Origin of the sequence: Streptomyces sp. SID8374 (assembly GCF_009865135.1) — a bacterium.
Lineage (GTDB): Bacteria > Actinomycetota > Actinomycetes > Streptomycetales > Streptomycetaceae > Streptomyces.
This window is the reverse complement of record NZ_WWGH01000001.1, coordinates 55,682-111,245: the sequence shown is the minus strand read 5'-3', so window position 1 is coordinate 111,245 and position 55,564 is coordinate 55,682. Positions and strand designations below refer to the sequence as shown.

Sequence of the window (55,564 nt, the reverse complement as noted above, 5' to 3'; positions counted from 1 at the left end):
AGAACGGGAAAGGGAGGCGGGCGTGGTCGGCGTCCCGGGCCCGGGGGGTGGTGGCAGGCGCGGCGGTCGCGCTGGCCGTGGCCCTCCTGAGTCTTCCCGCGGTGTCCGGCGCCTTCGGTGCTGGGGGGACCATCGCCACCGGCACCGAGTCGGCCAGGGCTCAGGAACAGGCGGAGCTGCTGGGCGTCGGCACCCCGGATCTCGTGCTCGCGCTGACGGCCCGCGACGGGGGCGGGCGGCCGTCGGTCGCAGCGGGTGCCGGTGTTGTCGCCCGTGTGCTGGCGGGAGAGCCGGCTGTGCGTACGGTGCGGTCGGCTGCCACGGGGGACCCGTGGCTGAGCTCCCGTGACGGGCGCACCGGTTTGGTGACGGTCTCGCTGTCGGGCAGCGACGGCGACCGCAAGGAAGCGGCATCGCGTCTGGTGCCCAAGGCGCGGGCGGCCGTGCCGGGGATGCGGGTGGATGCCAGCGGGGCCTCGTGGGCGACGGCCGAGATCGACCGGCAGGGCGGGGCCGATCTGCTGAGGGCCGAACTCTGGGCCGCACCGCTCGTCGTGCTTCTCCTGTTGCTGACCTACGGTTCCTGGGCTGCGGCCGCGCTGCCGCTCGTGGTCGCGGTGCCGGCCGTCATCTGCTGTGCTCCGTTGCTGGGCCTGCTGGCCCACGTGACCGATGTGTCCGCGTTCGCGGTCAACGCGGCCGCGGCCATCGGCTTCGGTCTGTCGATCGACTTCACCGTGTTCGTCCTCGCCCGCTACCGCGAGGAGCACGCGAAGGGGATGCCGCGCGCCCGAGCACTGGAAGTAGCTCTTGATACATCGGGGCGCTGTGTGCTCTGTTCCGCCGTAGTGATCTCTTCATGCCTGGTAGCGGTGGCCGCCATCCCTGTTCCGCTGCTGCGTGCGCTGGCTCTTGCGGGTGTGGCGGTGACGCTGCTGGCGGCGCTGGCCGCGTTGACGGTGCTGCCGGCCGCGTTGACGCTGCTGGGTGATCGCGTCGATGGCGCCGACCCGCTGCGCCGGCTGCGCCGGGATTCCATCGGGGGGCCGAGCGGGTTCTGGCGCGAGCTCGCCCGCCGTGTCACCGCCCGGCCCGCGGCGGCGGCCGTAGGAGCGCTGGCGGTGCTGGTCGTGATGGCTTGGCCGGCAACGGGTCTGCGGTTGGGCGCGATCGACGAGCGGACGCTGGCACCGACGGCCTCGTCCGCCGCCGCGGCCGCGGACGTGCGCGGCCGCTTCGAGGTGGTTCCGGAGCGAGTCCAGGTGGTGGTCCTGGAACGGCCGGACGCGACCCTCGCGAACTACACGGCCGCCGTGGCCCGGCTGCCGCACGTGGGGGCGGTGCGCGTGGTGCCGGCCGCTGCGGCGGGCGGGCCCGGACAGGCGCAGCCGGAGCGGCGCCCGGCGGTGGTGCTGGTCGCGGCAACGGTGGGACCCGACACACCTCAGGGCGCGAGCCTGGTCGATGCGTTGCGGAAGACTCCCGCGCCCGGCCCGGTCCTGGTAGGTGGTCGGGCCGGGCAGATCACCGACACCACGGACGCGGTGCGCGGCGCGCTGCCGTGGGTGGCGGTGGCGATGTGCGTGTTCCTGCTGACGGCGCTCACCGTGTTCACCCGCAGTGCCGTGGCACCGCTGAAGGCGCTCGCGGTGGCAGTCATCAGCTTGGCCGCGGGCCTCGGATGGATTGTGTGGATCTTCCAGTCCGGACACGGGGCGGACGTGCTGGGCGGGTTCACGGTCACCGGTTCCCTCGACGCGAGTCTGCTGCTGTTCACCCTGGCCGTGGTGTTCGGCCTGTCCCTCGACTACGAAGTCTTCCTCCTCGGCAGGATCAGGGAGGAGTTCGACCGCGGCCTGGACAACCGTACGGCCGTCGTCACGGGCATCTCCCGCACCGGCCGGCTGATGACCTCGGCGGCAGCGGCCCTCGCCATCTCCACCGCCGCCATCGCGACCTCCCACGTGACCATCCTCAAACTCATGGGTGTAGGCATCGCCTCTGCGGCGGCCCTCGATGCGATCCTGGTCCGTGGAATCCTCGTTCCGGCAGTCATGACACTTCTCGGTCCCGTCAACTGGTGGAGACCCGCGCACATCGGACGACGTCGTCGACGCGGCCCGCGCACCGCCCCGAGTGAAGCCGTGGCGGGCTGACCGCCCGGCTACCCGGCCGCGGTGACCGGCAACGGCCTCGGGAGTGACACCAAGCCTGCCGACGTGTCCGGGTAGCCGGACACCGTTGCGCCAGTTGGTGCCGTTGAAGCGGTTACGCCACGGGTTCCGGTCGTTGCCGGCGCCGCGGTGCACGCAGTAGAGGTAGTTGTTGTGGACGGCCAGGGCCGGGCCTTCCTTAACACTCCTCACCGGCCCCTTGACCCGCCGGGAGAGGCCGCACAGGATCACGTCATGACCGGTGTACGCAGCAGCACAGTCGACGGCGTCCTCACCCGCAGCGCCCGCCGCACCCCGGAACGGACCGCCGTGCGGTACGGCGGGCGGGCCTGGACCTACGGGGCACTCGACGCGGCGGTCTCCACCGCGGCCGCCGTCCTGACCGGCGAACACGCGCTGCGCCCCGGCGACCGGGTGGCCTCGTACGCCCACAACTCCGATGTCTGTCTGATCGCCTTCCTCGCCTGCGCCCGGGCCGGGCTCGTCCACGTCCCCGTCAACCAGAACCTCACCGGCGACGACCTGGCCTACCTGCTGGACCAGTCAGGCTCCGCCCTCGTCCTCACCGACCCGGACCTCGCCGACCGCATCCCCGCGGGCCCTCCCGCGCGCGCCCTGCGCGACGCGCCCGGCTCACTCCTCGACGCCCTGGACACCGAGCTCCCCTTCACCCCGGAGCGCGCCCCCGGCTCCGGCGACCTGGTGCAGCTGCTCTACACCTCCGGGACCACCGCCCTCCCCAAGGGCGCGATGATGACGCACGGGGCCCTGGTCCACGAGTACGTCAGCGCGATCACCGCCCTCGGCCTGGCGGCCGGTGACCGGCCCGTGCACTCGCTGCCGCTCTACCACTCCGCCCAGATGCATGTGTTCCTGCTGCCGTATCTGGCGGTCGGGGCGGAGAACACCATCCTGGACGCCCCCGACGCGGGCCGGATCTTCGACCTGGTCGAAGCGGGCCTGGCCGACAGCCTGTTCGCCCCGCCCACGGTCTGGATCGGCCTCTCCAACCACCCGGACTTCGCCACCCGCGACCTCTCCGCCCTCCGCAAGGCGTACTACGGGGCGTCGATCATGCCCGTACCCGTCCTGGAACGGCTGCGCGCCCGCCTGCCGAACCTGGCGTTCTACAACTGCTTCGGCCAGAGCGAGATCGGCCCCCTCGCCACCGTCCTCGGCCCGGACGAGCACGAGGGCCGGATGGAGTCCTGCGGCCGGCCCGTCCTCTTCGTGGAGGCCCGCGTCGTCGACGAGGAGGGGCGCGAGGTCCCGGACGGCACCCCGGGCGAGGTGGTCTACCGCTCGCCCCAACTCTGCACCGGTTACTGGGACAAGCCCGAGGAGACGGCGGACGCCTTCCGCGACGGCTGGTTCCGCTCCGGCGACCTCGCGGTCCGCGACGCCGAGGGCTACTTCACCGTCGTCGACCGGGTGAAGGACGTCATCAACTCCGGCGGTGTCCTGGTCGCCTCCCGCCAGGTGGAGGACGCCCTCTACACCCACCCCGCCGTCGCCGAGACAGCGGTCATCGGCCTGCCCGACGAGCGCTGGATCGAGGCCGTCACCGCCGTCGTCGTCCTGCGAGGCGAGGCGAGCGACACCGAACTCATCGACCACGCCCGCGAACGGCTCGCCCACTTCAAGGCGCCCAAGCGGGTCGTCTTCGTGGACCAGCTCCCGCGCAACGCCAGCGGGAAGATTCTCAAGCGGGAGCTGCGGGACCGGCTGGCCTGACCGGTCGCGCCCCCGGCGGTGTCGGACCGGAACGGGCCGGGCATACCGTGGACGAAGGAGCGGTCGCCGAAGGGGGAGAGCTGATGATGAGGCTCGGCGCGGGGGTGCTGCTCCTGTTCTGCTACATCGACGTCGTCGCGGTTCTCGCCATCGGCGACTTCATCTCCGACGTAGGCCCTCTTCTGCTCTACGGCGGCCCGGTCGCCTTCGTCACGGGGTTCGTCGCACTTGCGGCCCACGACGCCTGCCGGAACAGGGCGGGGCGCGCCTGACCGGCCGCCCGGCAGCCGAGAAGAAGCCCGCCCTCCCCTTGGCTCGGGGAGGGCGGGCTTCCTGTGCCGTACCGGTGTCTACTTCAGACCGTTGCTGATCGCGCTCACGAGTTCGCCGTTGGCGGTGTCGCCGTTGAACTCCCAGAAGAACGCGCCGCCCAGACCCTGGCTCTTGGCCCAGGTCATCTTGGTGCCGACGGTCGCGGGGGTGTCATAGCTCCACCAGTCGTTGCCGCAGTGGGCGTACGCCGTGCCCGCGATGGTGCCGGTGGCCGGGCAGGTGGTCTTCAGGACCTTGTAGTACTGGTTGCCCGGCTCCACACCGGCCGCCGGGCCGGAGGCGCTGCCGCCGGGGGCGGACTGGGTGACGCCGGTCCAGCCGCGGCCGTAGAACCCGATGCCGAGCAGCAGCTTGGAGGCCGGGACGCCCTTGGCCTTCAGCTTGGCGATCGCGTCCGCCGAGTTGAAGCCCTGGGCGGGGATGCCGGGGTACGAGGTCAGCGGGGAGTGCGGGGCCGTCGGACCCTGCGCGGCCCAGCTGCCGAAGTAGTCGTACGTCATCACGTCGTACCAGTTGATGTACTGCGCGGCGCCGCCGTAGTCGGCCGCGTCCAGCTTGCCGCCGTTGGAGCCGTCGGCGGTGATGGCCGCGGTGAGCAGGTTGTTCGGGCCGAACTTGGCGCGCATGGCCTGCATCATGTTCTTGATCGACGCCGGGCCGCTGCTGTCACAGGTCAGACCGCAGGCGTTGGGGTACTCCCAGTCCAGGTCGATGCCGTCGAAGACATCGGCCCAGCGCGGGTCCTCGACCAGGTCGTAGCAGGACTGGGCGAACGCGGTCGGGTTCTGGACGGCCTGGCCGAAGCCGCCGGACCAGGTCCAGCCGCCGAAGGACCACAGCACCTTGATGTGCGGGTACTGCGCCTTCAGCTTGCGCAGCTGGTTGAAGTGGCCGCGCAGCGGCTGGTCCCAGGTGTCGGCCTTGCCGTCGACCGAGTTGGCGGCCGTGTAGGACTTCTCGTAGTCCTCGTACGCGTCGCCGATCGTGCACTTGCCGTTCTGCACGTTGCCGAAGGCGTAGTTGATGTGCGTGATCTTGGAGGCGGAGCCGGAGGAGACCAGGTCCTTCACCGTGTAGGAGCCCCAGTTGGTGAAGTACCCCAGGTTGATCTTGCCGCTGCCGCCGGGGTTCTCGCCGCCACCGCCGCCGGTGGTGCGGACCGCCGTGGCGGGGGAGGCCGGGCCGGTCTGGTCGGCGGTGTCGCGGGCGACCACGGTGTAGCTGTAGTCGGTGCCTGCGGTCAGACCGGTGTTGGTCCAGGTGGTGCCGGTGACCGTGGCGACGGTGGCGCCGTCGCGCTTGACGTCGTAGTTCTTGATGCCCTTGTCGTCCGTGGCGGGCGCCCAGGTGAGCTTCACCGAGGTGTTGGTGATGTCGCTCGCGGTGGGCTTGCCGGGGGCGGAGGGGGCGTTGTCACCGGGGTTGGTGGAGCCGCCGTCGCAGGGGTTGCCGTTGAGCTTGCAGCCGGTGGGCGCGCCGGAGCCGGAGCCGTTGAAGCCGAAGGAGGCGGATGCGCCGGGGGCCAGGGTGCCGTTCCAGCCGAGGTTCTTCGCCGTCCAGTGGTTGGCGGAGTTGGTGACGGTCGCGTCCCAGGCCGAGGTGACCTTGGTGTTCGCGGGGAAGTCCCACTCGACGGTCCAGGAGGTGAGCGTGGTGGTGCCGGTGTTCTTCACCGTCCACCTGCCCTCGAAGCCGGAGCCCCAGTCGGAGGCCTTGGCGTAGGTGGCGGTGGCCGAGGCCGCGGCCTCGGCGGGGCTGGCCAGGCCGACCATGGCGGCCAGCGGGAGGAGCAGTGCGGTGGCGCCTGCGAGGGCTTTGGACCGCTTGTTCGGGCTGGTGCTCCGGGTCGATCTGGCTCTGCGCCATCGTGCGTCGGTGCTCAAGGAAGGCTCCTCGGGTGAACTCCGGAGGCCATGGGGGGTCCCTGGCCTGGCAACCCTGCGTGGCCTTGAGCACGTGATGTCTCTCCTCGGCGCCCCCGCAGTGTTGCCGTGACCCTAGGAAGGCCTAGACCAATCGTCAAGAGGTCTGGACCAAGAGATCGTTGAGCGTCAGAAGCCGGCTGCCGTTCCCGCGCCGCTCCTCACAGCCGCCCCGCCTCCACGATCCGCCGCAGGAACTTCCGCGTACGCTCCTCCCGGGGCGCGCCGAACACCTCACCCGGCGTGCCGCGTTCCAGCACCACCCCCGCGTCCAGGAAGCAGACCTGGTCGGCGACCTCGCGGGCGAACGCCATCTCGTGGGTGGCGATCACCATCGTCATGCCCTCGTCCTTCACCTCGCGGACCAGGCCGAGCACCTCGCCCACCAGCTCCGGGTCGAGGGCGGCGGTGATCTCGTCCAGGAGAAGAAGCCGGGGCCGTACCGCCAACGCCCTCACGATTGCTGTACGTTGCTGCTGGCCGCCGCTGAGCCGGTCCGGGTACTCGTCGGCCTTGGTCCCGAGCCCGAGCCGCTCCAGCAGCTCGCGTGCCTGCGCTTCGGCGTCGGCGCGGGAGAGGCCGTGGACGCGCTGCGGGGCGAGGGTGATGTTCTGGAGGACGGTGAGGTGCGGGAAGAGGTTGTACGCCTGGAAGACCACGCCGATCCGCCGGCGCACCGCGTCCGCGTCGGTCCGGGGGTCGGTGATCTCCTCGCCCTCCAGCCAGATCGCCCCGTCGTCGACCTCCTCCAGCAGGTTGGCGCAGCGCAGCAGGGTCGACTTCCCCGACCCCGAGGCGCCGATCAGCGCGGTCACCGTGTGCGGGGCCACCTCCAGGTCCACATCCCGCAGCACCAGCGACGTACCGAACGACTTGCGGACCGCCTCCATCCGCAGCACGGGCTCCGTGCTCATACGAGTCCTCCCTGGGCCCGCCGCCGGTCCATCCGGGCCGTCACCCAGTCGGTGAGCCGGGTCATCGGGATGGTCAGCGCGACGAAGACCAGCCCCGCCACGACGTACGGCGTGTAGTTGAAGTCCTTGCTGGCGATGATCTGCGCCGCGTAGACGGCGTCGACCGCCCCGGCGATCGAGACGAGACCGGTGTCCTTCTGGAGGGAGACCAGGTCGTTGAGGAGCGGCGGCACCACCCGGCGCACCGCCTGGGGCAGCACGACGAACCGCAGCGTCTGGCCGCTGCTGAGCCCCAGCGACCGGGCGGCGGCCCGCTGCGAGGGGTGCACGGACTCGATGCCCGCCCGGAAGACCTCCGCGACGTACGCCGAGTACGTCAGCACCAGCGCGGCACCGCCCAGCAGCACCGGATCGTTGGTCACGCCCTCCAGGCGCAGCGCGGGCACCCCGAAGACGACCATCAGCAGGCAGATGATGAGCGGCAGTCCACGGAAGAAGTCCGTGTACGCGGTGGCCAGCGCCCGTACGGGGAAGAACACCGGCCCGCGCAGCGTCCGCGCCACGGCCAGCAGCAGGCCGAACGCGAGCACGGCGCTGCCGCACACCGCCAGCAGCCGCAGGTTCAGCCACAGCCCTTCCAGGACCTGCGGCAGGGCGACGCGCGCGTAGTGCGGGCTGAAGAACGTCTCCTGCGTACGGTCCCAGCCGGGCGAGCCCGTGATCAGCAGGAACAGGACCACACCGGTCACCAGCGTGCTGGTCGCGGCGATGGCGGTGGCCCGCCGGGTGCGGGCCCGCCGGTGGCGTTCGCGGGCGATCCGGCGCTCGGAGGGGACGTAGGTGTCCTCACCGGGCTGACCGGGCAGCGTCTTGTGCAGGGTCACTTGAGCACCGGTGCGCCGACGGCGTCGGAGAGCCACTCCTTCTCCAGGGCGGCGAGCGTGCCGTCCTTCCGCAGGGCGTCCACGGCACCGCTCACGCAGTCGGTGAGCGTGGACTCCTTGTCCAGGACCAGGCCGAACTGCTCGGGCTTGTCGGCGGAGTTCGGGAACTGGCCGACGACCTCCGCCTCCGGCACCTCGGCCCCGGTGATGTAGAAGGCGGTCGGCAGGTCCACCACGATCGCGTCCACCTGGCCGGTCTTGAGCGCCGACTTGGCGAAGTCGTTGCGCTGGTAGACGGCCGGCTTCTGGTCCGGCTCCACCAGGTCGTTGATGAACTCCAGGCTGGTGGTGCCCACTTGGGCGCCCAGCTTGACCTTCTTCAGGTCGGCCACGCTCTTGGCCCCCGCCGCCTTCGACGACTTCAGCGCGACGACCGCCTGGCGTACGTCGTAGTAGCCGGAGGAGAACGCCACCGCCTTCTTGCGGGACTCGCTGATGGAGACCTGGTTGATGTCGAAGTCGAACTTCTTGGCGCCGGGCGCGAACGCGCTGTTGAACGGGACGTGCTGCCAGACCACCGCATCGCGGTCGTAGCCGAGCTGCTTCGCCACGGCGTACGCCACCGCCGACTCGAACCCCTTGCCGTTGGACGGCTCGTCGTCGGAGAACCAGGGGGCGTACGCGGGCTTGTCCGTGCCGACGGTCAGCTTCCCCTCGACCTCGGTGGCGAGCCCGCCCGGCGCGCACGCCTCGGCCGTCGCGCCGGCCCGGCCCGAGGCCTTCGGCTTCTTCTCCTCCGCTTGCGGGGCGCAGCCGGTCAGGGCGGCGCAGAGGACGACGGCGGAGGAGACGGCGGTGACCGTGGTGACCAGGGAACGGGTGGCGAGATGCATAGCGGGAGACTGGCAGTGCCCGGGCCTCTCTGTCGAGATTTTCGAGCAGGTGTCCGCATAGTGGGAACGGGTGTTGCGGTGGTGTGAACACGCCGGTCAACGGGGCTGTGCCACCCCCTCCCGGACTCCCGGTCTCACCCCGTGCCGGACTCCCGCAGGTCCACGATCCGCCGGATCTTGCCCACCGAGCGCTCCAGCGACTCCGGATCCACGATCTCGACCCCCACCGACACCCCGACCCCGTCCTTCACCGCCGCCGCGATCGCGAGCGCCGCCTTCTCCCGGTCCGCCGACGTCGCGTCCGCCCGCGCCTCCGCCCGTACCGTCAGCGCGTCCAGACGGCCCTGCCGGGTCAGCAGGAGCTGGAAGTGCGGGGCGACGGCAGGCGTACGCAGCACGATCTCCTCGATCTGCGTCGGAAACAGGTTCACCCCGCGCAGGATCACCATGTCGTCGCTGCGCCCGGTCACCTTCTCCATCCGGCGGAAGTTCCGGGCCGTCCCCGGCAGCAGCCGTGTCAGGTCGCGGGTGCGGTAGCGGATCACCGGCATCGCCTCCTTGGTGAGCGAGGTGAAGACCAGCTCGCCCTCCTCCCCGTCCGGCAGCACCTCGCCGGTGAACGGGTCCACGACCTCCGGATAGAAGTGGTCCTCCCAGATGTGCAGCCCGTCCTTCGTCTCCACGCACTCCTGCGCCACCCCGGGGCCCATCACCTCGGAGAGCCCGTAGATGTCGACGGCGTCGATGGCGAACCGGTCCTCGATCTCCCCGCGCATCCCCTCGGTCCACGGCTCCGCGCCGAAGATCCCCACCTTGAGGGAGGTCGTGCGCGGGTCGACACCCTGCCGCTCGAACTCGTCCAGCAGCGTCAGCATGTAGGAGGGCGTGATCATGATGATCTCGGGCCGGAAGTCCTGGATCAGCCGCACCTGGCGCGCCGTCATCCCGCCGGACGCGGGGATCACCGTGCAGCCGAGCCGCTCGGCCCCGTAGTGCGCGCCGAGGCCGCCGGTGAACAGCCCGTACCCGTAGGCCACATGGACCTTGTGACCGGGCCTGCCGCCCGCCGCGCGGATCGACCGGGCGACCACGTCCGCCCAGGTGTCCAGGTCCCGTTCGGTGTAGCCGACGACGGTCGGGCGCCCGGTCGTGCCGCTGGAGGCATGGATGCGCCGGACATCCCGCTCCGGCACGGCGAACATCCCGAAGGGGTAGTTGTCGCGCAGGTCGGCCTTGGCGGTGAAGGGGAAGCGGGAGAGGTCGGCGAGCGTACGGCAGTCCCCGGGCCGCAGCCCGGCCCCGTCGAACGCCGCCCGGTAGAACGGCACGTTCTCGTACGCATGGCGCAGAGTGGTGCGGAGCCGTTCCAGCTGGAGGGCCTCCAGATCCGCGCGGCTCAGCTGCTCCGCCGCGTCCAGCATGGCTGTCATGAGGGCCCATCCTCTCCCGAACCGGGCGACCGATCATTCGGTCGATCTTCCTGGGAGCAGTAATTCAGGAGGCCGGGGGCGCTGGCAAGAGGTGTGCGCGGACCCGTTCCGGATCGGCTCGCGGCGGAGCCCCGTGCGTTCGTCCATGTGTTCCTGTTTTGATGGACGGCATGCCGATCTTCTCCGCGTACGACACCACCCGGCTCGCCTACCACCTGGTGGGGGAGGGCGAGCCGCTGATCTGCCTGCCCGGCGGGCCGATGCGGGCGAGCGCGTACCTCGGGGACCTCGGCGGGCTCTCCGCCGTACGGCAGCTGGTCCTGCTGGACCTGCGCGGCACGGGGGAGTCCGCCGCACCCGAGGACCCCTCGGCCTACCGGTGCGACCGGCTCGTGGCCGATGTGGAGGCGCTGCGCGAACACCTCGGGCTGGACCGGATCGACCTGCTGGCCCACTCGGCGGGCGCGGATCTGGCCCAGCTGTACGCCGCCCGGCACCCCGAGCGGCTGCGCACCCTGACCCTGGTCACCCCCTCCACCCGCGCCGCCGGCATCGAGGTGACCGGCCAAGACCTGCGCGAGGCGGCCGAGCTGCGCAGCGGCGAGCCCTGGTACGCCGAGGCCCGGGCCGCCCAGGAGGCGCTGCTCGCCGGCGGGCCCTTCGCCGAGCTGTGGCCCGCCGTCCGGCCGCTCACCTACGGCCGCTGGGACGACGCGGCCCGGGCCCATGCCGCCGCCTCCGCCGGGCAGACCAACTCCGAGGCGCGCGGCCGCTACGACGACGGCGCGTACGACCCCGCCGCCACCGTCCCCGCCCTGCGCGAGCTGGCCGTGCCGGTGCTCGTCCTCGCCGGGGAGTACGACGGCCACCCGAGCCCGGACCGGGCGACGGAGCTGGCCGCGCTCTTCCCGTACGGCGAGTTCGCCGTCCAGCGGGGCGCGGGGCACTTCCCGTGGCTGGACGACGCGGGCGCCTTCTCCCGTACGGTGGCGGCCTTCCTCGACCCGGACGTCCTCACCGCGCGGGCGGGCGGTGTCCGGCTCGCGTACCGGGTGTGGGGCGAACCTTCCGCACCGCCGGTCGTCCTCCTCCACGGCCGGGCCGGCTCCTCCCTCACCTGGACCCGTATCGCCGAGGAGCTCGCCGCCGAACACCGCGTGTACGCACCCGACTTTCAGGGCCACGGGCTCAGCGATTGGCCCGGCCGCTACTCCTTCGAGCTCTTCCGCGACGACCTGCACGCTTTCCTGGAAGCCCGCAATCTGGCCGGTGCCACCGTCGTCGGGCACTCCATGGGTGGCGTGGCCGCCTACCTCCTGGCCCAGCGCGAGCCCGGACTCATCGGGCGACTGGTCATCGAGGACGCCCCGCCGCTCCTCCCTCTCGACCCGCCCCGGCCGCGCGCCGAACGCCCGGAAGGCGAACTGGACTTCGACTGGGCCGTCGTCCCGGACATCGACGCCCAGCTGAACGACCCGGACCCGACGGGCCGCGAACGGCTGGCGGAGATCACCGCCCCGACCCTGGTCATCGGCGGTGGCACGACGAGCCACATCGACCAGAAGCAGCTGGCCGAGATGGCGGAGACCATCCCCGACGCCACGTTCGCCTCCGTCGAGGCGGGCCACCTCGTCCACGCCACCCGGCCGGCGGAGTTCCTCGCGGCGCTCAGGTCGTTCGGCCTGGGGTGACCCGTCCGCCGCCTCACACGGCGGTGCCGGCCGCCGCCACCGCCTTCGCCCAGCGGTAGTCCGCCTTGCCGCTCGGCGAGCGCTGGATCCGGTCGGTGAGGACCAGGGCGCGCGGGATCTTGTACCCGGCGAGCCGGGTCCGGCAGTGGGCCTGCACCGCGTCGAGGTCCAACGCGGTTGCTCCCTCCCGCAGTTCGAGGACGGCCGCGACCCTGCTGCCCCAGCGCTCGTCGGGAACGCCCGCGACGAGCGCGTCGTACACGTCCGGGTGGGACTTGAGCGCCTGCTCCACCTCTTCCGGATAGACCTTCTCCCCACCGGTGTTGATGCACTGCGAGCCCCGGCCGAGCACGGTGACGATGCCCTCCGCGTCCACGGTCGCCATGTCGCCCAGCAGCACCCACCGCTCATCGCCCTTGCGGAAGAAGGTGTCGGCGGTCTTGCCCGGGTCGTTGTAGTAGCCGAGCGGCACATGGCCGCGCTGCGCGATGCGGCCCACCTCGCCCGGCGCCACCGGTTCGTACGTCGCCGGATCGACGACCGCCGTACGGGAGTTGACCTGGACCCGGAAGCCGCGCTCCGGGCCCGAGTCGGCGGTGGCCGTGCCGTTGAAGCCGGACTCGGACGAGCCGAAGTTGTTGAGCAGCATCACGGTCGGCACGAGCGCCTGGAACTCCGCCCGCACCGAATCCGACATGATCGCCCCGGAGCTGGAGACGGAGAACAGCGACGAGCAGTCCGTCCCGCGCAGCGGGCCGTTGAGGGCGTCGATCAGCGGACGCAGCATCGCGTCGCCCACCAGCGACACACTGGTGACCTTCTCCTTCTCGATCGTCCGCAGCACCTCTTCGGGGACGAACTTGCGTTGCACGACCACCCGTTGGCCGAAGTTGAACCCGATGAACGCGGTCAGCGTGGAGGTGCCGTGCATCAGCGGGGGAGTGGGGAAGAAGGTGATGCCCCCGCCGCCCGCCGCCACCCGCTCCGCCAGCTCCTGCGGACTCTTCACCGGTTCGCCGGTCGGCGCGCCGCCGCCCAGACCGGAGAAGAACAGGTCCTCCTGGCGCCACATCACGCCCTTCGGCATCCCGGTCGTGCCGCCGGTGTAGATGATGAACTGGTCGTCCGCGGAGCGTGGTTCGAAGCCGCGCGCGGGTGAGCCGGAGGCCTCGGCCTCGGTGAAGGGGACGGCCGCCAGGCCCGCGCGTGCGGCCGTGGACCCCACCCGGACCAGGTGGCGCAGGCCGGGGGCCTGCGCGGACGCCGCCGCCACCCGCTCGTCGAACTCGCCGTCGAAGACCAGCGCCGCCAGATCCGCGTCCCGGTAGAGGTAGACCAGCTCCTCCTCCACGTAGCGGTAGTTGACGTTCACCGGCACCAGGCGCGCCTTCAGCGCTCCCAGGACCGTCTGGAGGTACTCGATGCCGTTGTAGAGGTGCAGCCCCAGATGTTCGCCCGGGCGGAGGCCCGCACCGATGAGGTGGTGGGCGATCCGGTTGGCGGCGGCGTCCAGTTCGGCGTAGGTGAGGCGCCGCTCGGCACCCGTACCGGGATGGTCCACGTACAGGAGCGCCTCCCGGTCGGGGACCACGTCCGCGACCGACTCGAACAGGTCGGCAAGGTTGTACTCCACCGTTCCTCCTGACCCCGGATGACTGGCGACTCGGCCGTCATTAGAGCGCCGGGCGCCACAAGTGGGAAGGGGTGGCGCCGAAAGAATCTGACGAGCTGTCAGAAAACTATTGAACTGCGACCCCGCCTACTGCAACCTGTTCCAGGTCTGCAGACGGGAGTTGGTCATGGGCGGTACGGAACACCTCACCGTGGAGCGCAGGGGCGCCACGCTGGTGCTCACCTTGAACAGACCACAGGCCAGGAACGCGTTGTCGCTGCCGATGCTCGTCGGCCTGTACGACGGATGGCTCGCGGCCGACGCCGACGACGAGGTGCGCTCCGTCGTCCTGACCGGGGCGGGCGGCGCGTTCTGCTCCGGCATGGACCTCAAGGCGCTCGCGGGCGGCGGCATGGAGGGCGAGGAGTACCGGGAGCGGATGGCCGCCGACCCGGACCTCCACTGGAAGGCGATGCTGCGCCACCACCGCCCGCGCAAACCGGTGATCGCCGCCGTGGAAGGGCCGTGTGTCGCCGGCGGCACCGAGATCCTCCAGGGAACGGACATCCGCATCGCCGGGTCAGGGGCTACCTTCGGGCTCTTCGAGGTGCGGCGCGGCCTCTTCCCGATCGGCGGCTCCACCGTCCGGCTGCCCCGCCAGATCCCCCGCACCCACGCCCTCGAAATGCTCCTCACCGGCCGCCCGTACACCGCCGACGAGGCCGCGGCCATCGGGCTCATAGGCAGGGTCGTGCCCGACGGCACCGCCCTGGAGGAGGCCCTCGCCGTCGCCGAGCGGATCAACGCCTGCGGGCCCCTCGCCGTGGAGGCCGTCAAGGCCTCCGTCTACGAGGGCGCCGAGCTGACCGAGACCGATGCCCTGGCCGCCGAGCTCAAGCGCGGCCGGCCCGTGTTCGCCACCGAGGACGCCAAGGAGGGCGCCCGCGCCTTCGCCGAGAAGCGCCCGCCCGTCTACCGGCGCGCCTGAGCCCCGGGCCCCCGGGTTCCTGAGCGCTGAGTTCTGATCCCTGAGCCTAGGAGAGTGCCATGACCGACGTCCTCAGCGCCCCGCTGGTGGTCGAATTCCCCTTCACCCGTTCCCTCGGCCCCGTCCAGAGCGCCTTCCTCACCGGACTGCGCGAACGCACCGTCCTCGGTGTCCGCACGGACGACGGCACGGTCCTCGTGCCGCCCGTCGAGTACGACCCCGTCACCGCGAGCGAGCTCCGCGAACTCGTCGAGGTCGCCGCCACCGGCACGGTCACCACCTGGGCCTGGAACCCGTCTCCGCGCCGCAACCAGCCGCTGGACACCCCCTTCGCCTGGGTGCTCGTCCGCCTCGACGGCGCCGCCACCGCGCTCCTGCACGCCCTGGACGCGCCCGGACCCGCCGCCGTACACACCGGGATGCGGGTCCGGATCCGCTGGGCCGCGACGCGGACGGGCGCCATCACCGACATCGCCTGCTTCGAGCCGTACGACGGTGAGGCGGGGCCCGGCCAACCCGCGCCGCACGAAGGGGAGTTCGCCGACCCCGTCACCGGCATCGCCGCCCCCGCCCGCCTCGACTACGTCCACACCCCCGGCCGAGCCCAGAGCGCCTACCTCAAGGCCCTCGAAGGCCACCGAACCGTCGGCGAACGCTGCCCCGCCTGCCGCAAGGTCTACGTACCCCCGCGCGGAGCCTGCCCCACCTGCGGCATCGCCACCGAGGAAGAGGTCGAGGTCGGCCCGCGCGGCACCGTCACCACCTTCTGCATCGTCAACATCAAGGCGAAGAACCTGGACATCGAAGTCCCGTACGTCTACGCCCACATCGCCCTCGACGGCGCCGACCTCGCCCTCCACGGCCGCATCGCCGGGATTCCGTACGACCAGGTCCGCATGGGGCTGCGCGTGGAACCCGTCTGGGCCGAGGGCGCCCGCCATCCCGACCACTACCGGCCCACCGGCGAGCCCGACGCCGACTACGACACGTACAAGGAGCTGGTGTAGATGCGAGACGTGGCGATCGTCGCCTTCGCCCAGACCGCGCACCGGCGGCGTACCGACGAACTCTCCGAGGTCGACCTGCTGATGCCCGTCCTCCACGAGGTCCTCGGGGCAACGGGGCTGAAGGCCAACGAGATCGGGTTCACCTGCTCCGGCTCCGCCGACTACCTCGCCGGACGCGCCTTCTCCTTCACCATGGCCCTCGACGGCGTCGGCGCCCACCCGCCCATCTCCGAGTCCCATGTCGAGATGGACGGCGCCTGGGCGCTGTACGAGGCCTGGGTGAAGATCATGACCGGTGAGGCGGACACCGCGCTGGTCTACTCGTACGGCAAGTCCTCACCCGGCGAGGTCCGCGACGTCCTCTCCCGCCAACTCGACCCGTACTACCTCGCCCCGCTCTGGCCGGACTCCGTCGCACTCGCCGCCCTCCAGGCCCAGGCCCTCATCGACGCGGGCGACACCGACGAGACCGCCCTCGCCGAGATCGCCGCCCGCAGCCGCGCCGACGCCACCGCCAACCCGTACGCCCAGCTCACCGGCGACGTCCCCGCGGGCGACCACCTCGTGCACCCGCTGCGCACCGGCGACTGCCCGCCCATCGGCGACGGCGCCGCCGCCGTCATCCTCGCCGCCGGGGACACCGCCCGCGCCCTGTGCGCACGGCCCGCCTGGATCCGGGGCATCGACCACCGCATCGAGGCCCACAGCCTCGGCGTCCGCGACCTCACCGACTCACCCTCCACCCGGCTCGCCGCCCAGCACGCCGGAGCCTTCGAACGGCCCGCCGACACCGCCGAGTTGCACGCCCCGTTCACCTCGCAGGAGGTCGTCCTGCGCAAGGCCCTGGGGCTCGGCGACGACACCCGCGTCAACCCGTCCGGCGGGGCGCTCGCCGCCAACCCGGTCATGGCGGCGGGCCTGATCCGGCTCGGCGAGGCCGCCGCCCGCATCCACCGCGGCGAGTCCGACCGGGCCCTCGCCCACGCCACCTCCGGGCCCTGCCTCCAGCAGAACCTGGTCGCCGTCCTGGAAGGGGAGAGCGCTCATGTCTGAGGAGCCCGTCGCCGTCGTCGGCATCGGCCAGACCAAGCACGTCGCCGCCCGGCACGACGTCTCCATCGCCGGACTGGTCCGCGAGGCGGCCGTCCGCGCCCTGGAGGACGCCGGACTGACCTGGAGCGACATCGACGCCGTCGTCATCGGCAAGGCCCCCGACTTCTTCGAGGGCGTCATGATGCCGGAGCTGTATCTCGCCGACGCGCTCGGCGCCGTCGGCAAACCCATGCTCCGCGTCCACACGGCGGGCTCGGTCGGCGGATCGACCGCGCTGGTCGCCGCCAACCTCGTCGCCGCCCGCGTCCACCGGACCGTCCTGACCCTCGCCTTCGAGAAGCAGTCCGAGTCCAACGCCATGTGGGGGCTCTCCCTGCCCGTCCCCTTCCAGCAGCCCCTGCTGGCCGGGGCAGGGGGCTTCTTCGCCCCGCACGTCCGCGCGTACATGCGCCGTACGGGAGCCCCCGACACGGTCGGCTCGCTCGTCGCGTACAAGGACCGCCGCAACGCGCTCAAGAACCCCTACGCGCACATCCATGACGCGGACATCACCCTGGAGAAGGTCCAGGCGTCGCCCATGCTCTGGGACCCGATCCGCTACTCCGAGACCTGCCCCTCCTCCGACGGGGCCTGCGCGATGGTCCTCACCGACCGGGACGGCGCCGCCCGCGCACCCCACCCGCCCGCCTGGGTGCACGGCGGCGCCATGCGCAGCGAACCGACGCTCTTCGCGGGCAAGGACTTCGTCTCCCCGCAGGCGGGCAAGGACTGCGCAGCCGACGTCTACCGGCAGGCCCGGATCACCGACCCGCGCCGGGAGATCGACGCCGTCGAGATGTACGTCCCGTTCTCCTGGTACGAGCCGATGTGGCTGGAGAACCTCGGCTTCGCCGGTGAGGGCGAGGGGTGGAAGCTCACCGAGGCGGGCGTCACCGAACTCGACGGCGACCTCCCGGTCAACCCCTCGGGCGGGGTGCTCTCCACCAACCCCATCGGCGCGTCCGGCATGATCCGCTTCGCCGAAGCCGCACTCCAGGTACGGGGACGGGCCGGCGAGCACCAGATCGACGGGGCCACCAGGGCGGTCGGCCACGCCTACGGGGGCGGGGCGCAGTTCTTCGCCATGTGGCTCGTCGGATCGCAGCCCCCGCCGGGGTGACGCCCCCGCCGGTGGGACGCCTCAGGGCAGGGGGCAGCTGAGCGGGAGCACCCGCTCGGTCAGCCGGCCCGTGAGGCGCCCGTCGGTGACGGCGGCCTCCTCCAGCCAGTCCGCCGCGATCAGCTGCTCCACCAGGGATTCCAGCTCGCCGGGGTCGACAGCGCACCAGGAGGCCAGGACCGCCGGATCGATGCCCTCGCCCTCGGGCCCCAGCCGTCCGTCGGTCGTCGTCCGGATGGCCAGGGCCAGGGCGAGGAGCCGGACAGCGGCCCCGGTCTTCTTCTTGCGGAGCTTCTTGTCCCCGACGACCCGCTGGGCCCACCCGCTGAGCTTGGGACGGGTTTTCCGGCCGAAGTCGAACGGACCCTTGCCGTCCTCGTCGGGCATCAGGGACGGGATGGTGATCGGAGTAGGGCTCTCGGGCCGGGAGGCGAGCAGATCGTCGGCGGTGCCGGGGATGGACAGCCACCCGGAGTCCAGGAGCCGCCCGATCAGCTCCTCGGGCTCCGCCAGGGGCAGCCCCTTGACGTCCTGCCCCACCAGGTTGCCGGTGCCGGTGAGTGCCGAGCGCAGGGTCAGCATCACCGCCATCAGCCGGGCCTCGGGGCCGGGCAGCGGGGTGTGCTCGGCGACATGGGCGAGGACTGTCCGGGCGTGCTCCCACTGGGTGAGCCCCGGCAGCAGGCGGCTGGTGACCTCTCCGTCGCCGACCGGGCTCTGGCCGGTGCGCTGCTGGTGCTGGAGGAGAGCGGCGGCGGCCGCCTGCTCGGCGCGCTGCGCCTCCAGCCGCAGGTCGGTCTCACCGGTCACCTCCCACCACGTCGTGAAGGCCTTCGCCTTACGGGAGTGGAGCTCGGCGAGTTGCGCCAGATCCGGCTCGGGCCGCTGCTGGTAGGCGCGGAACAGGTCGCCCAACTCGATCAGCTCCTCGCGCAGGGCGACCGGGTGCAGATCGTGCGGCACGATCCGCTGCGCGATCTTCCCGGTCCGGCGGTTGCGCCGGGGCTTCGGGCGGGGGGCGGGCACCGCCCGGGGGACGGGGGCCGGGGACGAGGCGGCGTGGGAGAACTGCGGCCCCGCCGGGACGGGCGGCCGGCCGGTGACGGGAGGGGCTCCTGCCGCGGGGGCCGGGCTCGCGGCGGCCGGGGCGGTGGCGACGATCTTCGCGGAGGGGTGGGCGGCCGCACACCGGGCGCAGCACTCCAGAGCCCGCCACCAGCGGCCCTGCCGGTCGTTGATGACGGCCATCACGACCGGGCCGCCGCACCGCGACGGCACGGCCCGCTCACGCGGTCCCGTCTCCCGGGTGTGGGTGTGGCACTCCTCGGCCCGGCAGGCGCAGTACGCCTCGGGCCGGGGCCCCGGGGCGGCGCGCAGATGCGTCGCCAGGTGCGCGACGGCGGCGGTGCGGCCGACGGCGGCGGAGGGCAGGATCTGGGGAGCGCAGGCCGGGCGGGCGCATGAGACGCGTACCGCCGCACCGCCCCGGTCCGCCGGGTCCAGGCGCACCATCCACGCCCGCCCCACCGTCCGCTCTTCCAGCCCGCTCACAGTGCCCTCCACCGTCATGCTGTCCTCTCTCCCGGCCGTATCGCCGTACCCGCATGTCACACTCGCCGCTGCCTCGACGGGCGGGGCAGGGCGGTGGACCCAACGGTATGCGTCACGGAACCTCTCAGCGGGCGAACTTGCGCCGATTCCACGCGGAAGAGTCTCTGCCGGAGCGGTGCGCGTGGATTCCCGCCGGTGACCGGAGGACCGGCGCCCCCGGGGCCGGGTTCCGCCCCCGGGCCCGGCTCCGCAACGTGAGCCGGGCCACGTAACATGTCAGCATGTCCTTTCTCCGCCGCCGTAGTGCCGCAACACCCGCGGGCCCGGACTTCGACGTCCTGGCCATGGACCCGGGGGACTGGCCCGGCAACCTCGGCGCCGGTCTGCTCCCCGCGCCCGACGGCAGCTGCCAGGGCGTCTTCCTCCGGTACGACCTGTACGGCGGCCGGGGCCCGGCCATGATCATCGGTAACCTCCCGGAGGGCTCGCCCGCCCGTGAGACCGAGGACGGCCAGGTTCCCTTCGAGGTCGCGCAGCTGCTGCTGGCCCTGGAGAACGACGAGCCGATCGAGGTCGTCAGCAGCGAGGACGTCCCCGTGATGCAGGGCGACAACCTGCTGATCGTCCGCCGGGTGAAGCTCTCGGAGAGCCGGATCGCCTGCGTCCAGTTCGACCGCAGCGACGGGGTGCTCGTGACCATCGCCAGCTGGGACCGGCCCATCACCGACGACCTCTACACCCTTCTGAAGCCCCTGCCCGCAGAGCTGTTCCAGCAGGGCTGAAACGTCACTGCATAGGCCGCCCGCATATGCCGGGCGGTCTATTTCTATGCCTTCGCGAGGGGCTTGCGGCTGTTGCTCCGGTCGCCGACGGCCCGCCGTGAGGTGCTCACGACGGGCCGTCGGCCGGGAGCCGCGGGGCCCGCAGGCGCAGGGTGCTTATCCCCTGCTGCCCGCCGGCTCCGCCATCAGCCGGGTCACCTGCGCCGCCGAGGTGCCGAGCCCCGTGGGACCGCCGAGGTGCCAGGGGGCGCCGTGGCCGCGCCGCAGGTCCTCCTCGCGGTACCGGCGGCAGCCCCGGTGCCAGATCAGGATGCCCGCGAGCCAGTGCTTGAGCTCCAGCACATAGCCCGCCAGCACCTCCCGCGCCTCGGCGTCCAGGCCGAAGTCGTCGTACAGCACCGGCAGTTCGACCTCCGCCACGTGCAGGAACTGCCGCAGCCGCGACTTCATCAGGTCGTGCACGATCGCGACGCCCGTCGGATAGTCGACCCCGAAGAAGTTCTGCACGACCAGGACGCCGTTGTGCACCTCACCCTCGTACTCGATCTCCTTCTGGTACGAGAACAGGTCGTTCAGCAGGCACGCGTAGTCCGCCGCGGCGTTCTCCAGGGAGCGCATCGGGCCGCTGCGGTAGACCGCCTCCGGCACCGTCCTGCCGTGCCCGAGCCGGCACAGGCTCATCGTGAGGTCCGAACCGAAGGTCGCCCGCCGCATCTCGACGTAGTCGACCGGATCGGGGATACGGTTCTGCGCCTGGTTCGCCAGCTCCCACAGCCAGCTCTCGGTCATCGACTCGATCGCGGTCCGGAAGGTGCGCCGGCCGCCCGGCTCCATCGGTTCCGCGGTCCTGCGCCACAGGTCGCCCAGCGACCGCTCCAGCGCGTTCACCGGCTCCGGGGTGGCCTCACCGTCCAGCGGCATGAAGAGCGAGAGCCGCTCGTTGGCCAGCCGCGCCCCCGCCAGATCCCTGGCCCGCCCGTGCACCACGGGGAACCAGTCGTCCCCGTACGTCCCCCAGGCCAGCCACCCCGAGGAGAGGTCCAGCTCGTCCGGCGTCGCGTCCGGGTGCAGCCCCGCCGCGCACAGGGGGAGGTCGATCGCGATGATCCGCTCCTCGTCCCAGATGTGCGAACCCGGAACCCCCGGCTGCGCCTCCAGGATGCCCATCCGGCGCGCCCAGTCGACGAGCCGGACCCGGGCGCCCTCCAGGTGCGGGCTCAGCGTCGTCCCGAACGGCAGCTCCAGGTCGGGGATGAGGGAGGGGCCCACGTGCTGGTACGGGAGATGGCCGTGGCTGCGGGCCCGTGCCGTCTCCGAACGCAGCGTGAACTTGATCGAGGCGGCGGACATGCCGAAGCCCGCCACCGCCTCGCCGGCCCCGCCGCCGTTCATGTAGCGGCTGGAGCGCATGTGCCACTCGTGGCCGCCGGACTGCCAGTCCTGGAGCCCTTTGACGTACGCGAGGACGGATGCGGTCTGCGCCGGGTCGAGGCCCTTCTCCGCGCAGAGCGGGCCCAGCTCGGTGAGGGCGGTGTTCTCGAACTGCTGGAGCCGTGAGGTCAGCAGGTCGTTGACGGCCTCGGCGGCCTCCTGTGTGGTGCAGCCGAGGAACTTCTCCAGGACGAGGACCCCGTTGCTGTTCTCGCCCTCGTCCTCGACCTCGCGCTGGTACGAGAAGAGGTCGTTGCGCAGGTGCACTCCGTCGGAGAAGGCGTCGCGCAGCACCCGCAGCGGGCGTGAGCCGGCCACCGCTGCCGGCACCTCGGCAGCGGCCGCGTACTCCACGAGCCCGGCCGACCAGGGGGCGCCGCCGACCTTGCGGCGCATCTCGATGTACTCGACGGGGTTCGCGATGCGGCCCTCGTTGATGTTGGAGAGCTCCCACATCGACTCGTTGAGGAGGTTCTCCGTGGACTCGGCGAACCTGGCCCGCCAGGCGTCCGACATCGCGGGGATCGTCCGCTCCCACAGATCGGCGAGGCCCGCCTCGACGGGGTTCTCCGGTTCGGGGGTCGCGGCCCCGCGCTCCATCGGCATGAAGGCGGGCAGCCGGTCCAGATACCGCTTGGCGCCCTCACGGTCGGGCGTGCGCTTGAACAGCTCCAGGAAGTGGTCGTCGAAGAAGAAGACCCACACGTACCAGTCGGTGACCAGGGACAGTGCCTCGGCCGAGCAGTCGGGGTGGGTGTAGGCGCAGAGCAGAGCGTAGTCGTGCGCCTCCAGGTCCTTCTCCTCCCAGATGCCGGATCCCTCCAGCATCCCCATGCCGCGGGCCCACTGACGCGTGTGCGTCCGTGCCGCCTCCACATGAGGGTTGAGCCGTGCCGGATACGGAACATAGAAGTCCGGCAGTGAGAAGGGCTGTGCCATGTGCGTCAGGCCTTTCCGGAAGCCTCCGCGCAGTGGTGGGTGCGCGGACCAGTGGTGTCCGCGCCAGCTCTACCCTTCGGCCAACCGGGGCACGCACCAAGGCGATTAGTCAGATAATCGCGGTCTGGTCTGGCCTTACCGGCGGCGGTCCGCCCGGCGGGCGGGATCGACCCGGACTCAGTACGCGGAGTCGACGTTGTCGATGGAGCCGTACTTGTCCGCGGCGTAGTTGGCGGCGGCGGTGATGTTGGCGACCGGGTCGGTGAGCTTCTTCGGGGTGCCCTTGACGTGGTACGCGTCGAAGGTCGGCTGGATCACCTGGAGCAGGCCCTTGGAGGGGATGCCGTTCTGCGCGTTGACGTCCCAGTCGTTGACGGCGTTCGGGTTGCCGCTGGACTCGCGCATGATGTTGCGGTGCAGCCCCTCGTAGGAGCCGGGGATGTTCTTCTTCTTCATGATGTCGAGCGACTCGCGTATCCAGCCGTCGAGGTTGTTCTTGTACTGCTTGGGCGCGGCCACGGCCTTGCGCTCGGTGGAGCGGTTGGCGGCCTGCTTCTCGGAGCGCGCCTTCTCGGCGGACTTCTCGGCGGCGGCCTTCCGCTCGGCCACGGCCTTCTCCGCGGCGGCCTTGCGGTCCGCCGCGGCCTTCTTCGCCGCGATCTCCTTCGCCGTGGGAACGCCGGTGGCGATCTTCTCGGCGGCGACGGAGGACTTGGCCGCGGCGGGCTGTGCGTCGCTCTGCCCGCCGGTCGCGGTGATGGCCGTGACGGAACCGGCCGCGAGGAGCGCGGCGGTGGCGAGCTTGTGGGAGCGGGTGATGCGGATGGTGCGGGGCATGCGTGAGCTCTTCCTGTTGGGGACGGGATCCGCGGCCCGGGGCCGCGTGAGCAGAGACCGAGGGATATCGGCCGCCGACCGCCGGTGGGCGGTCTCGCAGGCTCGGTCTCGGTGCTTGCCGGGATCCATGGTTAACGTCCACCGACACAGGAAGCAATGACCCTATTTACTACTCCTGATAGGAGATTGAGAGGAATATCCTCTTTAGGTGTTTCGTGGGGCTGCGGGGGAGAGCCCGCACCCACTACCGAAGCTCGTAGGTGACGTGGGTCTCGTGGCGCGCCTCACCCGGGGGCGGCCTCCGGGTGGCAGCCGGTCAGCGCTCCGTCACGGAGCGGGGCCGCCTACGGGGGCGTCGGAGAACAGCACAGCGCGCTGCGGGACCGGTGTGTCGGCACCGGTCCCGCAGCGCGCTTCCCTGACACAGTGGTTCTTCGGCGCCCTCGCGCCCGCGCACTCAGCGCGTCCCGACCGCCGCCCGCACGGCCCGGCGCGCCATCGCGCAGTCGTCGTGCAGCCTGCGCAGCAGCAGCCGCTGCTCCTCGCCCGAGGAGAGCACGCCCGGCCGGTCCTGCCCCGCGCTCACCGGCGGTGCCTCCCGCATGGTGCGCTGCACGGCCGTCTCGTAGTTACGGATCTCCCGGGTCAGTACGAGCATCAGGTTGACCAGGAACGCGTCCCGCGCGGCCGGCCCCCTGGCCTGCGCCAGCTGGCTGATCTGGCGCCGCGCCACCGGGGCGTCACCGAGCACCGCCCACAGGGTCGCCAGGTCGTAGCCCGGCAGATACCAGCCCGCGTGCTCCCAGTCGACCAGCACGGGACCGGTCGGCGACAACAGGATGTTGGAGAGCAGCGCGTCACCGTGGCAGAACTGGCCCATGGGCTGACGGCCGCCCGCCTGGGCCAGGCCGTGCAGCAGCTTCTGGAGGTCGCCCAGGTCGCGGTCGGTGAACAGACCGAGCTCGTGGTAGCGGGAGATCCGCGAGGCGTAGTCCAGCGGCGCCTCGAAGAGCCCGGGCGGCGGCCGCCAGGCGTTCACGCGGGCGATCGCGCCGAGCGCCGCACGGATGTCGGCCCGCGGCGGCGCCTCCGCCGGGTGCCGGGTCAGCGCGGCCACCCGGCCGGGCATCCGCTCGATCACCAGCGTGCAGTTCTCCGGGTCCGCCGCGATCAGCCGGGGCACCCGAACCGGGGGGCGGTGCCGGACGAACGCGCGGTACGCCGCTATTTCGTGCTGGAACCGCTCCGTCCACGCGGGGGAGTGGTCCAGTAAACATTTCGCGACGGCGGTGGCCCGACCGGTGGTGCCCACGATCAGGACGGAGCGGCCGCTGCGCCGCAGGACCTGGACCGGGTTGAACTCGGGGCAGATGCGCTGCACGGAGGCGATGGCCATCCGCACCTGTGCGCCCTGCGGCCCGGAGAGGTCGATTCTTCCGCTGAGAGGTCCTGCACCCGGTCCCGCCGCCCGCCGGGTCCGGCCCAGGCCCTGCGCCGGCGCACCGGCGTGGGGGGCGAGATACGGCCCGCCGCCCGTCCCCATGGGACGGAGCGGCCGGGGCGGGGCGGACACGGAGGACGATGCTGTGTACATGGGCGAGACAGATCCCTTCGTGCGCCGACAAGTCACGTGCGCCAACCCGGCCGACGGCCGTTCGGCACCCTGGGGAGTACCTAGGGCTGCCGGGCGGGGTGGCGCTTTCCTACCTGACAACGAGTCACGGGTGGCAGACCATCTGGCGGACCCTGGCGAACCCTGGCGAATAGTCACAGCGCATCTGACAGGGGGTTAGTGTCAAGTCAGCCGAGAACCTGGGGGCTTGACGTGACCGGAGAACCCAACACCCGTCTTAGCGACCTGTTCGGCCTGGCCGGCTGGTCCAAGGGCGAACTCGCGAGAATGGTGAACCGGCAGGCGGCGGCCATGGGCCACCCGCAGCTGGCCACCGACACCTCGCGGGTCAGGCGCTGGATCGACATGGGGGAGTCCCCCCGTGATCCCGTGCCCGAAGTGCTGGCAGCCCTGTTCACCGAGCGGCTCGGCCGTGTCGTGACCATCGAGGACCTCGGGTTCGGCCGACGCGGGCGTGTGGGGAAACGGCGGGACTCGGGGACGGAGCACAACCCCGATCAACTGCCGTGGGCGCCCGAACGGACGGCAGCGGTCCTCACCGAATTCACGGGAATGGACCTCATGCTCAACCGACGCGGCTTGGTGGGTGCGGGCGCCGCGCTCGCCGCCGGCTCAACCATCGCCGGCCCCATGTACGACTGGCTGCACAGCGACCCCGTCCTGGCGGCCGACGCGCCACGCGCCAACGATCCCCAGCACGCCGACCCCGCCGGTTTCGACCGGTACGAGGCCGCGCCCGTGGGCTCCGAGGAGATCGAGGCCCTGGAGCACTCCGTCGAGGTGTTCCGCGCCTGGGACGCCTCCCGCGGCGGCGGGCTCCAGCGCAAGGCCGTCGTGGGCCAGCTCAACGAGGTGGGCGGCATGCTCGCCTACCGCCACCCCGACCATCTCCAGCGCCGCCTGTGGGGCGTCGCCGCCAACCTCGCCGTACTCGCGGGCTGGATGTCCCACGACGTCGGCCTCGAACCCACCGCCCAGAAGTACTTCGTCATCGCCGCCCACGCGGCCAGGGAGGGCGGCGACCGGCCGCGCGCCGGTGAGGCGCTCTCCCGCGCCGCACGCCAGATGGTCCACCTGGGCCGCCCCGACGACGCCCTCGACCTGATGAAGCTGGCGAAATCCGGCTCGGGCGAGGAGACCCTGCCCCGTACGCAGGCGATGCTGCGCACCATCGAGGCCTGGGCGCAGGCGGCGATGGGCAAGGGGCAGGCCATGCGGCGCACCCTCGGCGAGGCGGAGGAGCTCTTCGTCTCGGACAAGGGCGATGTGCCGGCGCCGAGCTGGATGCAGATGTTCGACGAGGCCGACATGCACGGCATGCAGGCCCTGGCGTTCCGCACCCTGGCCGAGCACGACCCGGGGGCGGCGTCCATCGCCCAGCGCCACGCCAAACAGGCCCTGGAGCTGCGGGTCAACGGACGTCAGCGCTCCAAGCTCTTCGACCACATCTCGCTCGCATCGGCCTGCTTCATCGCCAACGACCCCGAACAGGGCGACCGGTACGCCCGGCTCGCGCTGGTGTCGATGGGAGAGACCTCCTCGCACCGCACCTGGGACCGGCTGCGCGAGATGTACCGGCTCACCGGCCAGTTCGCGGGGTACGCCAAGATCCAGGACCTCCGCGAGCAGATCGAACTCTCGCTGCCGCAGAGCCCCGTCGCCAAGAAGGCCAGGGGTACGCAGGCCTGATCCCCGTACGAGTCCGCCGGCGGAGGCCGTAACCGCCGCGCGTACCAACCGTCATGACGCCCCGGCAGCCCTGAAGGCCGCTCCCGCGCTCCCTCACGCCCCGATACGGGCGACCAGCACACACGCGTCGTCCAGGCGCTCGGTCCCGCCGAACTCCTCGACCACGCCCCGTACGCACTCCTGTGCGTCATGGGCCCGGGCGAACAAGGGGGCGAGGGCGAGCAGTTGCTCCGGGCCCGCACCCCGGTCGCTGTGGCGCGTCAGGCCGTCCGTGTGCAGCACCAGCACGTCGCCGGGGAGCAGGCGCACCTCGTCCTGCTCGTGGGCGACCTGGGACGCGGCACCGAGCAGCACCCCCTCCGGGGGAGGCAGCAGGCGCCCCGTGCCGTCACGGAAGAGCAGGGGTGCGGGGTGTCCCGCCTGCGCCCAGGAGAGGAGGCCGGTCGCCGGGTCGAAGCGGCAGCACAAGGCGCTGCCCAGGGCGGGCCGCATCGATTCTTCGAGGAGGTGGTCGAGGTGTCCCAGCAGGGCGCCCGGCCGGATGCCGGCGACGGCCATGCCGCGCAGTGCGCCGAGCATCATGGCCATGGCCGAGGTGGCGGGGATCCCGGGCCCGGTCAGATCGCCGACGGCCAGCAGGGTCCCGCCGTCGGGCAGTTCCATAGCGTCGTACCAGTCGCCGCCGATGAGACCGCCGGAGGCGGAAGAGATGTGGTGGGCGGCGATGTCCAGGGCGCCGTGGCCCTGTCGTCGGGGAAGGGGTGACGAACCGGGCCAGGGCGGCAGGACGGTCTCCTGAAGCTCTCCCGCCATCCGGTGTTCCGTGCGCTCGTCGCGGCGGGCCGAATCCCGGTTCCGGCCGACGGTCTCCTCGCTGCGGCGCAGCTCGCCGACGTCCCGGAGCACGGCCCACATGGAGGCGGTGCAGCCCTCGGAGTCGAGGACCGGTTCGCCCGTCATGTGCAGCGTGCGGACCCGGCCGTCGGGGAGCACGATGCGGAACTCCCCGTCCATCGGCTGCCCGTCCACGAGGCAGCCGGTCACCATGGAGGTCAGCTTCGGCTGGTCGTCGGGGAGCAGCACGGACGGCAGGTCGTCCAGGGACAGCGGCGGCGAACCGGGGGGCCGCCCGAAGATCTCGTACAACTCCTCCGACCAGCTGACCTCGTCGGTGAGGAGGTTCCACTCGGCGCTGCCCACCAGGTTCGGCGAGGAGCCGTCCGGCGCACCGTCCGGGAGTACGCCGCCGTCCCGGGCGGTGGAGCGCCGGGCGGGCAGACCGGCCTTGAGCTGACCCAGGTGCTGGTCGAGGGTGTCGAGGTGCTGGACGGCCAGGTCGCACAGGGCGCGCTGCCAGCGCGCCTGGGGGTCGTCCTCGTCGCTCACCGCCGCGTTCCGTCCCACGGCGTCCACGTCTCCGCGCAGTTGCCGCGCCCGGTGGATCAGGGCGTCGACGGCATCGTGCGCGGGGGGCTGTGGTGCGGGGCGGTCCGCGAACAGATGGGACGGCATCTCGTACTCCGATACAGGCGCGGTGCGGCCGGGTCTCAGGGGTCGACCGCTATCGACTGTCGCACAGGCTGCGGCACCCCGTAAGGGATTCGACGACACTCGATGCGTTGTTGCTTCTGGCATATGCCACAGGCTGCGCGGGGGCGGTGATCCTCCGAACGAGCGTACGGATAAGGGGTGTTGGCCTGCCCCTGTGGCATAGGCGCACCGTGGTGAACGAGCCGAAAGGGAATCCGCGTGCGCGCGGTGGGGCCGACCGGCAGGATGCCCCGCATGCCCGAGCAGCCGCGTGTCACCCTTCCCCCGCAGTCCGTTCTCGACGCCTTCGATCTGCGCGGCACCCCTGAGCCGCTGACCGGTGGTCAGGGGCGCAGCGTGCGGGTCGGCGGGGCCGTCCTGAAACCCGCGGAGGGGGCCGAGGGAGAGTCGGAGTGGGCCGCGTCGCTCCTTGAACGGCTGCCCCGGGGCGCCGGCTTCCGGGTGCCGCGGCCCCTGCGGTCGGCCGAGGGGGCCGGTGTGGTCGAGGGCTGGACGGCCGCCGAGTTCATGGACGGCCGCCCCGGCCCCAGCAGGCGGTGGCCCGAGGTCGTCGCCGCCGGACGCGCCTTCCATGCCGCCCTGCGCGACCAGCCCCGCGCTGAATTCCTCGCCCGCCGCACCCACCCCTGGGCGGTGGGCGACCGAGTCGCCTGGGGCGAGGAGGAGGTCGACGTGGTCGCGGAGCTGGCCGAGCCGTTCGCGCGCCTGCTCTCCCTGCGGCGGCCCGTGGAGGCGGCGGAGCAGATCGTCCACGGCGACCTCACCGGCAATGTCCTCTTCGCACCCGGCCAGGACCCCGTCATCATCGACTTCTCCCCCTACTGGCGGCCGCCCCTCTACGCGGAGGCCGTGGTGATCGGCGACGGCCTGCTCTGGTACGACCCCGCCCCCGCTCTCACGACCGGCGGGGGAGGTGACCCCCGCTGGCGCCAGATGCTGATCCGCGCACTGATCTTCCGGCTCGTCGCACTCAGCGGCCTCGTGGGCCCGTCCTGGCGTGCCGGAGAGAAGGAGGCCGCCCGCTTCCTGGCGGCCACGGAGGCCGTGGGGCGCGGAACGTACGGGGGTCGGGCGCGGCCCTGACGGCTGCTGGGACCGGTGCGATCCGGCCGGGAATGCCGACGGGGCGGGCCGCGTTACCCCATCAGAACGAAAACGAATCCCATTCCCGTTACGAGGGGTGGGGTCGTCGAGTCCCGCAGGAGGCGCCCATGGCACGCAGCGAACTCAGGCCCGTCGTGACCCTCCGGTCCACCGCCGGCACCGGCCACAGCTACGTCACCCGCAAGAACCGCCGCAACACCCCCGACCGGCTGGAACTGCGCAAGTTCGACCCCGCCGCCGGGCGGCACGTCCTCTTCCGCGAAGCCCGCTGACCGCGCGGAGCTGACCGCACGGAAGGGCCCCTGTACGTCACCGCCACCCGCGGTGAGGAAGGAACGCATCGATGAAGCCTCGTATCCACCCCGTCTCCCGCCCCGTGGTCTTCCGCGACCGCGCAGCGGACGTCGCCTTCCTGACCCGCTCCACCGCCGACTCCGGCGAGCGCGTGGCATGGGAGGACGGCAACACCTACCCCGTCATCGACGTGGAGACCTCGTCCGCGAGCCACCCCTTCTACACCGGGGGCCGCCAGGTACTCGACACGGCCGGCCGCGTGGAGCGGTTCCGGCGCCGCTACGGCACCGATGAGGCGTCCCGGAGCTGATCGCACCGGCCCTCCGGCCGATGGCGGAACCGGGGGTCCGTGCCCTGGATCACATCCATGGGGGCGGGTTCCCTGGAACAGTCCGAGATGGTTTATCGTTCATCTATACGTGGGTGTGAGGGGGACAGTGTCCCCGGGCCTCACCAACAGCCCATGGGGAGAGTTCGCACCGCCGAAGCCCCATGGAGCCCCTCGCCGAGAGGCGACCGCCCTTCATCCCCACACTCAAGCCGCCCCGGCTGGATTCCCCCGATCCGGTCGGGGCTTCCCCTTGTCCCGGCCACCACGCGGCGCGGTTTCGAGAACCATCGCCGCGGCCACCAGGACCACCGGACCCAGCGCGGCCCCCGGGCTCCACCATCGCTCCGACAGCGCCGCGAGCCCCGCACCGGCCACCACCGCCCCCAGCCGCCCCACCACCCAGACGTCCCCCGGCGTCAGCTCCCGCGCAGCCGCGCGACCGGCCAGGGAGGTGAGGGTCCCGGTGAAATAGTTCGTCGGCGTCACCCGGATGCGCCCCTGGACGCCCATGGCCAGCGACACCAGGGCCAGCAGCCCGAGCCGGTCACCGTACGACGCGACCGGACCGAACCCCCACAGCACAGCCGCCACCCCGAGCAGGACGGACTCGGCCAGCAGCATCAGCCCCAGCGGGAGCCCCGCCATCAGCGCACCGGCCGCCGCCCCGCAGGCGTACGCCGCCAGGGCGGTGACCACCCGCAGCGCCACCCCGTCCTCGCCCGCCCCGGCCGCCGAGGCCCCGAGCAGGACCAGATTCCCGGTCATCACCCCGGCGAAGACCTGCCCGACACAGAGGAAGACGAACGCGTCCGCCGCACCGGAAGCCGCGGACAGGAGCAGCAGCGCCCACTCGCCGCGCCGGGAGAAGCCGTCGGCCCGACGCGCGGCGGACGAGGGGGACGGAGGCGGAGGAGGGGAGTGCACGCGAGCATTCTCGGTTCGTCCGCGCTCCGGGACCGCGCTCCGCCGCCGAAGCGGCGCGCCGCGTACGGGTGGGCTCTCCTACTGACGATGCCCCGGTCACATGGTCTCGTGGAGGTCCTTCGCGTAGTGCTCGATGGCCGGCCGGTACTGCTGCACCTGCCGGTCCTCGCTCGTCGAGGCCACCAGCCGGAGCAGCAGCTGCATCGCCTCGTGGTGCTCCTCCGTGTTGAACAGGGCCATCGCCAGGAACGTCTTCAGCGCCCCGTCGTCCGGAAACTCCTCGACACCCCGCCGGAGCGTCTCCACGGCCTGCCCGTACCGCCCCAGCACCCGGTAGGTGCTGCCGAGACCCAGCAGCGCCCCCCGCCGGTCCTCCGTACTGAGCCCCGTCCCCGCCAGGCTGCGTTCGTAGTACGCCACCGCCTCGCTCTCCAGGCCCAGGACGTCGTGGACCCACGCGGTCCGGTAGGCCACCTCCGCGTCGTCGGGGAACTCGGCGGTCAGGGCGAGCAGCCGCTCGCGCGCCTCCCCGGCCCGGCCCTCCTCGCGCAGCCGGTCGGTCTCGGCCAGCAGGTCCTTCTTCTCACGTGCGCTCATGGGCCCATCGTCGCAGGCGGCACCGGACGGCCGGGCGATTTTCAGGCTCGGACGCCCGCCCGGGTGTTTTCCGCCCCGGCGGGGGCAACTGTCCGCCATGACTTCAGAGACGAATCCCCGTACGCGACAGAGGACATGGGCACGCGTACTGCTGAGGGTGACCGTCCTGACGGTGGTGTTGCTGGGGCTGGTGGCGTTCTCCGTCCTCCTGGCCAAGGTGACGCTCACCCCCTCACCGGCCTCCGAGGACATCGTCACGTCGAATCTCCAGCCGGGCCGGTCGCTGCGCCAGTACGCCGAGGACTACACCTTCCTCGCCGCGTGCAAGCAGGCGGGCGGAAACCTGCTGCTGGGCGTGCCCTTCGGGCTGCTGCTCCCGTTCCTCGTGCCGCGCCGCCTGCGGATGATCAGCATGACGCTGCTGACCGCCGCCGTCATGGTCCTCGTGGAACTGGTCCAGGGCGCCCTGGTCACCGGCCGCGCCTTCGACATCGACGACGTCATCCTCAACACGGCGGGCGCCCTGCTCGGCTACTTCCTGCTGGGCCGCCGGATCAGCCACAGCTACCACGCGCACGCGCACACCCCGCGGGCCGAGGCGGTCAAGCCCACGGCGGAGCCGAAGACCACGGAGAGGACGACGCCGTCCCGGACCAAGGCGAAGGCCGGAACGACGAAGACCGGAACGAAGGCAGGGGCGACGAAGGCGGGGACGACGAGGACTTGGGCGAACCCCCGGGGCACGGCCAAGGCGAAGGAGCCGTCCAAGGCCGGGGCGCGGGCCGGTGGCACGCGCCTGACGAAGGCCAGGGGTTCGAGCGGTCGCCCCACCGTGGGCGGCGCCCGGCCCGGCTCCGGCCGCGCCCTGCTGGACCGCCTCCGCAGGCGCTGACTCCGGGGGCTTCACCAGGGCACGGGGCCCCCGTCGTCGAAAAGGCCCCCGGTGGGGCCGTCGTCGGGGAGGGTCGCCAGCCGGATCGCGATCTGCGCGCCCTCTGCCGGGGAACGGGTCCCGCTGAAGCCGTTGAGGCCGGTGGCCACATAGCCGGGGCAGGCGTTGTTGACGAGGATTCCGGTGCCGCGCAGTTCCGCGGCGTACTGGACGGTGACCGCGTTGAGGAAGGTCTTCGTCGGCGCGTAGCCTCCGCTGATTCCTCCGAGGTCGGTACCGGGATCGGTCTGCAACGTGAGGGAGCCGACGTGGCTGGACTGGTTGACGATCCGCGGATGTGCGGAGCGGCGCAGCAGGGGAAGCATCGCGTTGGTCACCCGGATGACCCCGACCACGTTGGTGTCGACCAGCCGCAGGAGGCCGGCCGGGTCGAGTGATGTCGGCTCGTCGGGCCAACCGCCCGCCGCTCCGGCGTTGTTGACGAGTACGTCGAGTCGTCCCGCGCGCTCCTCCAGAAGCCGGGCGGCGGCGCTCACGTCGGCGTCGTCGGTGACGTCCAAGGGCACGGCGAAGGCATCCACCCCCCTCGCGGACAGCGCCGCGACCGCCTCCGTGCCGCGCTCCCGGTCCCTGGCGCCGACGCCGATACGCCAGCCCAGCGCGCCGAGGCCCGCCGCGATCTCGTATCCGATCCCCTTGTTCGCGCCGGTGACCAGCGCGATCGTCTGTTCGCTCATGTCCGCCAGCATCGGCGCCCGCAGGCCGGAATCCAACACCGTACGGGTCTCGCAGCGATGCCTCCGCGGCATCGGTCGTGGTTCGGACGGACTACGGTGCCGGTATGGAGATGCGCGAGCTGAGGTACTTCGTCGCGGTCGCGGAGGACCTGCACTTCGGCCGAGCGGCCGAGCGGCTCGGGATCGCCCAGCCCGCGCTGTCCCGTGCGCTCGCCGGCCTGGAGCGACGACTCGGCGTGGTGCTGGTGGAGCGGTCCAGCCGCCGCGTCCGGCTCACCGACGCCGGAGCGGTGCTGCTGACGGAGGCACGCGCGATCCTCGCGGCGGCGGAAGCCGCCGAACGCCGTACCCGGGAGGCGGCCGAACGGCGGCCGCGCATCGCTCTGGCGGTCAAGGCCGGTACGGCGGGCGAGCTCCTGGCCAAGGTGCTCGACGCGTACGGTGCGCACCCGGGTGCGTGCGCGGTCGACCTGGTGCTGTGCGAGGCGCACGAGCAGCGGGAGCTGCTGTGCTCGGGGCGTGCGGACGTGGCGCTGCTGCATCTGCCGTTCGACGCGGTCACCGGACTCGACACGGAGGTACTGCTCACCGAGGGGCAGGTCGCGGTCCTGCCCGGCGACCACCCGCTGGCCGGCCGGACAGCGGTGCGGCAGGCCGAGGTGACCGCCGCGCCCGGCCCTCCACCGGCCCGCTGGCCCGGCCCGGACGGCAGCTGCCCCGAGGGCCCCGGGGTCGTGGTGCGGAACCTGACCCAGCTCTTCCAGCTGATCGCCCTCGGCCGGGCCACCGTGGTCCTGCCCGCCTCGGCCGCCGTCGACCTGCGGCGGGACCTGGTCGCCGTACCGGTGACGGACGCGCCCCCCGTGACGACCGTGCTCGCCTGGCCGCCGGAGAGCCGGTCACGGCCGGTGGCCGATCTCGTGCGCGTGGCCACCTCGCTCTGAGCCTTGGGACGGGCGTCGCGGAACAGGCGACAGCACCCATCAAACAGACCCGCCACCATCCGGCGAACCTGACCGAGCACTCCTGGCAGAAGCCCACGGAACCGGACGCCCAGGCCCCCCCGCCAGCACAGGACCCGGGCAGCCGCTCCACCCGTTCGGGCCGCGGCCGTTTGCGGCCCGTGCCGTGCGGCCGCAGCGTGGGGGCATGTCCTGCGCGCCGCCGCCGTACGGACCCCCTGCCGAGGAGGAGCGACATGGCCGACGGCCGGTGGAGCCCGGGCCGCAAGGAGACCGACGCCGACGAGTTCAGGCCCGTTCTCGACATCGTCGAACCCGGCCGTCAGCGCCGGCTGACGGTCTTCTTCCGACTGCTGCTCCTGATCCCCCATTTCATCGTGCTGTTCTTCCTGCACATCGCCGCTTTCTTCACCGTGATCGTGGGCTGGTTCGCCGCCCTGGTGCTGGGACGGCTGCCCGAGCCCGTCTTCCGGTTCCTGGCTCAGTTCCTCGGGTACGACATGCGCGTCTCGGCGAGCCAGATGCTGCTGATCGACCGCTACCCGCCCTTCGCGCTGACCCCGCCGCCGGACTACCCGGTCCAGATCGACGTACGGCCCACGGCTCTCAACCGGCTCGCGGTGCTGTTCCGGATCTTCCTGATGATCCCGGCGGCGATCGTGCAGAGCCTCGCGGTCTACGGCTGGTGGGCCCTGTGCTTCGTGTGGTGGGTCATCACGCTGGTCCTGGGCCGGATGCCGCGCCCCCTGTTCGAGGCGACCGCGGCCACCCTGCGCTACCGGATGCGGTTCTCGGCGTACGCCATGATGCTCACCCCGGCCTACCCCAAGGGCCTCTTCGGGGACGACGACCTCGCCGTGGCACCGGAACACTCCCGCTCCGCAACCCGGCCGCTGGTCATGAGCAGCGCCGGGAAGTGGCTCGTGGTGCTCTTCCTGGTGCTCGGCCTCATCGGCAACGTCACCACATCGGTGACCACCACCACGACCTCCGACGACACCACGGAGCTGTCCGGCCGCCCCTGAGAGCCCGCCGCCCGCATCCGTCTACCCGCACTGGCCGAACTGGCTTATTTCGCAAGGGAGATGGGTTGAAATCGCGCCTGCGGGTCACATGCAGTCCATGACGTCCAGCGACGCAACCACGGATACCGCCCCGCCGAGCGGGAAGAAGCCCACGCCCCGTCCCGGGCGGGGCCTGCTGAAAGCCGTCGGCATCTGCGCGGCCGTCCTGGCCCTGATCTTCGCCGCGGGCAAGCTCAGCCTGCTGCCGGGCCTCGACAGCCTCTTCGGGGAGGAGACCCGCGACCGGTCCGGCCCCGCCATCCTCAAGTCCATCCAGGACATGAGCGCGTACGAGGCGGCCTCGGGCAACTTCCAGGTCGTCGTCGACCTGGAGAAGGACGCCAAGTTCCTGCCCGACGCGGTACGCGGCACCCGCACGCTGTTCGTCGGCGCGGGCACGGTCGGCGCCTCCGTCGACCTCGGGAAGGTCACCGAGGACGGGGTCGTCGTCAACGAGGACCGGACCACCGCCGAGATCCGGCTGCCGCACGCGGTGCTGGGCAAGCCGGCCCTGGACCCGGACCGCTCCTACGCCGTCTCCAAGCAGCGCGGGCTCCTGGACCGGCTCGGCGACTTCTTCTCCGACAATCCGAGCAGCGAACAGGCGGTCAACCAGCTGGCCGTCCGGCACATCGGTGAGGCGGCGAAGGAGAGCGGGCTGACCGCCCGCGCCGAGAAGAACACCGCGGACATGCTGAAGGGGCTGCTCGGCTCCCTCGGCTTCGAGCGCGTCACCGTCCGCTACGGCGACGACCAGGGCTGATGGGCCCGGCGGCCCGGCGCGGTGACCGTCCGTCGCGGCCCGCGCCCGGCCGCCGCCCCTCCCGCCACTCGTACGGCCACACGTACCGCTCCCTTGACGCGTACGCGACGGTGAGTATGGTCTAGGCCAAGTGCAAGGCCTTTCCGGCACGGGTCATCAGGCCTGTCCGGCAAGGGACTTGCGGCCCTTCGCGCCTCGTAGGCCCCACACTCGCGAGGCCTCGCCGCCGAAGCCGGGCCCCCCACGGCCCGCCACCGCGCGGTGCGGTCTCATGTGAAGGAGAAGCATGCACGCGAAAAGGAAGACCGCACTCGCCGTCGGCGCCGTCCTCGCCCCGGTCCTGGCCCTGAGCCTCCCGGCGAGCTCCGCCAACGCCCACGGCTACATCTCCAACCCGCCCAGCAGGCAGGCCCAGTGCGCCGCCGGCACGGTCAGCTGCGGATCGATCAGCTACGAACCGCAGAGCGTCGAGGGCCCCAAGGGGCTCACCAGTTGCAGCGGCGGGAACAGCGGGTTCGCCGAACTCGACGACGACTCCAAGGGCTGGGCGGTCACCCCGGTGAACCGCTCGCAGGAGTTCGAGTGGAAGCTCACCGCCCGGCACTCCACCAGCACCTGGCAGTACTTCATCGGCGGAGAGAAGATCGCCGAGTTCGACGACGGCGGCGCGCAGCCCGGCGCGACCGTCACCCACCAGGTCGACTTCGGCAGCAAGACCGGTCAGCAGAAGGTCCTCGCGGTCTGGAACATCGCGGACACCTCGAACGCCTTCTACGCCTGCATCGACGTCAACGTCAGCTGACCGCAGGCCCTGTTCCACCCATCGCGCCCCGGCCGGGCCCCAGCTCCACCCGGCCGGGGCGCTGTGCTGTCCCCCGGCGCCGGTCGGCATGGTCCGTCCTGGCCGGAAAACGGCATGGCGCGGATGCTCCAGGTAGCCGAGCGGTTACCCTTCGTCAGCTGTCTGATTGATCATCAGTGCTCGAGGGGATTCCTGAATGAACCGCATGCGTACCGTACTTGCCGCGCTCGGCATCACCGCCGGACTGATCACCGCCCCCGCGGCGAACGCCGCCCCGCAGCCCGACGCCCCGGCCGCCGCCGAGCGGCACGAGCCCTGCACCGGCGAGTACCGCGGCGACGCCCGGCTCGGCCCGAAGTGGCTGCCGAACAACCGCCTCGCCCCGGTCGGCCCGCTCCTCAAGGGCTACCAGCGCACCGGCGACCTCTCCCCGCAGGCCTTCCTCAAGAAGTACTGGGAGGGGCCCGCGGACACCGGCAGCTGGAAGTACCCGCCCAACGACGGCTTCGGCGAGGTCAACGGCGAGATCGACAAGGAACCCGCCAAGCTCCGCCCCGGCCAGCGCCTGGACCGCTTCGGCTCGGAGTACGGCGGCTACCTCGCCCCGGCCGGTGACGCCTACGCCGAGCGCGCCCTGCCCCCGCAGAACCTCAACACCCGGGAAGCGGCCACCCCCTGCGACTACCGCGTCTACAAGGTGGCCAAGCCCTTCTGGGTCTGGCAGGGCAGCATCGCCCCCTGGTTCGAGCAGCCCGGCGGCGGCCAGCAGATCAAGCTGGACCCGGTCTTCCTCAACCCCGGCGAGGGTGAGCGGCTGAACGTGAAGTGGCTGCTGGACCACGGCTACCTCACCTCCGTGGGCGCGTAACACCCCGTGGACCGTCAGACGTTGAACACCGCACTCGTGGAGGCCGGGATCCCCGGCGGCTACTACCGGATCGAAGGCGTCCACGAGCCGGCCCCCACCCCGCCCGACTTCCTCTTCCTGCGACGGGCGGCGGCCGGCGGATGGGAGACCGGCGCGTACGAACGCGGCAAGGACGAAGTCCTCGCCCGCCACCCGGACGAGGCCACCGCCTGCGCACACCTGCTGCGGCTCCTCGTCTGACCGTCCTCCCGCCCCCTTTTGCCGGTACGGCAAAGATCCTTGTGCGGGCGGCGGACGCCCCCGAATGATCGTGACCCGGGCGGCCGGACTCCTGCCCGGCCGCCCGACCGCACCGTCACGACCGCCCCGTACCCCTGGGGCGCCCGAGGAGGAACCATGCCGCAGCCCCCGACGGACCCCACCACCCCGCCCGGCGCGGTCCACCGCCTGGCGGACACCCCCGGCGGCCGCATCCACCTGGTCGAACAGGGCACCGGCCCCCTCGTCCTCCTCGTCCACGGCTTCCCCGAGTCCTGGTACTCCTGGCGCCACCAGCTCCCCGCGCTGGCCGCCGCCGGATACCGGGCCGTCGCCATCGACGTACGCGGGTACGGGCGTTCCGCCAAGCCCGCCGCCACCGACGCCTACCGCATGCTCGCCCACGTCGCCGACAACACCGCCGTCGTCCACGCCCTCGGCGAGGAGACGGCCACGGTGATCGGCCACGACTGGGGCTCGCCCATCGCCGCCAACAGCGCCCTGCTCCGCCCGGACGTCTTCACCGCCGTCGGCCTGCTCAGCGTCCCCTACTCCCCGCGCGGGGAGCACCGCCCCACCGACGGCTTCGCCCGGATCGGCGGTGGAGAGGAGTTCTACGTCAGCTACTTCCAGACCCCCGGCCGGGCCGAGGCGGAGATCGAACGGGACGTACGCGGCTGGCTCGCCGGCTTCTACACCGGGCTGACCGGCGGAACCCTCGCCCCCGAGGAGCACGGCAAGCTCTTCTTCGTACCCCCGGGAGCGCAGCTCGCCGACCGGCTCCCCGCCGGACCCCTGCCCGCGTGGCTCACCGAGGCCGACCTCGACGTCTACAGCGGGGAGTTCGAACGCTCCGGATTCACCGGCGCCCTCAACCGCTACCGCAACGTCGACCGGGACTGGGAGGACCTCGCCGCCTGGCACGGAGCGCCCATCACGCAGCCCTCCCTCTTCATCGGCGGCGCCCTCGACGCCTCCACCACCTGGATGGCCGACGCCATCGACGCCTACCCGGCCACCCTCCCCGGCCTCTCCGCCGCGCACATCCTCGACGGCTGCGGCCACTGGATCCAGCAGGAGCGCCCCGACGAGGTGAGCCGGCTGCTGACCCAGTGGCTGGACGGCCTGCGGTAGGGCTGGGCGGGGTCGGCGCGGGCGGTGTGTCGGAGCGCCGTTCGCGCGGGCCCGGAGGCCAAGGTGAACGGATGAACAGTGCGAACATGCTGGCCGAGGCGTTCGACCGGGTCAGGGAAGCGGTCCACGCGGCGGCCGAAGGGCTCTCGGCCGACGACCTCAACGCCCGGATCGACGACGGGGCGAACTCGATCTCCTGGCTGATCTGGCACCTCACCCGGGTCCAGGACGACCACATCGCCGACGCCGCGGGCACCGGCCAGGTCTGGCTCACCAAGGGCTGGGCCGACCGCTTCGGGCTCCCGTTCGACGAGGAGGCGACCGGCTTCGGGCACAGCAGCGACGAGGTCGCCGCCGTCCGCGTCGACTCCGCCGACCTGCTCCTCGGCTACTACGACGCCGTCCACGAACAGACCCTCGACTTCGTCCGGGGACTGGACGGCCGGGGCCTCGACCGCATCGTCGACGAGGACTGGTCGCCCCCGGTCACCCTGGGTGTCCGGCTGATCAGCGTCATCGCCGAAGACCTCCAGCACGCGGGCCAGGCCGCATTCGTCCGGGGCGTACGGGAACGCGCGTGAGACCGGCCCGCGGAGGAACCGCCTCCGCACCCCGTGCACCCTCCCAACAGCGGTGCCATACTCGGAAGCAGTCCGCCGCAGAGGCTTGTCATCGTCCGAAAGGCGACACGTCATGAGCTGGGCATCGTGGACGACCAGCGGTGTCTTCGCGGGAACAGGCGGAGTCCGCACCGAAGAAGCCGGCATCCTGAGCGGAGACCTCACGGTGCATACGACGTGGTCCGAGGGCCAGGCGTCGGTCGCCGTGCAGTACAGCGGTTCGTCGGACTGGTTCACCCTGGCGGGCAGCCCCGTGCCGTGCGCCTCCGAGGAGGAGAGCCGGGCCTTCCACCAGAGCGTGGTCGAAGCGGTGCGCGCCGGTGCCGGGGCCACCATCCCGCCGGACGGCACCGCCCCCGCCCCACCGCCCGCCCCCGCCACCTGACGCCCGCGTCCGGAGCCGCGACCCGCCGCATCCGCCGCGCCCCATAGAGTGACCCGACAAGATCCGTTCCCCACCGGGGCGGGTGCGCGGGACACGGGGCGAGGAGCGGCGTAATGGTGCGTGCGGGTGCACGGCGGGCGGGGACGAGAAGGAACCGGCCGTTCTGGGTGGAGCTGCCGCTCCTCATCGGGATCGCCCTGGTCCTGGCCCTGCTCATCAAGACCTTCCTCGTCCAGGCCTTCTCCATCCCGTCGGAGTCCATGCAGAACACCCTCCAGAAGGGCGACCGGGTCCTCGTCGACAAGCTGACCCCCTGGTTCGGATCCGAGCCGGAGCGGGGCGAGGTGATCGTCTTCCACGACCCGGACGGCTGGCTGGACGGCGTGGCCGTCGACCCGCCCAACACCGTGCAGAAGGTGCTGAGTTTCATCGGCGTGATGCCCTCGGCCGAGGAGAAGGACCTCATCAAGCGGGTGATCGGCGTCGGCGGCGACACCGTGGAGTGCGCGGGCGACGGACCGGTGAAGGTCAACGGCAAGGCCCTGGACGAGCCTTATGTGTTCCCCGGCAACACCCCGTGCAGCAACGACGACAAGGGCACCTTCAAGGTCACCGTCCCGCAGGGCAAGCTCTGGGTGATGGGCGACCACCGCCAGGCGTCGGCGGACTCCCGCTACCACAGCGACGACCGCAACAAGGGCATGGTCCCGGTGAACGAGGTCGTCGGCCGCGCCGTCGTCGTCGCCTGGCCGGCCGGACGCTGGGACACCCTGCCTGTCCCCGCCACCTTCGCCACGCCCTGACGGCGGGGTCCCGCCCGGGGCTATCCGGCCCGGCCGAACCTGCGTACGTAGCGCCGCTGCCACGGGGTCTCCACCGCCCGAGGGTGGTACCCCCGGCGGACGAACGCCACCGCTTCCCCGGCCGGCACCCCGTCCAGCACGGCCAGGCAGGCCAGCGCCGTCCCGGTCCGCCCGATCCCGCCCCCGCAGGCGACCTCCACCCGCTCGCCGGGGGCCCGCCGCCACACCTCCTCCAGCAGCTCCCGGGCCTCCCGCGGGTCGGCCGGAAGCCGGAAGTCCGGCCACCGCAGCCACCGCGACTCCCAGCCGACCGGCGGAGGCGTACGCCCCAGCAGATACACGGCGAACTCCGGCTCGGGGCCTTCGGGCAGGGGGTTGCGCAGACCCCGACCGCGGATCAGGCGCCCGGAGGGCAGTGTCAGTACGGCCCGGTCGGCCGCGTCCCAGCTCTCGGTCATGCCGTCGAATCTAGCGACGGGAAGCGGGCCGGGAGCACGGAATGGGGCACAAGATCAGAGATCTTGTGCCCCATTCCGCGAGCGTGACGAGCTCAGGCGGTCGCACCCACCCGGGAGTCGGCGGCCACGGTCTCCGCCTCTCCGCCCGGCACCGCGGCCGTCCGGCGGGCGCCCTTGAGCAGCACGACCAGCGCGGTCGCCACGAAGGTGCCCGCGGCGATCGCCAGCAGGTACAGGAACGGTTCACCGATCAGCGGGACGACGAAGATGCCGCCGTGCGGAGCGCGCAGCGTGCACCCGAAGGCCATCGACAGCGCACCGGTGACCGCACCGCCCGCCATCACCGAAGGGATCACCCGCAGCGGGTCGGCGGCGGCGAACGGAATCGCGCCCTCGGTGATGAACGAGGCGCCCAGCACCCAGGCCGCCCGCCCGTTCTCCCGCTCCGTCTTGGTGAACAGCTTCTTCCGTACGGTGGTGGCCAGCGCCATCGCCAGCGGCGGGACCATACCGGCCGCCATGACCGCCGCCATCACCTTGAGGCTGCCGTCGGTCGGATCGGCGAGACCGCCGACCGCGAAGGCGTACGCCACCTTGTTCAGCGGACCGCCCATGTCGAAGCACATCATCAGACCGAGGACGACGCCGAGGATGACCGCGTTGGAGCCGGAGAGACCGTTGAGCCAGTCCGTGAGGGCGCTCTGCAGAGCGGCGATCGGCTTGCCGACGACGATGAACATCAGGAACCCGACCACCGCCGACGCGATCAGCGGGATCACCAGCACCGGCATGATCCCGCGCAACGTCGCATGGACCGGGACCCGCTGGATGGCCATCACCACCGCACCGGCCAGCAGACCGGCGACCAGACCGCCGAGGAACCCGGCGTCCACGGTGAGCGCGATCGCACCGCCGACGAAGCCGGGCACCAGCGCGGGACGGTCCGCCATCCCGTACGCGATGTACCCGGCCAGCACCGGCACCAGGAAGCCGAAGGCGGCCGAACCGATCTGGTTGAGCAGCGCGGCCCAGCTGTCCATCTGCCCCCACACGAAGTGGTCGGCGACCGACTTGGCGTCCGCGATCTCGTAGCCGCCGATGGCGAACGACAGGGCGATCAGCAGACCGCCCGCCGCGACGAACGGCACCATGTAGCTCACGCCGGACATCAGATACGTACGCAACCGGACCCCGAAGTGCGCACTGTCCGCGCCGGATCCGCTCTCCGCACCGGCCTCCGGACCGTCCCCGCCCTGCCCTGCGGCGGCGATCTCACCGCGCTCCGCCTTGCGGCGGGCCTCGGCGATCAGCTCGGCGGGCCGGTTGATGCCCGCCTTCACCCCGACATCCACGAGCGGCTTGCCCCGGAAGCGGCCCTTCTCCCGCACCTCGACGTCGTGCGCCCAGATGACCGCGTCGGCTGCGGCGATGACGGCGGGGTCCAGCTTGCTGAACCCGGCCGACCCCTGCGTCTCCACCGTCACCTCGACACCCTCGGCCCGGCCGGCGGCGGTGAGGGACTCGGCGGCCATGTAGGTGTGCGCGATACCGGTGGGGCAGGAGGTGACGGCGACGATCCGGAAGGGGGCGTCCTCGGTCGCCTCGGCTGCCTGTATCGGCGCCGCGGTTTCGGGCTCCGGCCCGGCGTCCGTCCGTGCGGCCTCCGGAGCCGGCTCCTCGCCCCGGATCAGCGCGGCGACCGCGCCCGGGTCGGTCCCGGCCCGCAGGGCGGCGGTGAACTCCGGGTCCATCAGCCTGCGGGCCAGCCCCGACAGGATCGTCAGGTGGTCGTCGTCCGCCCCGGCGGGCGCGGCGATGAGGAAGATGAGGTCCGCCGGACCGTCGGCCGCACCGAAATCGATGCCCTGGGCACTGCGCCCGAAGGCCAGTGTCGGGGCGCTGACGTGCTCGCTCCGGCAGTGCGGGATGCCGATCCCGCCGTCGAGGCCCGTCGGCATCTGCGCCTCGCGGGCGGCGACATCGGCCAGGAAGCCGTCGAGGTCGGTGACGCGGTGCGCGGCCACCATCCGCTCGGCGAGCGACCTCGCGGCGGCGTCCTTCGTTGCGGCGGACAGATCGAGGTCGACCAGTTCCGCGGTGATCAGCTCACTCATCGCGGTGCTCCTTGCTCGGGGACCGCCGTGCGGCGGCGCGGAGGGATGGGAAGGCAGTGGGCTCGTGGGGGAGTGCGGCGGTCATGGGGCGGGCTCCGTCAGCGGACGGTCCAGGGGTACGACGGCACTCGACGTGACCGCCGACAGGTCGAGGTCGGCCGGGGTGGGCATGAGGCTCCCCGCCAGCTGCACCGCCGCCGCACCGTGGGCGACGGCCGAGGCGAGCGCCTGCGGCCCCTGACCGCCCGCCGTCAGGAACCCGGCGAGCGAGGCGTCCCCGGCGCCGACATTGCTGCGTACGGTCGTCACGCGGGCGGTCGCGAAGTACGCCCCGCCCTCCTCCACCAGCAGCTGCCCGTCGGCCCCCAGGCTCGCCAGCACCGCCCGGGCGCCGCGCTCGCGCAGCTCCTCGGCGGCCTTCAGCGCGTCGCCCACCGTGGCGAGCGGACGCCCGACGGCCTCGGCCAGCTCCTGGGCGTTCGGCTTGATCACATCGGGCCCCTCCCGCAGTGCGGCCGTGAGCGCCGCACCGGAGGTGTCCAGCGCGATCCGCGCTCCGGCCCGGTGGCTCCGCGCGACCAGCTCGGCGTACCACTGCGGCGGCAGCCCGCGCGGCAGGCTTCCGCAGCACGCGATCCAGTCGGCGGCCGCGGAACGGGTCCGTACCGCCTCCAGGACGTCCTCCGCCTCGGCGGCGCTGAGCTCGGGCCCGGTCGCGTTGACCTTGGTGAGGGTGCCGTCGGGTTCGACGAGCGTGACGTTGATCCGGGTGCTGCCGGTGACCGGCACCCCGGCGGCCTCGATGCCGTGCTCGCCGAGCAGACGGGCGAGCAGCGCGCCCTCCGGCCCGCCCATCGGGGCGACGGCGACCGTGCGGTGGCCGGCCGCCGCGACCGCGCGGGAGACGTTGACGCCCTTGCCGCCCGGGTCGACACGGTCGGCCGTGGCGCGCAGGACGGTGCCCCGGACCAGGTCCGGCAGCTCGTAGGTCCGGTCCAGGCTGGGGTTGGGGGTGACGGTGAGGATCATGCGCGTACCACTTCCGTGCCCCGGCTCTCGATGGAGCGGGCGTCGTCGGGGCTCAGGCCCGTGTCGGTGATGAGGAGGTCCACATCGGCGAGGTCGCCGAAGCGGGCGAAGTGCTGCTGGCCGAACTTGCCCGAGTCGGCGAGCAGGACGACCCGGCGGGCGGCCTTGACCACCGCCCGCTTCACGGCCGCCTCGGCGAGGTCGGGGGTGGTCAGGCCGCTGTCGGGCGAGAAGCCGTTGGTGGCGAGGAAGACGACGTCGGCGCTGATCTCGCCGTACGAGCCGAGCGCCCAGGCGTCGACCGCCGCCCGCGTACGGTGCCGGACCCGGCCGCCGACCAGGTACAGGGCGATGCCCGGGTGGTCGGCGAGGCGGGCGGCGACCGGCAGCGCGTGGGTCACCACGGTCAGCGCCGAGTCGATGGGGAGGGCCGCGGCGAGCCGGGCCGTCGTGGTCCCGGCGTCGATGATCACGTTGCCGTCCGCAGGCACCTCGGCGAGCGCCGCCTGTGCGATGCGGTCCTTCTCGTCGGCGGCCACGGCGTCCCGCTCGGCGAGGTCCGGCTCGAAGTCCAGCCGCCCGACCGGAATGGCACCGCCGTGCACCCGGCGCAGCAGTCCGGCCCGGTCCAGCGCCTTGAGATCCCGCCGGACGGTCTCGGCCGTCACCTGGAACTCCTCGGCCAGGGAGAGCACGTCGACCCGGCCGCTCTCCTGGGCGAGGCGGAGGATCTCCTGCTGACGCTCCGGTGCGTACATGTGGTTTCGTATCCGTTTCATGCCCGAGTCTGTGGTTTCGCGCTCAGGTTACGTCCGGGGTTCTGGAAAGTAAACACATTCGGGCGACAAGTGGGCATGAGTGGGCGTGGGGCAGGAAGGGGGCGCGGGATCCTGGGCGCATACGTCGGCGGGGCGTACCGTCGTCCATCGGTACGCCCCGCCGGTCCGCCCGCTCAGCGCTTCCCGGTGGCACCCTCGCCGAGCGGCCGGGCGAGCAGCGGGGTGCCGGGGACCTGGTGGCCTCCACTGGCGAGCATCCTTACCTCGCCCCTGTCGCTGATCTCGGCGCGGACGATCCCGGTCTCGTCCTCGTACACCGGAGATCCGCCCGCCCCGGTCCGGTCGGTCAGCCGGACGGCGACCACGTCGTCCTCGGCGCCGGACATCTGGAAGATGAGTTCGTAACGCTCCGTGTGCTCCATGACGGCCTCCCGGCGGGGCCATGACGGCATCCGGCCCCGCCCCCATTGTTTCGCACCCGGGTGCACCCCGCTTGGGGAGCGGTGGAGAGGAGGGTGTGCGACCGCCAACGGGCGGAGGTGTCCGGTCGATCGGGTGACTCCGAGCGGTAGGACAACATGACTGGTCGCCGGGAGGGTTAGGCATGCGTACATGAGACTTGAGCCCCGACGAAACAACCGTCTTTCCCTACGCTCCCGCAACCTCAAGATGACCGGCGCCGCCGCCTGCGTGGCGGCCGCCGCTCTCCTGCTGACGGCATGTGGTCAGAGCTCGGACAGTGCGACGTCCGCGGCCACCGAAGCCGCGAAGGTCCTCCCGCAGAAGACGACGGCGTCCCCGTCGCCCTCCGCGGAGCTGACCGAGGACCAGCAGGAACGCAAGACCGTGCTGGACGCCACCAAGGTCACCTTCGACGACGCCGCGACGACCGCGGTCGGTGAAGTGGCCGGCGGCAAGCTCGTCGATCTGGACCTGGAGGGTGTGGACGACGACGACCGCGACGCGAGCCCCAGCCCGGCCGGCAGTCCGACGGGCAGCCCCAGCCCGACCGGCAGCCCCACCGCGACCGGTTCGCCGAGCGCGAGCCCCGGGGCCGACGGCCCCGTCTGGGTCGCGGAGGTCGCCGAGAAGGACGGCACGGTCCACACCGTCCGGATCAACGCGGTCGACGGCAAGGTGATCGAGGCCCGCGTCGACGCGGACCAGGACGACGAGGACAAGAAGCAGACGGCCGAGTGGCTCTCCCAGGCCACGCAGACGCCCGAGCAGGCGGCGAAGGTCGCCACCGAGAAGAAGAAGGGGACCGTCACCTCCGTCGGCCTGGACGACAACGACGGCAACGGCGTGATCTGGTCGGTCGACGTGGTCGGCTCCGACTGGAAGAAGACCACGTTCGACGTGGACGCCAAGAACGACACCATCGTCCGCGAGGAGACCGACAACGACTGACCGTCTCCGGACGGGTCACCGATACGTGAGAAGGGGTACGCCGGGCAGTCGGCGTACCCCTTCTCCCTATGCCGTGTGCGGCTCTTGCCGTTCCAGCAGCCGGCAGACGAAGTCCTCCTGGAGAGTGCGGAGGGTGGCCAGCAGCCGGGGGTGCGTCATGCTGTTGACCTGTGAGGTGAGCGAGACGGTCAGCGACCGCCTGCCGTCCTTGGTGGCGGCCGCCAGCTGGGTGTAGCCGGGGAAGTTGCCGGTGTGGCCGTACACGGTTCCGCACCGCGTCCGGTACGCGAAGAGGGCGGGCCCGGCCTTGTTGCGCCCCCGCCGGACACCCACCCCTGGCCACCGGCTGCCGCGAGCCAGCATCGGGCGGCCTGCCGGAGCCTGCCCCGAGGTGGACCATCCGGCCGATCACCGCCACCCGCCCGTCTCTCCGGGGGCGGGGAAGTGCCACTCGCCGGGCTGGAGGCGGCTGATGATCGTTGTACGGGGGGATCGGCTCCGGCGGGCGGAAGTCCGGAGCGGGTGACGGCGGACGCGCCCGGTCACGACCCCGGGGTATGGGCCAGGCCGGGCCACGAGAGGCGCTGTCGCCCCAGGGCGTGAGCCGGACCGCGCCCGGTCAGGAGGGGAGTTGCCGCTCCAGGGCATGCGCCAGACCACGCTCGGCGTCATCGGCGGAGGCCCGGCGGTAGGCCCGTTCGTACGCCGTGTTCCCGGCCGCCTGCCGTGCCTGGAGCTCCCACTGCTCGCGGATCGCCCCCAGCTCGGGGGTGCCCCGGTGCGGGTGGCCGATGATCCGCCAGTACGTGTGGCCGGTGCCGGAGGTGCGGGCCGCCGCGACCCCGTCCCCCTGGGCGGCGATGGCACCGGCGAGCAGGTCGAGGCCGAGGGCGATGCCCAGGCTGTCGTGGAGCTCGTGCTTGCTCGCGAGCATCGCGCGGGCGTGGCTCTCGGCGTGGCGGGGGCGGCCCTGCAACAGATGGATCAGGGCCAGCTGGTGGTCGGCGTACGCCCGTGCCCAGTGCTCACCGAAGCGCAGGCTTATCCGCTGGAGCCGGGTGGCCTCCTCGTACGCCTCGTCCAGGCGGCCGAGCGCGGACAGGGCGAAGAGGCGTATCACCCGGCAGCGCATCTGGGAGGGGGCGTCGGCGGGGTCCCCCGGGTGGAGGCGCAGGGCATGGTCGCTGACCAGGTGCGCGGTCTGCGGACGGCCCATCATCAGATAGGTGAAGCTCATGGAGTGGGCCGCCGAGAGGGCCCCCTCCGCGTCCTGCCCGAGGCGGGCCGCCTCCTCGCACTCCTTGCCGACCCGGCGGGCCGCCTCATGGTCCCCCTGGAGGGTCAGCGTGATACCGAGGGCCCAGAGTGCACGGGTGCGGTGCGGACCGGCCGAGAGGGGCAGGGCCAGCACCCGCTCCAGATAGTTCCGGGCCTGGTGGAGGTGGCCGCAGCAGCTCCAGAAGAGACCGGCGCACCCGGCCATCTCCATCGCCCGCTCGGGGTCCTCGGCCAGCAGATGCTCCAGGGCCGCGCAGAGATCCGCGTGGGTGGCGGCGACCCTGCCGTACCACTCGACCTGGCGGGGGCCCAGCCAGCCCGCGTGCGCCTGCACGGCCGTCTGCGCGAAGTGCCGGGCGTGCCGGTCGGTGAAGAGCGTGTCCTCCGCCAGTTCGGCGAGCCACATCGCCCCGTACTCGCGCAGCGTGTCCAGCATCCGGTAGCCGTCCCCGGTCCGCCGGAGCACGGACTGCTCGGCCAGGCTCTCCAGCGCGGGGCCGATCGCCTCGGCGCCCAACGGCCCGCCCGCACAGACCGCTTCGGCGTCGGCCGCCATGATGACGCCCCGGAAGACGGAGAGTCGCGCCCACAACAGCCGCTCCAGCGGGGCGCAGAGCTCGTGGCTCCAGCCGATCGTGGTGCGCAGGGCGCGGTGGCGGCGGGGCCAGAGCGTGTCATCGCTGAGGGCGTCCAGCCGGGAGGCCAGCCGCCCGGTGATCTCCTGCGCACTGCGCTCGCGGAGCTGGGCACAGGCCAGTTCGACGGCGAGCGGTATCCCTTCGAGGCGCCGGCAGATCTCGGCCACGGCGGCGCTGTCGCCGGGAGAGTCGAACGTCAGGCCGGGGACGACGGTGGCGGCGCGGTCGTGGAAGAGCCGGACGGCCTCGTCACCGGCCTCGCCCGCCGAGAGCGGGGCCACCTCCATGGCGTGCTCGCCCTCCGCCCCGAGCGGTTGCCTGCTCGTGGTCAGGACCGTCAGCCCCGGTGCGGCGGCGAGCAGTTCGGTGACGAGCTGACGGCAGGAGTCGACGACCCGCTCGCAGCAGTCGAGGACGAGCAGCAGCCGGCGCTCGGAGAGCCATTCGCAGAGCGCGGCCACCGGCCGGCGAGGGCTGTGGTCCAGCAGCCCGACGCCGTCGCAGACCGTAGTGGTGAGCAGCTGGTCGTCGTCGAGATGGGAGAGGTCGGCCCACCACACGCCGTCCGCGTACCGGTCCCGGACGCGCCCGGCGGTCTCCAGGGCCAGGCGGCTCTTGCCGACGCCGCCGCTCCCGCTGAGAGTGACCAGCCGGTGATCCCGAAGTGCCCGGTCGATGCTGTCCAGTTCGCTGTCGCGACCGACGAAGCTGGTCGACACGACAGGGAGGTTGCCCATCACGGAGGCCATCCTGCCTCGCCGAGCGCCACGGCCTCCGTTCATAGCGAAAAGCAGTCAAAAACGGCTGACAATGTCTCCTCTTCGATCGGAAGTTGACACAGATGAAAGGTCGGGTCAGAGCACGGAGGCGAGCGACTCCAACCCTCCGAGCGGGTCCGGCCCGACCGGGGTGAGGACGGCATCGGAGACGCCCGCCGCACCCAGCCCGTCCAGCCGGACGCGGGCCGCCTCCGGCGTTCCGGTGACCGCGAGCTGCGCGACCCAGGCGTCGGGCAGCTCGCGTACGAACTCCTCCCGGGTCGCGCACGCCGCCCGCAGCTCCACCAGCTCCCCGGCGAACGGGAGCGGAGCGATGTGGGCGTGCCACTCCGGCTCGCCGATCCACTCCAGACCGGGCCGCGCCGCGGCGAGGGCCGCCTCGGGATCGGGGCCGACGGAGCCGATGTTGTACGCGACCAGCCGGTGCGGGCGGGTCGCCGCGATCTGCCCGAGGGCAGCCCGTACGTACTCGGGGGCGACGGGCTCGGCGAGGATCGTCCCGTCCGCCACCTCGCCGGAGACCGCGAGGGACTTGGGGCCCCGGACACCCGCCAGGATGTCGGGCACCACGTCGGGCAGCGCTCCGGGTTCGAGCCGGACGCCGTCGAGGTGCACGTACCGCCCCCGCACCTCCGGGCCCTCGCCCCGCAGCAGTGCGCGCAGGGCGTCGACGTACTCGTGGAGGAAGGTGAGCGGGCTCCTGGGCCACTGGCCCACGCTCCGCATCCAGCCGGGCATCCCGTGCCCCACGCCGATGTCGGTCCGGCCGGGGAAGAGCTGGGCCAGGGAGGCGACCTCCATCGCCGCGAACGCCACGTTTCGGGCACCGGCGGGCAGCAGCCCGATGCCCACCCGGATCCGGGAGGTGGAGGCGAGCACCGTGGCCGCCTGGGCGATCCCGCCGCGGAACCCGAGATCCTCCACCACCCACACCGATGCGAACCCCAGCTCCTCGGCCCGGCGCGCGAACGGCAGGATCAGCTCCGTGGGCAGGTCGCGGGGCAGCATGACGCCCACGGCGGGGGAGGGGGTGGAGGAAGGCACAGGTGTTCTCCTCAGGATCTCGACCTGCGGATCAAGGTGTCCGCGTAGCGCGAACCTAGCGAACGCGGCCCGGCGGACCAAGAGGCCAGGGGGCACTGTCAGACCCCTGCGTTACGTTGCTGCCATGACGAACTTCGTACTGGTGGCAGGTGCCTGGCTCGGCTCGTGGGCGTGGAGCGATGTGCTGCCCGACCTCCGTGAAGCCGGGCACGGGGTGCACCCGCTGACGCTGTCGGGCCTGGCCGACAAGCAGGGCGTGAAGGCCGGACAGCAGACCCACGTCGACGACATCGTCGACCACATCGAGGGCCTCGATCTGCGGGATGTCGTCCTGGTCGGCCACAGCTATGCGGGCATTCCGGTCGGCCAGGCGGCACAGCGGATCGGTGACCGGCTGGCCCGCGTGGTCTTCGTCGACTCCAGCGTTCCGGCCGACGGCGAGTCGTTCGTGTCGGGCTGGCCGGAGGGCCGGGCGCAGGTCGAGGCGGCGATCGCCGCGAACGACGGGTTCTGGCCCGTGCTGACGGCTGCCGACTGCGCGGGACAGGAGCTCGGCGACGAGGAGACCGCCCTGATCGTGGCGGGAGCCACACCGCACCCGGGCGCCACCCTCACCGAACCCGCCGTCCTGCGAGGCCCTCTCGGCGAGCTTTCGGCGACGTACGTCAAGTGCCTGCTCGACGGAGCCGAGCCGGGCCCCGACGTGGCCGCGCTCCTCAAGAGCGAGCGGTGGGAGCTGGTCACCATGGAGACCGGTCACTGGCCGATGTTCTCCCGGCCGCGCGAGCTCGCCCGCGTCCTGCTGGAAGCCGCCGACCCGGAAGCCACGGGAACCCGGCGATGACGGAGCACCCGGAGATCACGTTCATCGGATGTGCCCGGTGCGGCACCCAGATCGCGGGACTCGACGGCCGCTACGCCTGCTCGGGCTGCGGCTGGGTGAACGAGTGGACCGAGGGGCACCGGCCCCTCCCCGGCGCCCGACGACGGCGCACCCAGGGGGCAGCACCCGCCCCGCGCCCGAAACAGCCCTGAGCACGCCCGAAACAGCCCCGAGCACGGCGGAGCCGGCCTGAGCCGAGCGCTGTGCGACCGGACCGACCGCCCGGCGGCGCCATGGCCGCAGAAGGAGAGCACCTCCATGCCCGAACCCCACACCCCTGACGGTGCCGCCGACGACGCCCGCGCGGCCCTCGCCGCGATCGCCTCGCTGCTCGCCCCCGCGCACCCCGACGTCGCCGAGGAGGTGCTGCGGGCCCACGACAGCCCGCATGACTACGTGAGCGCCTTCGGGGACCGGCTGGACGAGCGGGGCATCGACGAGCCGGTGGACAACCTCGCCTGGATCGCGCTCATAGACGCCCTCTACGCCCGCGGGCTGCTCGCGGAGTTCGACTGGAAGGAGGACGCGCAGGAGATCCGGTCCCAGCTCCGCAGCCTGGAGTCACGGCCTTCCGTGGACCCGTGGGTGCTCCTCGAGGACCAGGAGCTGCTCCTGCCGACGGAGGCGTTCCTGCACGCCTGCGGCCGCCACTACCGGGAGACCGGAGCCGCCCTGGCCGTCCTCGACATCGAGTCCGACTGCTACCCGGTGGTGGGCCTGCGGGCGGCCCGCGCCGAGGAGCTGACCGCGCTGGCCGCCCGTGCGGGCTTCCCCGTGCGCCACCTCGGCGCGGGCCGCGGCGGACGGTGAGGGAGACGCTGCCGGGAGCCGCCGGGCCGGGGCCCGGGAGCTGTTCCGGCAGGTCCGGGCACGTCTCGGTCCCCGGACCGGGAATCGCGGCCTCCGCCGCCCACCACGTACACTCGCCCCCGCTCCGCCGACCGGCGGGGCTTTTCGCACCAGACCTGACGGGGAAATCCGTATGAGTTCCGCAGACAGCATCGAAGCACCGATCTACGCCGGCCTCGTGGAGGAGCAGGGAGACGTGCTCGCCGAGGTACGCCGCGTGGCCGAGGAGGTCCTGCGCGACGCCGACCGCGCGATCGACTTCGGCGGCGCACGGTCGTCCGCCGCCTACCGCTAGGACAGGCGCCCGACGCCAGGACAAGACCACCCGGGACAGACCACCCGGGACAGATCACCCCGGACGGACCGCCCACGGCAGACCGTCGAGGGGTGGACATGTCCATCACGAGGCGATAAACGTCTTGCAACTATTGCCATATTCTTGCGTATCCGAGGCGGCGGCTTACTGAAGAACCGTCGTCGGCGAGAGTGGGTGGGGCCGCGGTCCGGCTGAGTGCTCGGCGAGCACCGGTGCACCGCGGCCACCCGGCGGCCGACCGCGAAGGATGCGGCGCCGCCCCGGTGAGCGGCCCGTACGTCAGTGCGGAGAGCGCTCCCGAACCGTCGATGGCTCTCACCTCCCCCGCGCTTCCCGCGTCTTGCCCGCAGCCCGCCCCCGGCTGCCGCCGCTTGCAGGCGTTGCGGAGTCGACGTGCCCGTAATGGCTGGATCCACCCCTCCGTGTACAGCCTCCTGCCCGCACTTCTGCGGGCTCTTGTTGTATCCGGCGGGCACCTGCTGTCAATGATTTACGAAATCAACGTGACATCTTGCGGACATTCGTCGGCGGTGGTTGAGTGTGGTCCGCCGCACAGCTCGGGGCTGTGGGCTTCCCGCACTCCTGCCCTAAAGGGGTCCACCGATGAGAAGTTCCGTTCTTCGTCGTACCTGCACCGCCGCCGTCGCGACCGCACTGGCCGTCACCGGCCTGGCCGCCTGCAACTCCGAGGGCGAGAGCGCCGCGGACGGCAAGACGCGCATCACGGTCAACTGCTGGCCCCAGCCGAGTGCGAAGATCGACCACCAGCGGTTCGACGAGGACGTCAAGGCGTTCGAGAAGCAGAACCCGGACATCGACATCACCGCGCACGACGCCTTCCCGTGCCAGGACCCCAAGACGTTCGACGCGAAGCTGGCAGGCGGTCAGATGGAGGACGTGTTCTACACGTACTTCACCGACACCGAGCGCGTCGTCTCCATCAACCAGGCCGCCGACATCACCGAGTACGTCAAGGACCTGAAGACGTACAAGGACATAGCCCAGCCCCTGCGTGACGCGTACACGGTCGACGGGAAGATCTACGGCGTCCCGCGCACCAACTACTCCATGGGCCTGCTCTACAGCAAGGCGCTCTTCACCAAGGCCGGCCTCGACCCGGCCAAGCCGCCGACGACCTGGCCCGAGGTCCAGGCCGCCGCCAAGAAGATCGCGGGCCTGGGCAACGGCACCGTCGGATTCGCCGAATACAGCGCCCAGAACCAGGGCGGCTGGCACTTCACCGCCCACATCTACTCCCAGGGCGGCTCGGTCGTCAGCGAGGACGGCAAGAAGGCCACGGTCGACACCCCCGAGGGCAAGGCCGTCCTACAGAACCTCAAGGACATGCGCTGGCGCGACAACTCCATGGGCAGCAAGCAGCTCCTCATCATCAACGACACCCTCCAGATGATGGGCTCCGGCAAGCTCGGCATGTACCTCGCCGCCCCCGACAACGTGCCGCGCATCGTCAAGGAGGCCGGCGGGAAGTACGAGGATCTCGCGTTCGCCCCGATGCCCGGCGGCCAGGGCACCCTCATGGGCGGCGACGGCTACATGTTCAACAAGAAGGCCACCCCCGCCCAGATCAAGGCCGGGCTCAAGTGGCTGGAGTGGACCTTCCTCACCCCGGGCCAGGGCTACATGAACAACTACGCCCGCGCCGCCGAGGACAAGTCCCCGGTCGGTCTGCCCGAGCCGCGCCTGTTCACCGGCGCCACCGACGCCAAGGACCAGGAGCTGAAGAAGGCCTCCGCCAACGTGCCGGTGGAGAACTACCAGGCGTTCATCGACGGCGGCCAGAACCTCGACATGAAGCTGGAGCCCAAGCACGGCCAGCAGATCTACGCCGTCCTCGACGGCGCCGTCTCCGCGGTCCTCACCAAGAAGGACGCCGACATCGACCAGCTCCTCAAGGACGCCCAGTCCAAGATCGACGGAATCCTGACCCGGGGCTGATCCATGAAGACCACGTCCCAGCCCGCTCCACCCGCGGTGACGCGGCCCGCCGGCACGGAGCCCCCCTCGGGGGGCGCCCGCCCGGCGGGCCGCGGGCCGCTGGGCCCGCTCCGCCGGAGGATCGCCGACCAGGCCACCGCCTACGCGTTCCTGACCGGCGGTCTGCTCTGCTTCATCCTCTTCTCCTGGTACCCGGCCATCCGGTCGGTGATCATCGCGTTCCAGAAGTACACGCCCGGCTCCGACCCGCAGTGGGTGGGCACGGCCAACTTCACCCGGGTCTTCCAGGACCCGGAGTTCACGGCGGCCTGGCGCAACACGCTCACCTTCACCGTGCTGGCCCTGGTCATCGGCTTCGCGATCCCGTTCGTCATGGCCCTGGTCCTCAACGAACTCCGGCACGCCAAGGCGTTCTTCCGGGTCGTGGTCTACCTGCCGGTGATGATCCCGCCGGTGGTCAGCGCCCTGCTGTGGAAGTGGTTCTACGATCCGGGCGCGGGCCTGGCCAACGAGGTGCTCGGCTTCCTCCACCTGCCGACGTCGAACTGGACCAACGGCGCCGACACCGCCCTCGTCTCCCTCGTCATCGTCGCCACCTGGGCCAACATGGGCGGCACCGTCCTCATCTACCTCGCCGCGCTCCAGGGCATCCCCGGCGAGCTGTACGAGGCGGCCGAGCTGGACGGGGCCTCCGTCCGGCAGCGCATCCGGCACGTCACCATCCCGCAGACCCGTTTCATCATCCTCATGCTGATGCTGCTCCAGGTCATCGCGACGATGCAGGTGTTCACCGAACCCTTCGTCATCACCGGGGGCGGACCGGAGAACTCCACCGTCACCGTGCTCTACCTGATCTACAAGTACGCCTTCCTCTACAACGACTTCGGCGGCGCGTCCGCCCTCAGCGTGATGCTCCTGCTGGTGCTCAGCGCCTTCTCCGCCCTGTATCTGCGACTCACCCGCACCGACTGAGAGGAGCGGCCGCCCACCATGACCCAGACAGCTCCGCCCCCGGTACAGCAGCCCGCCGCCCTCACGAAGCGGCCGGCGGACGCCCCCGCCGAGCGGTCCGTACGCACCATCGTCTCCCCGCTCGCGCTCGCCGGGCGGCGCGGCAAGGTCACGTACTGGTCGGTGTTCGCCCTCGTCGTCGTCCTCTTCGCCTTCGCGTTCCTCTTCCCCGTCTACTGGATGGTCACGGGCGCGATGAAACCGCCCGAGGAAGTGGTGCGCACCCCGCCCACCCTCGTACCCGAGCAGTGGCAGCTGACCGGCTACACCGACGC

General features: G+C 71.9%; 53 protein-coding genes and 1 pseudogene (1 of these 54 only partly in view). 32 read left to right on the top strand and 22 right to left on the bottom strand.

Annotation, left to right across the window (positions count from 1 at the left end; all coding sequences use genetic code 11):
- Positions 1-101: 101 nt before the first annotated feature.
- From GTY67_RS00525 to GTY67_RS00515, 3 genes are all read left to right on the top strand, one after another.
- Positions 102-2,156, top strand: a complete 2,055-nt coding sequence (locus tag GTY67_RS00525; protein ID WP_161213728.1) for an MMPL family transporter — start codon at positions 102-104, stop codon at positions 2,154-2,156.
- Between the two features lie 252 nt (positions 2,157-2,408).
- On the top strand, positions 2,409-3,908 hold the full coding sequence (locus tag GTY67_RS00520) for an acyl-CoA synthetase (protein ID WP_161277366.1): 1,500 nt from the start codon (positions 2,409-2,411) through the stop codon (positions 3,906-3,908).
- Positions 3,909-3,955: 47 nt separating this feature from the next.
- Positions 3,956-4,180 (top strand): hypothetical protein, encoded by a 225-nt coding sequence (locus GTY67_RS00515; protein WP_141712315.1) that lies wholly within the window; start codon positions 3,956-3,958, stop codon positions 4,178-4,180.
- Between the two features lie 78 nt (positions 4,181-4,258).
- On the opposite strand, the gene GTY67_RS00510 is transcribed toward GTY67_RS00515, so the two are convergent.
- The 5 genes from GTY67_RS00510 to paaK form a co-directional block, all read right to left on the bottom strand.
- Positions 4,259-6,124, bottom strand: a complete 1,866-nt coding sequence (locus GTY67_RS00510) for a glycoside hydrolase family 18 chitinase (protein ID WP_093694419.1) — start codon at positions 6,122-6,124, stop codon at positions 4,259-4,261.
- A gap of 200 nt (positions 6,125-6,324) precedes the next feature.
- Positions 6,325-7,077 carry an amino acid ABC transporter ATP-binding protein gene (locus GTY67_RS00505; protein WP_093694420.1) on the bottom strand — a complete coding sequence of 251 codons (753 nt, stop codon included), beginning with the start codon at positions 7,075-7,077 and terminating at the stop codon, positions 6,325-6,327.
- Positions 7,074-7,961 carry an amino acid ABC transporter permease gene (locus tag GTY67_RS00500; RefSeq protein WP_161277365.1) on the bottom strand — a complete coding sequence of 296 codons (888 nt, stop codon included), beginning with the start codon at positions 7,959-7,961 and terminating at the stop codon, positions 7,074-7,076. The genes GTY67_RS00505 and GTY67_RS00500 overlap by 4 nt, the downstream gene beginning before the upstream one ends.
- The gene (locus tag GTY67_RS00495; RefSeq protein WP_093694422.1) at positions 7,958-8,854 is read right to left on the bottom strand and encodes an ABC transporter substrate-binding protein; all 897 of its coding nucleotides are present in this window, start codon (positions 8,852-8,854) and stop codon (positions 7,958-7,960) included. The genes GTY67_RS00500 and GTY67_RS00495 overlap by 4 nt, the downstream gene beginning before the upstream one ends.
- A gap of 134 nt (positions 8,855-8,988) precedes the next feature.
- Positions 8,989-10,284, bottom strand: a complete 1,296-nt coding sequence (gene paaK, locus GTY67_RS00490; RefSeq protein WP_161277364.1) for a phenylacetate--CoA ligase PaaK — start codon at positions 10,282-10,284, stop codon at positions 8,989-8,991.
- A gap of 170 nt (positions 10,285-10,454) precedes the next feature.
- Here paaK and GTY67_RS00485 point away from each other — a divergent pair, with 170 nt between their 5' ends.
- Positions 10,455-11,975, top strand: coding sequence for an alpha/beta hydrolase (locus GTY67_RS00485; RefSeq protein ID WP_161277363.1), 1,521 nt, complete (start codon positions 10,455-10,457; stop codon positions 11,973-11,975).
- A gap of 13 nt (positions 11,976-11,988) precedes the next feature.
- Here the strand turns inward: GTY67_RS00485 and GTY67_RS00480 are convergent, their stop codons facing one another.
- Entirely contained in the window at positions 11,989-13,608 is a 1,620-nt protein-coding gene (locus GTY67_RS00480; RefSeq protein ID WP_161277362.1) for an acyl-CoA synthetase, read from the bottom strand.
- Positions 13,609-13,774: 166 nt separating this feature from the next.
- Between GTY67_RS00480 and GTY67_RS00475 the strand changes: the two genes are divergently transcribed.
- Genes GTY67_RS00475 through GTY67_RS00460 form a run of 4 tightly spaced genes read left to right on the top strand, consistent with a single transcriptional unit; the run spans position 13,775 to position 17,794 of the window.
- Positions 13,775-14,575, top strand: coding sequence for a crotonase/enoyl-CoA hydratase family protein (locus tag GTY67_RS00475; protein ID WP_161277361.1), 801 nt, complete (start codon positions 13,775-13,777; stop codon positions 14,573-14,575).
- A 59-nt stretch (positions 14,576-14,634) separates the two neighbouring features.
- Positions 14,635-15,582 carry an OB-fold nucleic acid binding domain-containing protein gene (locus GTY67_RS00470; protein WP_161277360.1) on the top strand — a complete coding sequence of 316 codons (948 nt, stop codon included), beginning with the start codon at positions 14,635-14,637 and terminating at the stop codon, positions 15,580-15,582.
- The gene (locus tag GTY67_RS00465; protein ID WP_161277359.1) at positions 15,583-16,635 is read left to right on the top strand and encodes a thiolase domain-containing protein; all 1,053 of its coding nucleotides are present in this window, start codon (positions 15,583-15,585) and stop codon (positions 16,633-16,635) included.
- Positions 16,628-17,794, top strand: coding sequence for a thiolase domain-containing protein (locus GTY67_RS00460; RefSeq protein ID WP_161277358.1), 1,167 nt, complete (start codon positions 16,628-16,630; stop codon positions 17,792-17,794). The genes GTY67_RS00465 and GTY67_RS00460 overlap by 8 nt, the downstream gene beginning before the upstream one ends.
- A gap of 21 nt (positions 17,795-17,815) precedes the next feature.
- Here GTY67_RS00460 and GTY67_RS00455 read toward each other — a convergent pair whose 3' ends face one another.
- Positions 17,816-19,363: a hypothetical protein gene (locus tag GTY67_RS00455; protein ID WP_161277357.1), complete on the bottom strand. Its 1,548-nt coding sequence runs from the start codon at positions 19,361-19,363 to the stop codon at positions 17,816-17,818.
- Positions 19,364-19,626: 263 nt separating this feature from the next.
- On the opposite strand from GTY67_RS00455, the gene GTY67_RS00450 reads away from it, so the two are divergent.
- On the top strand, positions 19,627-20,127 hold the full coding sequence (locus GTY67_RS00450) for a hypothetical protein (RefSeq protein ID WP_093694429.1): 501 nt from the start codon (positions 19,627-19,629) through the stop codon (positions 20,125-20,127).
- 156 nt (positions 20,128-20,283) lie between these two features.
- Here GTY67_RS00450 and GTY67_RS00445 read toward each other — a convergent pair whose 3' ends face one another.
- The 3 genes from GTY67_RS00445 to GTY67_RS00435 form a co-directional block, all read right to left on the bottom strand.
- The gene (locus GTY67_RS00445) at positions 20,284-22,497 is read right to left on the bottom strand and encodes a germacradienol/geosmin synthase (protein ID WP_161277356.1); all 2,214 of its coding nucleotides are present in this window, start codon (positions 22,495-22,497) and stop codon (positions 20,284-20,286) included.
- A gap of 177 nt (positions 22,498-22,674) precedes the next feature.
- Positions 22,675-23,334, bottom strand: a complete 660-nt coding sequence (locus tag GTY67_RS00440; RefSeq protein WP_093694431.1) for a transglycosylase SLT domain-containing protein — start codon at positions 23,332-23,334, stop codon at positions 22,675-22,677.
- Between the two features lie 457 nt (positions 23,335-23,791).
- Positions 23,792-24,928, bottom strand: a complete 1,137-nt coding sequence (locus tag GTY67_RS00435; protein ID WP_161277355.1) for an aminoglycoside phosphotransferase family protein — start codon at positions 24,926-24,928, stop codon at positions 23,792-23,794.
- Positions 24,929-25,159: 231 nt separating this feature from the next.
- Between GTY67_RS00435 and GTY67_RS00430 the strand changes: the two genes are divergently transcribed.
- Positions 25,160-26,656, top strand: a complete 1,497-nt coding sequence (locus GTY67_RS00430; protein WP_161277354.1) for a hypothetical protein — start codon at positions 25,160-25,162, stop codon at positions 26,654-26,656.
- A 93-nt stretch (positions 26,657-26,749) separates the two neighbouring features.
- Here the strand turns inward: GTY67_RS00430 and GTY67_RS00425 are convergent, their stop codons facing one another.
- Positions 26,750-28,168: a SpoIIE family protein phosphatase gene (locus GTY67_RS00425; RefSeq protein WP_161277353.1), complete on the bottom strand. Its 1,419-nt coding sequence runs from the start codon at positions 28,166-28,168 to the stop codon at positions 26,750-26,752.
- A 273-nt stretch (positions 28,169-28,441) separates the two neighbouring features.
- Here GTY67_RS00425 and GTY67_RS00420 point away from each other — a divergent pair, with 273 nt between their 5' ends.
- The 3 genes from GTY67_RS00420 to GTY67_RS00410 all read left to right on the top strand — a co-directional run bounded on the left by GTY67_RS00420 (position 28,442) and on the right by GTY67_RS00410 (position 29,915).
- Positions 28,442-29,290 carry a phosphotransferase gene (locus GTY67_RS00420; RefSeq protein WP_161277352.1) on the top strand — a complete coding sequence of 283 codons (849 nt, stop codon included), beginning with the start codon at positions 28,442-28,444 and terminating at the stop codon, positions 29,288-29,290.
- Between the two features lie 128 nt (positions 29,291-29,418).
- Positions 29,419-29,583 carry a 50S ribosomal protein L33 gene (rpmG, locus tag GTY67_RS00415; protein ID WP_093694435.1) on the top strand — a complete coding sequence of 55 codons (165 nt, stop codon included), beginning with the start codon at positions 29,419-29,421 and terminating at the stop codon, positions 29,581-29,583.
- Between the two features lie 71 nt (positions 29,584-29,654).
- Entirely contained in the window at positions 29,655-29,915 is a 261-nt protein-coding gene (locus tag GTY67_RS00410) for a type B 50S ribosomal protein L31 (protein ID WP_161277351.1), read from the top strand.
- 225 nt (positions 29,916-30,140) lie between these two features.
- Here the strand turns inward: GTY67_RS00410 and GTY67_RS00405 are convergent, their stop codons facing one another.
- Both GTY67_RS00405 and GTY67_RS00400 read right to left on the bottom strand, forming a co-directional pair.
- Complete coding sequence (locus GTY67_RS00405) at positions 30,141-30,776, bottom strand: YoaK family protein (protein WP_093694532.1); 636 nt, start codon at positions 30,774-30,776, stop codon at positions 30,141-30,143.
- Between the two features lie 180 nt (positions 30,777-30,956).
- On the bottom strand, positions 30,957-31,457 hold the full coding sequence (locus tag GTY67_RS00400; RefSeq protein ID WP_161277350.1) for a tetratricopeptide repeat protein: 501 nt from the start codon (positions 31,455-31,457) through the stop codon (positions 30,957-30,959).
- Between the two features lie 97 nt (positions 31,458-31,554).
- Here GTY67_RS00400 and GTY67_RS00395 point away from each other — a divergent pair, with 97 nt between their 5' ends.
- On the top strand, positions 31,555-32,349 hold the full coding sequence (locus GTY67_RS00395; RefSeq protein ID WP_161277349.1) for a VanZ family protein: 795 nt from the start codon (positions 31,555-31,557) through the stop codon (positions 32,347-32,349).
- 11 nt (positions 32,350-32,360) lie between these two features.
- Here GTY67_RS00395 and GTY67_RS00390 read toward each other — a convergent pair whose 3' ends face one another.
- A complete protein-coding gene (locus GTY67_RS00390; protein WP_161279909.1) occupies positions 32,361-33,098 on the bottom strand; it encodes an SDR family oxidoreductase in 738 nt (245 codons plus the stop codon).
- 92 nt (positions 33,099-33,190) lie between these two features.
- Here GTY67_RS00390 and GTY67_RS00385 point away from each other — a divergent pair, with 92 nt between their 5' ends.
- From GTY67_RS00385 to lepB, 10 genes are all read left to right on the top strand, one after another.
- The gene (locus tag GTY67_RS00385; RefSeq protein WP_161277348.1) at positions 33,191-34,030 is read left to right on the top strand and encodes a LysR family transcriptional regulator; all 840 of its coding nucleotides are present in this window, start codon (positions 33,191-33,193) and stop codon (positions 34,028-34,030) included.
- A 254-nt stretch (positions 34,031-34,284) separates the two neighbouring features.
- Positions 34,285-35,073 (top strand): DUF4389 domain-containing protein, encoded by a 789-nt coding sequence (locus tag GTY67_RS00380; RefSeq protein WP_161277347.1) that lies wholly within the window; start codon positions 34,285-34,287, stop codon positions 35,071-35,073.
- Positions 35,074-35,170: 97 nt separating this feature from the next.
- Complete coding sequence (locus GTY67_RS00375; RefSeq protein ID WP_161277346.1) at positions 35,171-35,875, top strand: DUF4230 domain-containing protein; 705 nt, start codon at positions 35,171-35,173, stop codon at positions 35,873-35,875.
- 286 nt (positions 35,876-36,161) lie between these two features.
- Positions 36,162-36,677 (top strand): lytic polysaccharide monooxygenase auxiliary activity family 9 protein, encoded by a 516-nt coding sequence (locus GTY67_RS00370; protein ID WP_093694441.1) that lies wholly within the window; start codon positions 36,162-36,164, stop codon positions 36,675-36,677.
- Between the two features lie 196 nt (positions 36,678-36,873).
- Positions 36,874-37,545 carry a TNT domain-containing protein gene (locus tag GTY67_RS00365; protein WP_161277345.1) on the top strand — a complete coding sequence of 224 codons (672 nt, stop codon included), beginning with the start codon at positions 36,874-36,876 and terminating at the stop codon, positions 37,543-37,545.
- Positions 37,546-37,551: 6 nt separating this feature from the next.
- Positions 37,552-37,785: a hypothetical protein gene (locus tag GTY67_RS00360; protein ID WP_161277344.1), complete on the top strand. Its 234-nt coding sequence runs from the start codon at positions 37,552-37,554 to the stop codon at positions 37,783-37,785.
- Positions 37,786-37,941: 156 nt separating this feature from the next.
- Positions 37,942-38,937: an alpha/beta hydrolase gene (locus tag GTY67_RS00355; protein WP_161277343.1), complete on the top strand. Its 996-nt coding sequence runs from the start codon at positions 37,942-37,944 to the stop codon at positions 38,935-38,937.
- Positions 38,938-39,008: 71 nt separating this feature from the next.
- Positions 39,009-39,518 (top strand): DUF664 domain-containing protein, encoded by a 510-nt coding sequence (locus tag GTY67_RS00350; RefSeq protein WP_161277342.1) that lies wholly within the window; start codon positions 39,009-39,011, stop codon positions 39,516-39,518.
- Positions 39,519-39,630: 112 nt separating this feature from the next.
- Positions 39,631-39,942, top strand: coding sequence for a hypothetical protein (locus GTY67_RS00345; protein WP_161277341.1), 312 nt, complete (start codon positions 39,631-39,633; stop codon positions 39,940-39,942).
- Positions 39,943-40,055: 113 nt separating this feature from the next.
- Positions 40,056-40,745 (top strand): signal peptidase I, encoded by a 690-nt coding sequence (gene lepB, locus GTY67_RS00340; RefSeq protein WP_161277340.1) that lies wholly within the window; start codon positions 40,056-40,058, stop codon positions 40,743-40,745.
- 20 nt (positions 40,746-40,765) lie between these two features.
- On the opposite strand, the gene GTY67_RS00335 is transcribed toward lepB, so the two are convergent.
- From GTY67_RS00335 to GTY67_RS00315, 5 genes are all read right to left on the bottom strand, one after another.
- Positions 40,766-41,203 (bottom strand): protein-tyrosine phosphatase family protein, encoded by a 438-nt coding sequence (locus GTY67_RS00335; RefSeq protein WP_161277339.1) that lies wholly within the window; start codon positions 41,201-41,203, stop codon positions 40,766-40,768.
- A 92-nt stretch (positions 41,204-41,295) separates the two neighbouring features.
- Positions 41,296-43,317 carry a fructose-specific PTS transporter subunit EIIC gene (locus GTY67_RS00330; RefSeq protein WP_161277338.1) on the bottom strand — a complete coding sequence of 674 codons (2,022 nt, stop codon included), beginning with the start codon at positions 43,315-43,317 and terminating at the stop codon, positions 41,296-41,298.
- A gap of 81 nt (positions 43,318-43,398) precedes the next feature.
- Complete coding sequence (gene pfkB / locus GTY67_RS00325; protein WP_093694450.1) at positions 43,399-44,346, bottom strand: 1-phosphofructokinase; 948 nt, start codon at positions 44,344-44,346, stop codon at positions 43,399-43,401.
- Positions 44,343-45,104, bottom strand: a complete 762-nt coding sequence (locus GTY67_RS00320) for a DeoR/GlpR family DNA-binding transcription regulator (RefSeq protein ID WP_161279908.1) — start codon at positions 45,102-45,104, stop codon at positions 44,343-44,345. Before GTY67_RS00320 ends, pfkB begins: the two co-directional genes overlap by 4 nt.
- A gap of 194 nt (positions 45,105-45,298) precedes the next feature.
- A complete protein-coding gene (locus GTY67_RS00315; protein ID WP_161277337.1) occupies positions 45,299-45,547 on the bottom strand; it encodes a DUF6296 family protein in 249 nt (82 codons plus the stop codon).
- 247 nt (positions 45,548-45,794) lie between these two features.
- Between GTY67_RS00315 and GTY67_RS00310 the strand changes: the two genes are divergently transcribed.
- Positions 45,795-46,535 (top strand): PepSY domain-containing protein, encoded by a 741-nt coding sequence (locus GTY67_RS00310; RefSeq protein WP_202461273.1) that lies wholly within the window; start codon positions 45,795-45,797, stop codon positions 46,533-46,535.
- 66 nt (positions 46,536-46,601) lie between these two features.
- Here GTY67_RS00310 and GTY67_RS00305 read toward each other — a convergent pair.
- The 3 genes and pseudogenes from GTY67_RS00305 to GTY67_RS00295 form a co-directional block, all read right to left on the bottom strand.
- Positions 46,602-46,853, bottom strand: a pseudogene (locus GTY67_RS00305) (peptidase S12); the annotation flags it as partial.
- 301 nt (positions 46,854-47,154) lie between these two features.
- Positions 47,155-49,188 (bottom strand): NB-ARC domain-containing protein, encoded by a 2,034-nt coding sequence (locus GTY67_RS00300; protein WP_161277335.1) that lies wholly within the window; start codon positions 49,186-49,188, stop codon positions 47,155-47,157.
- Positions 49,189-49,305: 117 nt separating this feature from the next.
- Entirely contained in the window at positions 49,306-50,274 is a 969-nt protein-coding gene (locus GTY67_RS00295; RefSeq protein ID WP_343238628.1) for an LLM class flavin-dependent oxidoreductase, read from the bottom strand.
- A 124-nt stretch (positions 50,275-50,398) separates the two neighbouring features.
- Here GTY67_RS00295 and GTY67_RS00290 point away from each other — a divergent pair, with 124 nt between their 5' ends.
- From GTY67_RS00290 to GTY67_RS00265, 7 genes are all read left to right on the top strand, one after another.
- On the top strand, positions 50,399-51,118 hold the full coding sequence (locus GTY67_RS00290; protein ID WP_161277334.1) for an alpha/beta hydrolase: 720 nt from the start codon (positions 50,399-50,401) through the stop codon (positions 51,116-51,118).
- Positions 51,115-51,309: a hypothetical protein gene (locus GTY67_RS00285; protein WP_093694455.1), complete on the top strand. Its 195-nt coding sequence runs from the start codon at positions 51,115-51,117 to the stop codon at positions 51,307-51,309. Before GTY67_RS00290 ends, GTY67_RS00285 begins: the two co-directional genes overlap by 4 nt.
- Before the next feature lie 106 nt (positions 51,310-51,415).
- Positions 51,416-51,967 carry a DUF6630 family protein gene (locus tag GTY67_RS00280; protein WP_161277333.1) on the top strand — a complete coding sequence of 184 codons (552 nt, stop codon included), beginning with the start codon at positions 51,416-51,418 and terminating at the stop codon, positions 51,965-51,967.
- A gap of 172 nt (positions 51,968-52,139) precedes the next feature.
- Positions 52,140-52,301: a hypothetical protein gene (locus GTY67_RS34400; RefSeq protein WP_176727622.1), complete on the top strand. Its 162-nt coding sequence runs from the start codon at positions 52,140-52,142 to the stop codon at positions 52,299-52,301.
- A gap of 624 nt (positions 52,302-52,925) precedes the next feature.
- Positions 52,926-54,278 (top strand): sugar ABC transporter substrate-binding protein, encoded by a 1,353-nt coding sequence (locus GTY67_RS00275; RefSeq protein WP_161277332.1) that lies wholly within the window; start codon positions 52,926-52,928, stop codon positions 54,276-54,278.
- Positions 54,279-54,281: 3 nt separating this feature from the next.
- The gene (locus tag GTY67_RS00270; protein WP_161277331.1) at positions 54,282-55,250 is read left to right on the top strand and encodes a sugar ABC transporter permease; all 969 of its coding nucleotides are present in this window, start codon (positions 54,282-54,284) and stop codon (positions 55,248-55,250) included.
- 18 nt (positions 55,251-55,268) lie between these two features.
- Positions 55,269-55,564, top strand: partial view of a carbohydrate ABC transporter permease gene (locus tag GTY67_RS00265; RefSeq protein WP_176727623.1) — the 5' end (the start) only. 655 nt of this gene lie beyond the right edge of the window; the window shows 296 of its 951 coding nt (coding positions 1-296); the start codon lies at positions 55,269-55,271; its stop codon lies beyond the right edge, outside the window.

Coding starts and splice junctions, on each gene's coding strand:
- GTY67_RS00520 (WP_161277366.1), top strand. CDS start 2,409: ATGACCGGTGTACGCAGCAGCACAGTCGACGGCGTCCTCACCCGCAGC.
- GTY67_RS00505 (WP_093694420.1), bottom strand. CDS start 7,077: ATGAGCACGGAGCCCGTGCTGCGGATGGAGGCGGTCCGCAAGTCGTTC.
- GTY67_RS00495 (WP_093694422.1), bottom strand. CDS start 8,854: ATGCATCTCGCCACCCGTTCCCTGGTCACCACGGTCACCGCCGTCTCC.
- paaK (WP_161277364.1), bottom strand. CDS start 10,284: ATGACAGCCATGCTGGACGCGGCGGAGCAGCTGAGCCGCGCGGATCTG.
- GTY67_RS00485 (WP_161277363.1), top strand. CDS start 10,455: ATGCCGATCTTCTCCGCGTACGACACCACCCGGCTCGCCTACCACCTG.
- GTY67_RS00475 (WP_161277361.1), top strand. CDS start 13,775: ATGGGCGGTACGGAACACCTCACCGTGGAGCGCAGGGGCGCCACGCTG.
- GTY67_RS00470 (WP_161277360.1), top strand. CDS start 14,635: ATGACCGACGTCCTCAGCGCCCCGCTGGTGGTCGAATTCCCCTTCACC.
- GTY67_RS00465 (WP_161277359.1), top strand. CDS start 15,583: ATGCGAGACGTGGCGATCGTCGCCTTCGCCCAGACCGCGCACCGGCGG.
- GTY67_RS00460 (WP_161277358.1), top strand. CDS start 16,628: ATGTCTGAGGAGCCCGTCGCCGTCGTCGGCATCGGCCAGACCAAGCAC.
- GTY67_RS00455 (WP_161277357.1), bottom strand. CDS start 19,363: ATGACGGTGGAGGGCACTGTGAGCGGGCTGGAAGAGCGGACGGTGGGG.
- GTY67_RS00450 (WP_093694429.1), top strand. CDS start 19,627: ATGTCCTTTCTCCGCCGCCGTAGTGCCGCAACACCCGCGGGCCCGGAC.
- GTY67_RS00445 (WP_161277356.1), bottom strand. CDS start 22,497: ATGGCACAGCCCTTCTCACTGCCGGACTTCTATGTTCCGTATCCGGCA.
- GTY67_RS00440 (WP_093694431.1), bottom strand. CDS start 23,334: ATGCCCCGCACCATCCGCATCACCCGCTCCCACAAGCTCGCCACCGCC.
- GTY67_RS00435 (WP_161277355.1), bottom strand. CDS start 24,928: ATGTACACAGCATCGTCCTCCGTGTCCGCCCCGCCCCGGCCGCTCCGT.
- GTY67_RS00425 (WP_161277353.1), bottom strand. CDS start 28,168: ATGCCGTCCCATCTGTTCGCGGACCGCCCCGCACCACAGCCCCCCGCG.
- GTY67_RS00420 (WP_161277352.1), top strand. CDS start 28,442: ATGCCCGAGCAGCCGCGTGTCACCCTTCCCCCGCAGTCCGTTCTCGAC.
- rpmG (WP_093694435.1), top strand. CDS start 29,419: ATGGCACGCAGCGAACTCAGGCCCGTCGTGACCCTCCGGTCCACCGCC.
- GTY67_RS00410 (WP_161277351.1), top strand. CDS start 29,655: ATGAAGCCTCGTATCCACCCCGTCTCCCGCCCCGTGGTCTTCCGCGAC.
- GTY67_RS00400 (WP_161277350.1), bottom strand. CDS start 31,457: ATGAGCGCACGTGAGAAGAAGGACCTGCTGGCCGAGACCGACCGGCTG.
- GTY67_RS00395 (WP_161277349.1), top strand. CDS start 31,555: ATGACTTCAGAGACGAATCCCCGTACGCGACAGAGGACATGGGCACGC.
- GTY67_RS00390 (WP_161279909.1), bottom strand. CDS start 33,098: ATGCTGGCGGACATGAGCGAACAGACGATCGCGCTGGTCACCGGCGCG.
- GTY67_RS00385 (WP_161277348.1), top strand. CDS start 33,191: ATGGAGATGCGCGAGCTGAGGTACTTCGTCGCGGTCGCGGAGGACCTG.
- GTY67_RS00380 (WP_161277347.1), top strand. CDS start 34,285: ATGGCCGACGGCCGGTGGAGCCCGGGCCGCAAGGAGACCGACGCCGAC.
- GTY67_RS00375 (WP_161277346.1), top strand. CDS start 35,171: ATGACGTCCAGCGACGCAACCACGGATACCGCCCCGCCGAGCGGGAAG.
- GTY67_RS00370 (WP_093694441.1), top strand. CDS start 36,162: ATGCACGCGAAAAGGAAGACCGCACTCGCCGTCGGCGCCGTCCTCGCC.
- GTY67_RS00365 (WP_161277345.1), top strand. CDS start 36,874: ATGAACCGCATGCGTACCGTACTTGCCGCGCTCGGCATCACCGCCGGA.
- GTY67_RS00355 (WP_161277343.1), top strand. CDS start 37,942: ATGCCGCAGCCCCCGACGGACCCCACCACCCCGCCCGGCGCGGTCCAC.
- GTY67_RS00350 (WP_161277342.1), top strand. CDS start 39,009: ATGAACAGTGCGAACATGCTGGCCGAGGCGTTCGACCGGGTCAGGGAA.
- GTY67_RS00345 (WP_161277341.1), top strand. CDS start 39,631: ATGAGCTGGGCATCGTGGACGACCAGCGGTGTCTTCGCGGGAACAGGC.
- lepB (WP_161277340.1), top strand. CDS start 40,056: ATGGTGCGTGCGGGTGCACGGCGGGCGGGGACGAGAAGGAACCGGCCG.
- GTY67_RS00335 (WP_161277339.1), bottom strand. CDS start 41,203: ATGACCGAGAGCTGGGACGCGGCCGACCGGGCCGTACTGACACTGCCC.
- GTY67_RS00330 (WP_161277338.1), bottom strand. CDS start 43,317: ATGAGTGAGCTGATCACCGCGGAACTGGTCGACCTCGATCTGTCCGCC.
- pfkB (WP_093694450.1), bottom strand. CDS start 44,346: ATGATCCTCACCGTCACCCCCAACCCCAGCCTGGACCGGACCTACGAG.
- GTY67_RS00320 (WP_161279908.1), bottom strand. CDS start 45,104: ATGTACGCACCGGAGCGTCAGCAGGAGATCCTCCGCCTCGCCCAGGAG.
- GTY67_RS00315 (WP_161277337.1), bottom strand. CDS start 45,547: ATGGAGCACACGGAGCGTTACGAACTCATCTTCCAGATGTCCGGCGCC.
- GTY67_RS00310 (WP_202461273.1), top strand. CDS start 45,795: ATGACCGGCGCCGCCGCCTGCGTGGCGGCCGCCGCTCTCCTGCTGACG.
- GTY67_RS00300 (WP_161277335.1), bottom strand. CDS start 49,188: ATGGGCAACCTCCCTGTCGTGTCGACCAGCTTCGTCGGTCGCGACAGC.
- GTY67_RS00290 (WP_161277334.1), top strand. CDS start 50,399: ATGACGAACTTCGTACTGGTGGCAGGTGCCTGGCTCGGCTCGTGGGCG.
- GTY67_RS00285 (WP_093694455.1), top strand. CDS start 51,115: ATGACGGAGCACCCGGAGATCACGTTCATCGGATGTGCCCGGTGCGGC.
- GTY67_RS00280 (WP_161277333.1), top strand. CDS start 51,416: ATGCCCGAACCCCACACCCCTGACGGTGCCGCCGACGACGCCCGCGCG.
- GTY67_RS34400 (WP_176727622.1), top strand. CDS start 52,140: ATGAGTTCCGCAGACAGCATCGAAGCACCGATCTACGCCGGCCTCGTG.
- GTY67_RS00275 (WP_161277332.1), top strand. CDS start 52,926: ATGAGAAGTTCCGTTCTTCGTCGTACCTGCACCGCCGCCGTCGCGACC.
- GTY67_RS00270 (WP_161277331.1), top strand. CDS start 54,282: ATGAAGACCACGTCCCAGCCCGCTCCACCCGCGGTGACGCGGCCCGCC.